Source organism: Robertmurraya korlensis NBRC 107688, from assembly GCF_001591645.1.
Lineage (GTDB): Bacteria > Bacillota > Bacilli > Bacillales > Cytobacillaceae > Robertmurraya_A.
Map to the genome: position 1 here is coordinate 57672 of NZ_BCVH01000014.1, position 42465 is coordinate 100136.

The 42465-nt window shown below is 39.6% G+C and carries 34 protein-coding genes and 2 riboswitches (1 of these 36 cut by a window edge); of the genes, 11 read left to right on the forward strand and 23 right to left on the reverse strand.

All coding sequences use genetic code 11. The annotated features are described in order from the left end of the window. A protein-coding gene (locus tag BKO01S_RS16895; protein ID WP_066056763.1) for a GH39 family glycosyl hydrolase crosses the window boundary here: on the reverse strand, positions 1–1595 show its 5' portion. 910 nt of this gene lie to the left of the window's left edge; 1595 of the gene's 2505 nt are visible here — the first part of the coding sequence; the start codon lies at positions 1593–1595; its stop codon lies beyond the left edge, outside the window. A gap of 217 nt (positions 1596–1812) precedes the next feature. Here BKO01S_RS16895 and BKO01S_RS16900 point away from each other — a divergent pair, with 217 nt between their 5' ends. Beyond that, positions 1813–4194 (forward strand): beta-glucosidase, encoded by a 2382-nt coding sequence (locus tag BKO01S_RS16900; protein WP_232311266.1) that lies wholly within the window; start codon positions 1813–1815, stop codon positions 4192–4194. A gap of 37 nt (positions 4195–4231) precedes the next feature. Here the strand turns inward: BKO01S_RS16900 and BKO01S_RS16905 are convergent, their stop codons facing one another. Then, on the reverse strand, positions 4232–5038 hold the full coding sequence (locus BKO01S_RS16905) for a helix-turn-helix domain-containing protein (protein WP_066056765.1): 807 nt from the start codon (positions 5036–5038) through the stop codon (positions 4232–4234). 200 nt (positions 5039–5238) lie between these two features. Between BKO01S_RS16905 and BKO01S_RS16910 the strand changes: the two genes are divergently transcribed. The 3 genes from BKO01S_RS16910 (at position 5239) to BKO01S_RS16920 (ending at position 9324) form a co-directional block, all read left to right on the forward strand. Next, on the forward strand, positions 5239–7185 hold the full coding sequence (locus BKO01S_RS16910) for a primary-amine oxidase (RefSeq protein WP_066056767.1): 1947 nt from the start codon (positions 5239–5241) through the stop codon (positions 7183–7185). Positions 7186–7249: 64 nt separating this feature from the next. Continuing rightward, positions 7250–7822, forward strand: a complete 573-nt coding sequence (locus BKO01S_RS16915) for a hypothetical protein (protein ID WP_066056769.1) — start codon at positions 7250–7252, stop codon at positions 7820–7822. A gap of 65 nt (positions 7823–7887) precedes the next feature. Beyond that, positions 7888–9324, forward strand: coding sequence for an APC family permease (locus tag BKO01S_RS16920; RefSeq protein WP_066056771.1), 1437 nt, complete (start codon positions 7888–7890; stop codon positions 9322–9324). A gap of 53 nt (positions 9325–9377) precedes the next feature. Here BKO01S_RS16920 and BKO01S_RS16925 read toward each other — a convergent pair whose 3' ends face one another. The 7 genes from BKO01S_RS16925 to BKO01S_RS16955 form a co-directional block, all read right to left on the reverse strand. Continuing rightward, on the reverse strand, positions 9378–10274 hold the full coding sequence (locus BKO01S_RS16925) for a carbohydrate kinase family protein (RefSeq protein ID WP_066056773.1): 897 nt from the start codon (positions 10272–10274) through the stop codon (positions 9378–9380). 111 nt (positions 10275–10385) lie between these two features. Then, complete coding sequence (atzF, locus tag BKO01S_RS16930; RefSeq protein WP_066056775.1) at positions 10386–12128, reverse strand: allophanate hydrolase; 1743 nt, start codon at positions 12126–12128, stop codon at positions 10386–10388. Next, complete coding sequence (gene uca, locus BKO01S_RS16935; RefSeq protein WP_066056777.1) at positions 12088–15732, reverse strand: urea carboxylase; 3645 nt, start codon at positions 15730–15732, stop codon at positions 12088–12090. Before uca ends, atzF begins: the two co-directional genes overlap by 41 nt. Positions 15733–15752: 20 nt before the next feature. Further along, positions 15753–16403, reverse strand: coding sequence for an urea amidolyase associated protein UAAP2 (locus BKO01S_RS16940; protein WP_066056779.1), 651 nt, complete (start codon positions 16401–16403; stop codon positions 15753–15755). After that, positions 16403–17131, reverse strand: a complete 729-nt coding sequence (locus BKO01S_RS16945) for an urea amidolyase associated protein UAAP1 (RefSeq protein WP_066056781.1) — start codon at positions 17129–17131, stop codon at positions 16403–16405. The genes BKO01S_RS16940 and BKO01S_RS16945 overlap by 1 nt, the downstream gene beginning before the upstream one ends. A gap of 54 nt (positions 17132–17185) precedes the next feature. Beyond that, positions 17186–17281: riboswitch (guanidine-I (ykkC/yxkD leader) on the reverse strand. A gap of 83 nt (positions 17282–17364) precedes the next feature. Continuing rightward, positions 17365–18732, reverse strand: a complete 1368-nt coding sequence (locus BKO01S_RS16950) for an APC family permease (protein WP_066056783.1) — start codon at positions 18730–18732, stop codon at positions 17365–17367. 68 nt (positions 18733–18800) lie between these two features. Beyond that, positions 18801–18896: riboswitch (guanidine-I (ykkC/yxkD leader) on the reverse strand. A gap of 150 nt (positions 18897–19046) precedes the next feature. Then, on the reverse strand, positions 19047–20039 hold the full coding sequence (locus BKO01S_RS16955) for a DoxX family membrane protein (RefSeq protein WP_066056785.1): 993 nt from the start codon (positions 20037–20039) through the stop codon (positions 19047–19049). A gap of 194 nt (positions 20040–20233) precedes the next feature. Between BKO01S_RS16955 and BKO01S_RS16960 the strand changes: the two genes are divergently transcribed. Beyond that, positions 20234–21934, forward strand: a complete 1701-nt coding sequence (locus tag BKO01S_RS16960) for a transglutaminase domain-containing protein (protein ID WP_066056789.1) — start codon at positions 20234–20236, stop codon at positions 21932–21934. Positions 21935–21974: 40 nt separating this feature from the next. Here the strand turns inward: BKO01S_RS16960 and BKO01S_RS16965 are convergent, their stop codons facing one another. The 9 genes from BKO01S_RS16965 to BKO01S_RS17005 all read right to left on the reverse strand — a co-directional run bounded on the left by BKO01S_RS16965 (position 21975) and on the right by BKO01S_RS17005 (position 31172). Then, positions 21975–22325, reverse strand: a complete 351-nt coding sequence (locus tag BKO01S_RS16965) for a VOC family protein (protein ID WP_066056791.1) — start codon at positions 22323–22325, stop codon at positions 21975–21977. A gap of 143 nt (positions 22326–22468) precedes the next feature. After that, positions 22469–23653 (reverse strand): glycosyltransferase family 4 protein, encoded by a 1185-nt coding sequence (locus tag BKO01S_RS16970; protein WP_066056793.1) that lies wholly within the window; start codon positions 23651–23653, stop codon positions 22469–22471. 180 nt (positions 23654–23833) lie between these two features. Then, positions 23834–24340: a (2Fe-2S)-binding protein gene (locus tag BKO01S_RS16975; RefSeq protein ID WP_066056795.1), complete on the reverse strand. Its 507-nt coding sequence runs from the start codon at positions 24338–24340 to the stop codon at positions 23834–23836. Beyond that, entirely contained in the window at positions 24331–26604 is a 2274-nt protein-coding gene (gene pucD, locus BKO01S_RS16980; protein WP_066056796.1) for a xanthine dehydrogenase subunit D, read from the reverse strand. Before pucD ends, BKO01S_RS16975 begins: the two co-directional genes overlap by 10 nt. A 12-nt stretch (positions 26605–26616) precedes the next feature. Next, positions 26617–27474, reverse strand: coding sequence for an FAD binding domain-containing protein (locus BKO01S_RS16985; RefSeq protein ID WP_066056798.1), 858 nt, complete (start codon positions 27472–27474; stop codon positions 26617–26619). Further along, positions 27471–28094 carry a nucleotidyltransferase family protein gene (locus BKO01S_RS16990; RefSeq protein ID WP_066056799.1) on the reverse strand — a complete coding sequence of 208 codons (624 nt, stop codon included), beginning with the start codon at positions 28092–28094 and terminating at the stop codon, positions 27471–27473. Before BKO01S_RS16990 ends, BKO01S_RS16985 begins: the two co-directional genes overlap by 4 nt. Continuing rightward, entirely contained in the window at positions 28054–29127 is a 1074-nt protein-coding gene (locus BKO01S_RS16995; protein WP_084362122.1) for an XdhC family protein, read from the reverse strand. The genes BKO01S_RS16990 and BKO01S_RS16995 overlap by 41 nt, the downstream gene beginning before the upstream one ends. A 385-nt stretch (positions 29128–29512) precedes the next feature. Next, positions 29513–30742: an MFS transporter gene (locus BKO01S_RS17000; RefSeq protein ID WP_066056841.1), complete on the reverse strand. Its 1230-nt coding sequence runs from the start codon at positions 30740–30742 to the stop codon at positions 29513–29515. Between the two features lie 16 nt (positions 30743–30758). Next, positions 30759–31172, reverse strand: coding sequence for a MarR family winged helix-turn-helix transcriptional regulator (locus BKO01S_RS17005; RefSeq protein WP_066056801.1), 414 nt, complete (start codon positions 31170–31172; stop codon positions 30759–30761). A gap of 225 nt (positions 31173–31397) precedes the next feature. Between BKO01S_RS17005 and BKO01S_RS17010 the strand changes: the two genes are divergently transcribed. The 3 genes from BKO01S_RS17010 to BKO01S_RS17020 all read left to right on the forward strand — a co-directional run bounded on the left by BKO01S_RS17010 (position 31398) and on the right by BKO01S_RS17020 (position 33494). Continuing rightward, positions 31398–32321, forward strand: coding sequence for an ABC transporter ATP-binding protein (locus BKO01S_RS17010; protein WP_084362124.1), 924 nt, complete (start codon positions 31398–31400; stop codon positions 32319–32321). Next, entirely contained in the window at positions 32308–33144 is an 837-nt protein-coding gene (locus BKO01S_RS17015; protein ID WP_066056804.1) for an ABC transporter permease subunit, read from the forward strand. The genes BKO01S_RS17010 and BKO01S_RS17015 overlap by 14 nt, the downstream gene beginning before the upstream one ends. A gap of 80 nt (positions 33145–33224) precedes the next feature. Then, complete coding sequence (locus tag BKO01S_RS17020) at positions 33225–33494, forward strand: hypothetical protein (protein WP_066056808.1); 270 nt, start codon at positions 33225–33227, stop codon at positions 33492–33494. 56 nt (positions 33495–33550) lie between these two features. On the opposite strand, the gene BKO01S_RS17025 is transcribed toward BKO01S_RS17020, so the two are convergent. The 5 genes from BKO01S_RS17025 to BKO01S_RS17045 form a co-directional block, all read right to left on the reverse strand. Further along, positions 33551–34615 (reverse strand): Ger(x)C family spore germination protein, encoded by a 1065-nt coding sequence (locus tag BKO01S_RS17025; protein ID WP_066056811.1) that lies wholly within the window; start codon positions 34613–34615, stop codon positions 33551–33553. Beyond that, on the reverse strand, positions 34612–35706 hold the full coding sequence (locus BKO01S_RS17030; protein WP_066056815.1) for a GerAB/ArcD/ProY family transporter: 1095 nt from the start codon (positions 35704–35706) through the stop codon (positions 34612–34614). Before BKO01S_RS17030 ends, BKO01S_RS17025 begins: the two co-directional genes overlap by 4 nt. 24 nt (positions 35707–35730) lie before the next feature. Beyond that, the gene (locus BKO01S_RS17035; protein ID WP_084362125.1) at positions 35731–37218 is read right to left on the reverse strand and encodes a spore germination protein; all 1488 of its coding nucleotides are present in this window, start codon (positions 37216–37218) and stop codon (positions 35731–35733) included. A 119-nt stretch (positions 37219–37337) separates the two neighbouring features. Next, complete coding sequence (locus tag BKO01S_RS17040) at positions 37338–38342, reverse strand: F510_1955 family glycosylhydrolase (protein ID WP_066056820.1); 1005 nt, start codon at positions 38340–38342, stop codon at positions 37338–37340. Between the two features lie 21 nt (positions 38343–38363). After that, positions 38364–39572: an ArsR family transcriptional regulator gene (locus BKO01S_RS17045; protein WP_066056823.1), complete on the reverse strand. Its 1209-nt coding sequence runs from the start codon at positions 39570–39572 to the stop codon at positions 38364–38366. Between the two features lie 197 nt (positions 39573–39769). On the opposite strand from BKO01S_RS17045, the gene BKO01S_RS17050 reads away from it, so the two are divergent. The 3 genes from BKO01S_RS17050 to BKO01S_RS17060 are packed head-to-tail and all read left to right on the forward strand — an operon-like array spanning position 39770 to position 42360. Next, a complete protein-coding gene (locus BKO01S_RS17050) occupies positions 39770–41170 on the forward strand; it encodes a sensor histidine kinase (protein WP_066056827.1) in 1401 nt (466 codons plus the stop codon). After that, complete coding sequence (locus BKO01S_RS17055; RefSeq protein WP_066056830.1) at positions 41142–41819, forward strand: response regulator transcription factor; 678 nt, start codon at positions 41142–41144, stop codon at positions 41817–41819. Before BKO01S_RS17050 ends, BKO01S_RS17055 begins: the two co-directional genes overlap by 29 nt. A gap of 4 nt (positions 41820–41823) precedes the next feature. Next, on the forward strand, positions 41824–42360 hold the full coding sequence (locus tag BKO01S_RS17060) for a TVP38/TMEM64 family protein (RefSeq protein WP_066056832.1): 537 nt from the start codon (positions 41824–41826) through the stop codon (positions 42358–42360). Positions 42361–42465: the final 105 nt, after the last annotated feature.

The following is a 42465-nucleotide window of genomic DNA, read 5'->3' on the forward strand; positions in this document are numbered from 1 at the left end:
AACCCCTGTAACCAGTCACTATGAAGGGTATTGATACTAGGACCGCCGACTTTATAGGTAGGGTTGTGCTTTTTAATTGTGTCATATGTGCTTTTATATAGATAGCAATAATCTTCAAAGGTACCTCTCCAAAACACATCAAAATCGGGTTCATTCCATACCTCAAAAGGCCATTTCTGAACTTCTTCTATTCCATATTTATTCTCATAATGTAAAAGAAAGTTCGCTATCAGTGAATTCCACTTAGTCATATCCTTTGGTTTACTAATTATACTTTTTTTATAAAAAACAGTTTCCTCTGGGTTTTCAGCTAAATCCCTTGGCATAAATCCTAGCTCAACAAATGGTTTCACATCGATGCTTTTTAAGAAATCAAATAGTTGATCAGTATAGAAAAAGTTATAATCCGCCTCACCCATATCGTTTTCAGCGTATACCATCATTTCATCGTCAAATAGCCCATGAAAGCGAAGATACTGAAAGTTCATTGCTTTTTTTACTTCCTTTATTTGCTGTTGAACATTTGTATAAAGACCTTCTTTCGCTTTACCGATGGTCATTAGGTTTTTCCACGTATGATCAAGCTTTGATGCTTTTCCTTTCAAATTAATAGGAAACTTTTTCTTCATCACCGCTTTATTATTCACTTCTATTAACTGTCCCTCTTGTGGTAAATACGAAAACAACTTAGAAAAGGCTTGGTCCTTATCGATTTCAACATAGTTGGCAAGAGTAACTTTATTACTATCTGTTTTTCTTGGTTCCATTTCAACTGCACGTCGATATTCACTTGGTGTCTGGTGATAAAATTCCTTAAATGCCCTATTAAAGGCCTTAACACTAGCAAATCCATTATCAAGTGCGATTTGAGTTAAAGGAATATCTGTAAAAACGATATCTTTTACCGCGTGATCAAGTCGAATACTATCTACATACTTCGAAAAAGGCATACCAAGATGCTTCTGAATAAACTTAGATAGATAGTGAATAGACAGAAACTCGATCTGCGCAAGTTCGTTCAGTGTTATTTCTTGTTTAAAATTATCCTTTACATAAGAAGTGATTCGTAAAAGTCTATCAATATGCTTTTGGCTTGAGATTTTGTTTTCCTTTACGTTTTCGTCCCTGAAATTTTTCCTTAACAAGTAGATTAGTTGGAAATAAAGGGATTGGATTTGTAACTCATATCCTTCTCCCTCTTTATTAATCACCCACATCATTTGTGCAAGCAATGCACGAATTTCATTAAACTCCCCTTGATGGCTTTCATCGAATAAAAAAGACTTACAAGAGAAAACATAGGAATCTGCATCTTTTATATGATTCTTCAAATCAGGGATTGGAATTTGAAGTGCAAGTAATAAATTATCTTCCTGGTGCTGTATGGAGTGAATATCATTGGCATTGATAAGGAAAATATCCTTTTCATTTAAATCGTATCTTTTATCATTAACTGAAACGCTTACTTTCCCTTTTAATACAAAGATGATTTCAATGCTGTCATGCCAATGGTTCGTAACGTAATCAACACTGTGAAGAAAAATATGTATCGGTAAGTCCTTATTCATTTCAATAATTTCATATGTGAAGTTCATTGTATTCACCCGACTTTTAACCTATTTTTTCAAGTATACCTTTCTGTCGTTTAAAAGGGAATGTTGTCGTATGATCATTTTTCATAGAATCTGGGTTGAAATATTACTAGTAATACTAAAATATTCCATTTTAAAGCTTCTGAAAATTTCCATTTCGGTTGGTAAGATTGTGGTGAAAGCGTTACCAATTCATTTGCGTATTTATGGGGGGATAAGAATGTTAAAAAAAATGAAGAAGAGAAGACGACAATTAACTTCCATTGTTTTAGCAACAGGTATTGCTTTATCGGGTTTGAGCTTGCAAACAGGAGTATTCGCAGCAGAGCAAGGCGCAAAGACAGAACAAATAACCCAAAGTGAAGTACCCCAACTAGTAGACAAAGCCTCCATTGATGCTGTCATCGCAGCGATGACACTTGAGGAAAAAGCAAAACTCGTAGTTGGCGTAGGTATGCCCGGTTTAACAATTCCTAAACTACCGGTTCAAGGTGCAGTCGGAGGAACACCAGCCATTGAAAGATTAGGAATTCCCGCTATGTATTATGCGGATGGACCGGCTGGATTAAGAATTAGTCCAATACGTCCTGGAGAATCAAAAACGTATTATACCACTGCTTTTCCAATCGCAACTTCGCTCGCCTCCACTTGGGATACAAGTGTGGTTAATAAGGTTGGGCAAGCACAAGGGAATGAAGTGAAGGAATACGGTGTGGATGTATTGCTGGCACCCGCTCTAAACCTTCACCGTAATATATTAACCGGTAGAAACTTTGAATATTTTTCCGAGGATCCTTTGATCGCTGGTAAAATGACGGCTGCCTTAGTAAATGGTGTCCAATCTAATGGAGTAGGTGCGACCATCAAACACTTTGCAGCTAATAATCAGGAAACCAATCGTTTCACCATTGATACCATCGTTTCTGAAAGAGCTCTAAGAGAGTTGTATTTAAAAGGCTTTGAAATAGCAGTTAAGGAATCTCATCCGAAAGCGGTCATGAGTTCCTATAATTTGTTAAATGGTACTCCAGCATCACAGAACGAAGAATTGCTGACAACGGTTTTAAGAGGAGACTGGGGCTACGATGGCTATGTAATGACTGACTGGTTTGCTGGAACAGATCCAGTTGCCCAAATGAGAGCAGGAAATGACCAGATTATGCCTGGTTTCCCTCAAAGCTCAGAAAGAATAGCAAATGCCGTGAGAGACGGGAGCTTAGATGAGTCGTTATTGGATCGAAACGTGAAAAACATCTTAAACTTCGTCGTGGAATCTCCTAGCTTTAAAAACTATAACCATTCTGACAATCCAGACCTTCAAGCTCACGCCCAAGTGGCTCGTCAAGCTGCAGCAGATGGAATGGTCCTATTAAAGAATGCTTCAAATGCACTCCCACTTAAGAAAGAAAATAAAGTTGCTTTATTTGGTACCGCACAAATTGAGACAGTCAAAGGTGGTACGGGTAGTGGAGATGTAAACGCAGCGTATACCGTGTCTATTGTTGATGGATTAAAGCACGCAGGCTATTCCCTACATGAAGACCTTGTGAGTCAATATAGTAATTATATTGGTGAGTTAAGACAAATGGAAGAATACAAAATTAAACCAAGTCCATGGGGAGAGGACTTTGGAAAAGAAATACCAGTCATTCCGGAGATGGTATTAGATACGAACCAGATTGAAAAAGTACAGGATGAATCCGATATCGGAGTGATTGTTATTGGAAGAAATTCTGGTGAAGGCGTGGACCGTAAGAACGTAAAGGGTGATTACCTTCTAACAGATACGGAAAAAGCAATGATTCAAAACGTCTCAAAAGCCTACCATGCTGCTGGAAAGAAAGTGGCGGTTGTCCTTAATATTGGTGGACCTGTTGAAATAGCTAGTTGGAGAGATCAAGTGGATTCCATCCTTCTAGCATGGCAACCGGGACAGGAAGCGGGAGATGCTGTAGCCGATGTATTAAGTGGAGTGGTAAACCCTTCTGGAAAGCTAGCGACCACCTTCCCTGTGAAATATGAAGATGTGCCTTCTTCTGAAAACTTCCCTGGAACACCAGCAGAGAACCCTACTCAGGTTGTGTATGAAGAAGACATTTATGTTGGTTACCGGTACCATTCAACGTTCGATGTAAAGCCTGCCTATGAGTTTGGATATGGATTGTCTTATACAAACTTTGATTACAGTAATGTTCGAGTGAATCAGGGAGGTAAATTTAAAGATCAAATTACCGTATTTGCAAACATTAAAAATACGGGGGATGTTGTTGGAAAAGAAGCCGTCCAAGTGTATGTTTCTGCTCCTGACGGAAAACTCGAAAAGCCTGAAATCGAATTAAAAGCCTTTGGAAAAACCAAAGAACTAAAGCCAAACCAAAGCGAACTAGTAAAGTTTGATTTAAATGCCAAAGACCTTGCATCCTTTGACGAAGAAAAAAATCATTGGATTGTAGAAAAAGGTGTATATACGGTAAAGGTCGGAGCTTCCTCAGAGAATATTAAAGGGACAGCAACCTTCACAGTTGCAAAAGATATCATTGTAGAAGAAGTGAGCAATTCGCTAGAGCCAGAAGTAGAAATTGATAGACTAAGTAAAAATTAAGTGTAAACGCCAATATCAACTACTGATATTGGCTTTTTCAATGACTGTAACCCAAAAAGAGGTCTTTATATTGCTTAGGCGTAATGGACATATATTTCTTAAATTCCTTATAAAAATGAGATTTATCGAAAAAGCCTAAATCATCTACCGTTTCATCCTTAATATTCTTGCTAAAATCTAACAGTTCTTGAATAGTTTTTTGTAATCGAACAATTTGGCAAAATTCTTTTGGTGAAAAACCAATATATTGGTCAAATTTTTTACGGATATATCGGTCGGTATAACCTGTGATGGAAGACAATTGCCTTATATTCAATGACCCATAAGAGGAATAGATCTTATCTAAACAAAAATTTGTTAGATTTAAGTCATAATTCCCCTCATAGGTTATCGAAGTCAAAAAAGAAGTAAACCACATCATCCGATCATGTAAGGTTTTTTGTTCAGCTAGTTCTTCTATGATGGAAGGATGAAAGGTAAATGCATCAAATAAAGGGATTTGCTGATGTTGAATGAGTTCCTTTAAAGAGCATTGAAATTTCAAAGTGCCTTGTTCAGGATAAAGCCTCACACCAAAATAGTCTGCATCCTTTCTGAACTCATAAGTACATCTTTGAAGGGGACTAGTTGCAACGACCGCAAACGGTTTAGTGGAGTCAAAGCAAAAAAGTAGATCTATACAACCATCTGGAATAACCGGTAGAGATCCTGAGGACGTTTCTTTAATTCTAAATTGATAGAATAAAGACACGTTCTTTTGTAAAATTACTGGAGGTCTTTCTTCCTCATAATAATAACTATTTTTGATCATCTCCGGCTGCGTAGGGTTAAATAACCAAGTCATTTTCATCCTCCTTCATACAAACATTTTCACCATATACAAGTTGAGAATCATTATAACCCCTTTTACAACAACCTCCTCATATTATGTCAGGAGATATCACATTATTTGTCACTAAAAGATACATAGTTCCTTTTTTTACAATGATATAGTTCTGAATGTTTCGTATATTTAGAGCAACCAATCACAAGGAGGAACTACAAATGCAAAAAGTAATGAATAAGGTGAAGCATCCCTTAGAGCCTTTAACAGGAGAAGAAGTTTCAAAAGCTGTAGCCATTTTACGTAAAGAGAAGAACTTAAATGAACATGTAAGATTTGTTACTGTCGTATTGAATGAACCTGAGAAAGACTTTGTTCTAAATTTTCAAATGGGAGAGGAAATCGAAAGGGAAGCTTTTATTATCATCCTCGATAATAATTCAGAACAAACCTACGAGGTAGTTGTTTCAATTACAAACGAAACAGTTGTTACATGGGAACACATCCCAGGAGTCCAACCGGGAATTATGCTTGATGAATTTGAGGAGTGTGAAAAGGTAGTTAAAGATTGCCCAGAATTTCAAGCTGCTCTCCTAAAACGGGGAATCACAAACACGGATCTAGTTATGGTTGACCCTTGGTCGGCTGGGAACTTCGGTATAAAAGAGGATGAAGGGAAACGGCTAGCTAGAGCGATTTGTTGGGTAAGGAAATTCCCAACTGATAATGGATATGCTTACCCATTAACAGGAATAGTAGTTTATGTAGATTTGAATAAAATGGAGGTCCATAGGTTTGAGGACCATGGTATTCGGCCACTCCCTCCTACGGATGCAAACTATACTCCTGAAACATCCGATAGTATTACACTCCGAACAGATTTGAAACCATTAGAGATTATTCAACCTGAAGGTCCAAGCTTTGAAGTAGATGGCCATTATATTAAATGGCAAAAATGGCATTTACGCTTTGGATTTACTCCACGAGAAGGACTCGTTCTTTACACAGTAGGATATGAGGATAAAGGTACGATTCGTCCTATCTTATACCGTGCAGCTTTATCCGAAATGGTTGTACCTTATGCAGAGGGAAGCTTCGCCCATAACACGCAAAATGCTTTTGATGCAGGAGAATACGGAATGGGGCAGCTTGCCAACCCATTAACATTAGGATGTGACTGTTTAGGTGAAATAAGATATTTTGATGCAGTCATGACAGACAGTAGAGGAAATGTACGTACAATCCCTAATGCGATCTGTCTTCACGAGGAAGATTATGGAGTTGCTTGGAAACATACAGATTGGAGAACCGACCAAGTCGAAACGCGTCGTTCTCGCAGATTAGTTATTTCCTTTTTCTGTACAGTCGGAAATTATGACTATGGTTTTTACTGGAGCTTCTATCAAGACGGAACGATTGAAAGTGAAGTGAAGTTAACCGGGATGCTGAATACTGGTACATTTGATGAGACTGGCAAATCTAAATACGGTACGGAAATCGCTCCTCAATTAAATGCGGCTTATCACCAGCATTTCTTTAACTTCCGCCTTGATACCATGCTAGATGGGAAGAAAAACTCTGTCGTAGAAGTAAGCACCCTGCCTGAAACGAAAGGACCTCATAACCCAAATAACAATGCATTTTATATTGAGGCAAAAACATTCAAAACGGAACAGGAAGCTCAAAGAACAATGGATTTTGCATCACAACGTACGTGGAAGGTGATTAATCCGAATTCATTAAATGCGGTTGGTACGCCAGTTGGATATAAAATCATGCCTGGCGAAAACTGCTTGCCTTACGCTAGCCAGGACTCTAGTGTGATAAAACGGGCTGGATTCCTTAATAACCATCTTTATGTTACTAAGTACGATTCGAATGAAAAATATGCCACTGGAAACTACCCAAACCAACATAAAGGCGGAGATGGCCTTCCAAAATATGTATCAGCCAATCGAAATATTGAGAACGAAGACATCGTACTATGGTACACCATGGGACATCATCACATCACACGTCCGGAAGACTGGCCTGTCATGCCAACTGCTTATATTAACTTCCAGTTAAAACCAGTAGGGTTCTTTGATCGTAACCCTGCACTTGATTTACCACGCCCAAAGGCCAAAGGATCTACTTGTCATATGAACAATCAAACAAATTGTCACTAACAATACCTGGGTATTAAGGAGAAGACCTAACATTCTTCTCCTTAATAAATAAGGAGAGATACAAATGATTAATTGGATTAGTTTACTGATGGTCATTGCATATAGCATTTACTTTAGTACTAGTAGAAGTGTAAGAGAACATAACTCGAATTCCTCTTTAGCAAAGTGCATTCCGATGTTACTCGGTATGACTAGTAGTGTCACCATAGGCTTAATTATTGCCATCTGGATTCCTCACCTACTTGCCATCTCAACTATAGCTTCCATTATGCTATCTGCTATTATTGCTTTTTTGATAGGAAGAGTGTTTGGGATAAACGGAATCATAGAGGCGCAATCATCGAGTTTTATGGGGGCCATGATGGGAGCGATGTTAGGGGTTATGCTATCCACTGAAGAAGTAGTCACTATGGTCATTGCTGCTGACGTCATCTATCTAATAAGCTTACTCGCAATATTGTTGCTCTTAATGAATGGAAAAGAACAAAAGCCGCAAAAGAAGCTGAATTCAAAAGTTATTATCTACTCAACTGTATTTATATTAAGCTTAACATTTATTAGTACGATAGGAGTTTTACAATCTTTATCTAAAGCAGAAGTTGAAGATACCCCCAACGTTCATAACCATTCACACTAATAACTCCACATAATTTACTCGTCATAAAGTGTGAGAAGAATAAACAATACGAAGGAGGAATTGTCTTGGAGTTACAAGAAAGAAAGATTGCTCAAAATGATGATCTTACGTTGGTAGACAAATTTGGGTACACGCAAGAGCTTCAAGGGTCGATGAATGTACTGCAACTAACTGCTTTTGGTCTCAACTATATGCTACCATTAGCACCTGCAGTAATTTTTGGTGTTCTCCTTGCTACATCAGGCGGCACGGTCGCTCTACCATTTCTCCTTGCTGGTATTGCCATGCTATTAACCGCATTTAGTTATTCAACTATGGTTAAGAATTTCCCTTTAGCTGGTTCCGTTTACAGTTACGTAGGTCGTGGCTGGAACCCTCACTTTGGTTTTTTAGCAGGATGGGTCGTTACGTTAGATTATGTATTGATACCAACTATAACTTCTGTAAGTGCTGCGTATTTAGTTCAACAGTATTTTCCAACTATCCCCTTCTGGATTCTACTTGGTATATTCTCCGTTGGTATTGGTTTACTAAATCTTTTTGGTGTTGAACTAATGTCTAAGATGGGAATTTGGTTTTTAATTCTAGGGGAATTCGTCGTGTGGACCTGTATTCTCGTATGGGGAAAAGCGGTATATTCCGATGGTGTAGGGACTGGTACATTAATAAGTAGCTTACCTTTTCAGTTTGATAGCATGACGGGATTAGTCGCAGCTACTTCATTAGCTGTTCTAAGTTTTTTAGGTTTTGATGCCATTACAACATTAGCGGAAGAAACCCGTAATCCAAAAAAAGACATCCCTCGAGCCATATTTTTATGTATCGGAATTGGATTACTTACCATGGTAGTATGTAGCTATATTGCCATGCTTGCCATTCCAAATTGGAGAGATTATATTGCTGACGAAAATTGGATGAATACCGTCTTATTTCAGGTCTCCATATTAACAGGTGGGGATGCATTTGGTTTATTCTTCACTGCTGGTTTTTTAAGTTCTCTGGCTGTCTTTAATTTAGTTGCAACCGCTGCAGGTGCTAGGCTACTTTACGGAATGGGCCGCGATAATCTATTACCCAAAGGGATATTTGCCGCTATTAACAAACGATTTAATACCCCTCATTTTAATATCATTTTAATTGTTGCCATTGAATTCGTGCTTGGAATTACTGTCGATATTGGCATGATCTCTAATTTAGTGAACTACGGGGCGTTTTTTGGATTTGCTGCTTTAAATCTATCCGTTATATGGTTGTATTACATCAAGAAAAAAGGAGAAGCACCTCTACATCTACATGAGCAAGCAAATTGGAAACCATTTGGAATATACCACCTGCGATACATGGCTCTCCCTGCATTAGGTTTTGTAGTAATCGCTTATGTATGGAGCGGTATGGACAAATTAGCTTTCCTTTTAGGAACGGTTTGGCTAATTATCGGAATCGCATTTCTTTATTTTCGAACGAATGGTTTCAAAAAGCTACCACCACAGTTAGAGCACTAAATTCTTTAAAAACGTTAAAACCCTTCATCAAGGAGGGATTTTAACGTTTTTAATTATAGTGAACCAAACTTCGTTGTAGAGCGTGATGCCGCATTATTAGCAATGATTGTATATCTTTCTAATTGGGCTTTTGTTTTAGGCAAGCCATAATTATGAAATTCAACTAAGAGGGCTGCCAAGAACGCATCTCCTGCTCCTGTTGTATCTACCACCTTCACATCCATTGCAGGAACACTTACCACAATTTTTTCATGTAAAGCGACTGCTCCTTCTTTACCTCTCGTGATAAAAAGAAAAGGAATACCCAGTTTAGAAATAGCAAGGAATCCCTGGTCAAAATTTTCGGTTTTAGTTAGAAACAATAATTCATCCTCTGCCATTTTTACGATGTCTGCTTTTTTCACATAAGATAGTACGGTTTCTCTGCATTGCTCCTCACTTTCCCAACGTTTCAACCGGATGTTGGTGTCAAAAGCTACTTGCATATTCATCTCCCGAGCATATACAAGAGCTTGATCGGTTGTTTTTCTTGCTACCGGATGAAAAAGGGTACCTGATCCAAAGTAGAATATTTTACTTTTGGTGAACGGCTTTTTATCAAGTTCTTCTGTAGTAAGCCAGTCATTCGGTGTCTCATTCACATAAGAATGAAAATAACGGTCGCCTTGTTCATTTACATGAATATATACGGAACACATCTTTTTTGTTTCGCTAAAGGAACTAGATGATATATCTACATTCTCTTTTCTTAATTCTTCTACCACAAACTGGCTCCATTCCTCCTGACCTAGCTTACATAGATAATAAGATGGAATTCCTTGTCTTTTTATTCCCACGGCTACATTTACAGTAGCCCCTCCTAACAAATGCTGATAGGTTTTATTCGTTCGATCCGTGGCAATAAAATCAACAAATGCCTCCCCAAGTGAAATGACCCCTTGCTTTTTCAAACTAGTACTCCCCTTCTTCCATCATTTGTAGGCATCATATCATAATAAGAGAAAATGAAACAATGAGAAAAAATAGCCTGTAGGGTAATCCTACAGGGCAACATGGGTCAATTATTTAAGATACCGCCAACCACCTATTCGAGTAATATCTTCGCCGGTTTCCTCTCCGCTTGCTTCACACACAAACCCAGGTACTTCCGTTCCATCTTCAAGTTGGACTTTTCCCATCCCTAGAGGTGCTGGTATGAGCAAGGCAAATTTACCGAATTCTGAAACAGGCATTTCCCAAAGCTCAAGCTCAATGGAAGCTCCATCATGATTGGATCGTATAAGTCCCGGCTTTGCCGGTACTGTATCAAGTTTCACTAGTTTGTAGGTAGGAGCGGTTTTTGCTTCTTTAACAAACGTAGCCTGATGTTCGACCATCTGCTTCTCTAGTGGAAAGCCTCTCATATGCAATCCACAAACTGCTACTAGCGTTGTAGTTTTTTTTGTTTCAGTCTGCTTATTGTTTAATAGTAGATCGGCAAGACCAAGAATGAAATGCTCATTTTGGTTTGTTGAGAAAAAGGTTATTCCAAATGGAAGGTTCTCTTCAGCATCCAGAGTTGGGATATTAATAGCACTCAAATCTAATAGATTGCAATGATTCGTGTATAAGCCCATCGCACTGTTAGTAGCAATCGGGTTGCTTCGTACAGCATCTCTTGTCCACGTGCCTCCAGAAGTAGGCATTACCAAAACTCCATCTTTAAACTGCTGATGAGCCTTTTGCTTGAATGCTTGTAGCTTATGCATGGCTTCAAAAACGGATGCCGCATCGTATTCCGGCTTCGCCCCTGAACGCAAAACGGCCTCAGTTACCGGAAATGCAACACCTTTATTCTCAGTTATGAATGCTCCTAAGTCAGACCACCGTTCTGCTACCCATGGACCATCGTATAAAACGCTAGCCGCCTCTGATAAGTAGCCTCCATCAATGTATTCAATAGGAATATTTAGTTTTTCCAATCCTACAATAGCTGCATCCCAAGCTTTCTCATACTTATCTGCGAATGGTCCAAAAAAGCTAGGTGGCTCCTTCGTTAAATAGATTTTTTCAGGTAAAGCATTTGCCTCGCGAGTAATATTTTTTGACCATGGATCACTTTCGTCTAAGCCTCTTACCACCTGGTCAACCATCTCTACATCCGACAAGGCGTTTGCAAAAATGGTCACACAGTCAAGACTTGCACAAGCTGGAACTACCCCTTTCGTTGGCCATGCTCCCAGACTTGGCTTGAATCCTACCAATCTATTAAGGGCAGCAGGTACACGACCTGATCCTGCTGTGTCCGTTCCAAGTGCAAAAGCCACTTGACCTCGTGCAACAGAACCAGCAGATCCCGAGCTTGAGCCTCCACTAATTAAATCTGGGTTAAGCGCATTCCTTGTCTCTCCATAGGGACTTCTCGTTCCAACAAGTCCTGTAGCAAATTGATCTAGATTGGCTTTTCCAACCGGAATCGCACCAGCATCTATGAGCCGTTTGACTACAGTCGCATGCTCTTTAGGAGTGTAAGCAAACTCTTCACAACCAGCTGTTGTTGGTACTCCTGCTAGGTCGATATTATCTTTAATGGCAAAAGGGATCCCCCAGAGAGGTGCACTCTCTAGGTCCAATTTCTTCAAGTTGTCTAAGTATGGCTGGATGAATTCGATAGATGGTGGAGTAATCCAAATATTCATCTCTTTGTCAGCTTCTGCTCGTTGAATAATCTCTTGAATTAACCCTTCCGGTGTTAATTCGTTAGCCATATACTTTTCTTTTAATTTATGAATGGATAGGAGCTTTGGCGTGTTCATCGTTTTCATTGGATATCCCCCGTTTCTCTTTTGTAATAGAGACAAACAATTGTCCCGCATGTACCTCGTCACCCGGTGATACGTGGACAGATTCAATCACCCCATCAAACGGAGCATGTTGAGGAAATTCCATTTTCATACTTTCCTCAATCATTAACACATCACCTTTCTTGACCTGATCACCTGGAGATACAAGCACTTTCCAGACACTTCCGGGCATGGTACAGCGAACCGCTTCTACTCCTTTAGGCAACTCTTGCTCTACCGATACAGATACCGATTGTTCCGAAATATACTCGGCTAGACCAAGCTCCTTCCAGCTTTCACGTTCCGCTTTAAATGCTGCCTCTTGTGTTTGTCGAAACTCTTCCGCACTATCCTTAATGGAATCTAAAAACGATAGATACTCACCAAGGTTAAATGCGGTCTCTGTAATCTCTACTTCAAAACGTCCACGTAAAAAGTCTTCTCTCATGACGGTAAGTTCTTCTGTGCTAACTGGGTAAAATTGAATTTGGTCAAAGAAACGAAGTAACCAAGGCTTTTGTTCCGTGAAGCTTTCTGTTTCCCGAACACGGTTCCATACTTGAACCGTCCGCCCAACGAATTGGTAGCCACCAGGTCCCTCCATTCCATAGATACACATATAAGCCCCACCAATTCCAACAGCATTCTCCGGCGTCCATGTTCGAGCTGGATTATATTTGGTTGTTACTAATCGGTGTCTTGGATCAATTGGTGTTGCAACAGGTGCACCTAAATACACATCGCCAAGACCAAGGACTAGATAGCTTGCATCAAAGACTGTTTTCTTTACATCCTCAATCTGACCAAGACCATTGACTCTTCGAATAAACTCTAAGTTGCTCGGGCACCAAGGCGCATCCGGACGAACATTTTTTTGATAACGATCGATGGCAAGCTGTGTAGCTGGATCATCCCATGAAAGAGGAAGTCGAACGACCCGGGACGGTACTTCAATTTCCTCTAGCGGAGGTAGCTCTCGATTGATTCCTTCAATTAATTCACATATAGCAAAGGTTGAAATTTGATATGCATCAAAATGAACTTGTAAGGAACGAATACCAGGTGTTAAGTCTAAAACAGGAATATCCTTGCGGGCTTGGATAGCATCCATCAAAGCATGAATTTGAAAACGTAGTAGGAGATCTAATTCCATATCTCCATATTCAATGAGAATATGCTCATCTCCCGCCGCACGAATCGTCATCGGAAAACGGCTTTCGTTATTTTGAACTAGTACGGGATAACTTGGTGAAAGAAGCTTCGTTTTTTTAGGCAAAGTAGGAACCGAATGCTCCCCTATATTTTCTAAAAATAGCTCTTGTGTCTTTCTTAACTCTTCTGCCTCTTCTAATGTTAGAAGTTGAAAGCGAACCTTGTCACCCGCATGAAGCTGGCCAAGTTTCCAAAATTCTGCAGAAGCTGTCGTCACTGGACAAACAAATCCACCAAGACTCGGACCATCAGGGCCAAGTAAAATAGGCATATCTCCGGTTAAATCTAATGTACCTATCGCATACGCATTGTCGTGAATATTAGAAGGATGTAACCCAGCCTCTCCCCCGTCTTCTCTAGCCCATAGTGGTGCTGGTCCAATTAATCGGACACCCGTACGTGAGCTATTAAAGTGAACTTCCCAGCTTGTTTCTGTCAACTGCGTTAAATATTCCGGTAATAAAAATTCTTCCGTACAGTGTGGACCAGGAATCACACCTATTGTCCATTCTTTTGTTAATACTGGCTGTTGATACAATGCAAGCTCTTTATTTCTAGGGGTCGCACAAGGTTGAACACGTAAAACATCTCCTGTTCGAAGCGCACGGCCACCGTGTCCACCAAAGCCTCCAAGGGTAAATGTTGAAGCACTTCCTAAATAAAGAGGCATATCGAAACCACCTGCGACTAGCAAATAAGAGCGCATCCCTTTTGCAGCTTCACCGAATGAAAGAATTTGACCGCGTTTGGCAGTGACCACCGTGTAAGAAGGAACAGGAAGGTCATCGAGTGTAGCCCCCATATCTGAACCGGTTAAGCAAAACACGATATCTCCACGAAAACGGTAGGATCCCCCTCGTAAAGTTAGCTCTAATCCAGCCGCTTGGGGGTCATTTCCTAACAAACGATTACCTATTCGGAAGGAGAACGGATCCATCGGTCCACAAGGAGGAACACCTACATCCCAATGCCCCACTCGACCAGGCCAATCTTGAACCGTTGTTTGAATTCCCCCATCTAGTACTTCAATAGCACACTCAGCTGGGGAAAATTCTTTTAACATTTGCGTATGAACATTTCCAGAACGACATTCCTCTTCCTCTAATAGCGACTGTACATATTGTAGGTTCGTTGTGACACCATACAGCCTTGTATCCTGTAGAGCTTGACTTAACTGATTCAATGCTTGATCACGCGTGTCGGCATGGACAATGATTTTCGCCAACATCGGGTCATACAAGGATGTGACAGTTAATCCATCTCTTACCCATGTTTCAATCCGTGCATCCTCTGAGAATCGGACTTGATCCAGTTGACCTCCACTTGGACGAAAATCATTAAGACAATCTTCCGCATAAATACGAGCCTGAATACTATGCCCTTTCGGAGTGGTATACAAAGTACTAAGTTGACGAAGTTCACCTGCTGCTTCACGAACCATCCACTCTACTAAATCAAGACCTAATACTTCTTCGGTTACACCATGTTCTACTTGAAGTCTTGTATTTACTTCAAGAAAGTAGAACTTCTCAGCCTCCGGATCATACAAATACTCGACCGTTCCTGCACTACGGTATCCAACTTCCTCTGCTAGTCGTTTGGAAGCAGCGAGCATTTCTTCACGAACCTCTTGAGATAAACATGGAGCTGGACTTTCTTCTACCACCTTTTGGTTACGACGCTGAATGGAACAATCACGTTCTCCTAGTGCAACCACTTCTCCATACTCATTTCCAAAAATTTGTACCTCGACGTGGCGCGCTTTTTGAATATATTTTTCTAAGAAAACTCCCCCATTGTTAAAATTCGTTTCAGCTAGGCGACAGACTGAATCGAAAGCATCCGTTAAGGAAGTCTCATCTTTACAGACACGCATTCCAATTCCACCACCACCTGCTGTACTCTTTAGCATGACAGGGTAACCAATTCGATTCGCTTCTGAAATCGCCGTTTCTAATGTAGTAATCAACGGTGTTCCCGGCAAAAGAGGAACGCCCGCTTTCTCAGCAATTTCCCGTGCTGAATGCTTCAATCCAAACAGCTCCATCTGTTCAGGAGTAGGCCCAATAAAGGCAATTCCATGCTTTTGACAAGCACGAGCGAAATCTGCATTCTCACTTAGGAATCCATATCCCGGGTGAATGGCTTCGGCTCCGGTTTCTAGTGCCGTTTTTAAAATAAGATCCGCATTTAAATAGCTTTCTTTTGCAGCACCTTCACCAATTAATACTGCTTCATCCGCGTGATCGACATGGAGACTGTCTTGATCTGCTTTGGTATACACTGCAACAGATGAGATATTTAGTTTCTTTAGTGTTCTTTCAATCCGAACCGCGATTGCTCCACGATTGGCAATTAATACTTTTTTGAACATGGCTGGAGCTCCTCTCTATGTTATTTATCCCAGATTAGTAGTTGAATAGGAGTAGGATTATAGGCATTACATGGATTATTTAATTGTGGACAGTTGCTAATAAGAACCAGTGTCCGACTAATTGCCTTCATTTCTACATATAGCCCTGGGGCTGAAACGCCATCCTCAAAGGTCAATCCACCTTGTGGAGTAACAGGAACATTCATAAAGAAGTTGACGTTTGGTGCTAGATCACGTTTGTTAAATCGACTTCCATACTTTGACAGTTGAAGCATAAATGTGTCTCGACAGTTGTGCATAGGAAGCGTGTCGTGCGAATAACGAACCGTGTTACTTTGTGCGGAACAAGCTCCACCAAGTGTGTCGTGGCGTCCACATGTATCAGCGACAATCTTTACAAGTTCTTTTCCAGAATCGGATACAAGAACGGACCCCGTTGTTAAATAAACATTGCCCTGGCGTTGAATCGTATTTACGGCACTATAATGATCCGTGGGATGATCAGCATCGTAGAATAGCGTATCTGCTGCCTGATTTCCTTCTAAATCAACGATTCGTAGCACCTGGCCTGGTTCTAGAATCTGTGTCCACCCTTCTCCAGCAGGCACAATATAATTATTAATTGCTTCCTCTACCTGTCTTTCACTAACCTTGTATTGTAAAGTAGCCATTAGTTTGTTCCTCCTTTTGTTAGCACAACGTACTCCCATGTGTTTTCAAATGCCCGGCGGTTTTCCGGACGGTGGTTAACACATGTATCGTCCTCCTCTAGAGGAGCTGCATCGGTAACCGTCACCTCAACCGAAACAGAAGGGTAACTTGCACTAGGGTCAAGTGGGTTTGGAGTGTTTGATAGAATGATAATCACGTCCATTTCGGTCCTTAGGGTGATCGTCTCACCTGTTTTGGCATGACCAGGGACAAAATGGAGAGAACCGTCATCCTCGCAATAGACCTTTGAAAATAAATTAACGACTGGAGTCAGATCTCTGTTCGTCAATCCATTTCGAAACAGTTCAACCGCAAAGTTTTCCTCCCCACTTCTGTACCAATCATTTCGTTGATTTTGATAGGAGGTCTTCCCAAATCGTTCGTCAATCATTAGGCGGGTCGCATAACCTGATATCGTGTCATGCCATCCAAGAGAATCATCAATAATACTAGCAAGTACTCTTCCGTTATCACTCATTAGGACATTCCCTGTTGTCAAGTGAGCCGTATGCTGAGCTTTTAATGTATCCGGCATATTGTAACGCTCTGTTGTGTCATCTGCGTTATATAAAAGTATAGAGAGGTTTGCTCCTTCTCCTAAAGCAGTAAACGTTAGTTTCTTTCCTCTTCTTATTTTCGTAGACCATTTCCCACCAGCTGGAATGATTTTTGTAGGTACCTGATTCATTATTTTTAGCCTCCTTTAAAATAAAAAAGGATAAAAGCCTAGGAGAGATCATTCGTCTCCCAGGCTTTTATCCTTCCGTGTATACAGCAGGTGCTGTACGCTCTCTCTCGGACCAGACGTTTCTCAACCGGAACCCTAGAAAGCTTTTTTGTTTCCAACATTTTGCGGAAACCTGTATGTTGTTATAAGTAGTATAACTGTCAGAAAAGATAGAAAACAACGAACATGTCAGACTATCTAACAACGTTTTTCTTCATCCCCGTCTGATTAAAAGACAGCGCTATTTTACGTTCTCTAGCTTTCGTCCATTCATTCTTTAAGAAAAGATAAGCAAATCCTGTAGCAACCCAAATGACACCAGCGGTTAAGGTATGCTTATCAAGCAGTGTCAGCAACCAACCGATAAAACTTGCTCCTGCAAGTGGGAAAATAAGATAGAGACAGGTCCCTTTTAGTGAACGTCTTTTCATTTTTACATAATAATGGGCAATAACTGATAAATTGACAAATATAAACGCAGTTAGTGCACCAAAACTTACAAACATAACAGCAGTATCTAAACTAATAAAGACAGCGGACAAGGAGATAATGGCTACCAAAACGATATTAGCAAACGGTGTTTTATATTTAGGGTGAATGGATGTAAATACTTTTCCTGGTAGAATCGATTCTTTTCCAAGTGCATATAAGAAACGGCTCACACTTGTTACAGAGGCAACTCCCTGTGTGAAAGTGGCAATCATTAGAACCATTATGAATAAAGAGCTGAATAGATTGCCACCTACTACTTGAACAAGAGTATAGGCTGCATTATCGGCTTTGGTAAACGTAAAATCTGGATAGGCTATTTGAGTCAAATAAGAGATGGCCGTGTACATCGTCACTGCTATGATTACAATGAGGAAGATTGCTTTTGGTATCGTCTTTTTTGCATCAATCGTTTCCTCTGCCATGGTTGTCACTGCATCAAAACCGAGGAAGCAAAAACAAATGAGTGCTGCACCGGAAAAAACGGCATTTAATCTAATGTCTTCTCCAAAGAAAGGCGTTAAAGAGAACAGGGAGCTAGCACCCGATCCACCTGATAAAAGATCCTTTGCCACAAGGATACAGAATATGAGAATAAATCCAATTTGGACTATTACCGACATCCCACTCACACGAGCGGCTGATTTAATACCAACAATATTAACGACAGCAAGGACGATATTCATAATGATAATCCAAACAAAAACGGGTATAGAAGGAAACTCAGTATGCATGAAGATACCAAATGTTAGTATGGCGATAATAGGGGAGAAGATATAATCCAAAAGAAGTGCCCAACCAACAAGAAAACCAGCCATTGGGTGAACCGCCCTCTTGGTATACGTATAGGCAGAACCTGAAACGGGGTAAGCCTTAACCATTAAACTGTAGCTATAGGCGGTGAAAAAGATTGCTATGAATGCCGTTACATAGGCAGCAGCCATCATCCCACTTGAAGCCTCATAAGCAACGCCGTATACGGTAAAGAATATCATAGGGGTCATCCAAGCAAGCCCCATAAATACCACTTGATGCAGCTTTAGTGATTTTACTAATCCAGTTCCTTTATTCATTCCTAACACCTTCTCTTTTCGGGATTATTTGTAAAAAAACAAAAGCCCGAGAGAATTTTATAGAAAAATTCTCCCGGGCTTTTGTCCCTCCGTGTCTACAGCATTGACTGTACGCTCTCTCTCGGACCAGACGTTTCGCAACCGGAACCCTAGACAGCAATTTTTGTCCTCAATTACCGTAACGAGAACCTGTATGCTTTTATACTCTGAAGTATAAATGCGGAAAAGTGTAGGTTCAAGGGACATGTTAGATTATATGACATGAAAAAAATAAAAAGCTACCAGGTAAGGTAGCTTTTTAGGAAGTAACTTTATTAACCGAATCGGTAGTAAACCAAAACAATCGTTGCTAGAACAAACAAGAAATTTAAAAATACAAAGATAAACTGATCCAGTTTTGTTTTATGCCATTTGATAGGAGGATTATAGAATGATACTCCTTCAATAATAAAGATGATTAAGACAATATGAATCATGAAATGACCAATAATTTCTGTAAAACCAAACAACATCGTCGTCATGATAAAGATAACTGTAACAACAAGGCCTAACACTCTATTTAAAATACCTACCACTAGTAAGTAGCCTACGACAAACTCGATAAATGCTGCCATCACAATAAAAGTAGCTGGTGCGAATCCAAAGGTCGGAACATGGTGATGTACAATAATGTCCATCGACATACTTGGATACACCCATTTTTCAACTGCCACCCAACATAGAGATAACCCTGTGCCTAAATATAAAAATGGAAATCCTACATTTTCTAGCTTCGTTTTTCCTACAAGTAATACACCAATAATAGCAATATAAAAGCCGTAATCAAGCATGTAGAAGATCCCATGTTCTACAGTAATATAAACAAATAAGCCTAAAAGAATAACTGATCCAATTTTTGTTGCAATGTGATGAGGAATCAATAAGAAACCAACGCTCACCCAAGCAAAAATGGCTACCATCTGAGTTACATGTAATTCCGGTGCAAATAAGGTTCCATTAATGATTTGAAGTATAAGGGCAATGGCTGTCCCATACTTTAACAAATATCTAGAATATTTTCTTAAACTAGATAATTTGTCATCCCAAATCTTAATTTGCTTCCATTGAGCAAATCTAGGGATAAGAAGTGTAAGTACCCCTAAAACAACCGCAGCAAGTAGTGCTAAAGATATAAATAGCGGTGATAATATATTTTCTATCGTTTCTTTTTGTGGTGTTAGTTTTGTGAACCACTTCACATGAGCTTGTGCAAAATAAGGTGTTAAAATGGCCCCAATTAGTGTTGTAAAGAAAAAGATTTTCTTCATAGTTATGTCCTCCTTGCGATTAACACTATTAACATATTACTAATATACTTTACCCGTCGTTCTTTGTGTGATAGTAAAATTGAACTTTTTGTGAATGTTATCACAAAGGATAAATAAGGAACTAAGACCTAGAAACCTAACCGATATTTCTAACGTAAATACCTATGTAAATGGTCGTTTTAAAGGAGGATATAATGAAAAAGAAAAGACCTGTCATATTTATTATCATCAGTTTACTAAGCATTATTCTTTATATTTCTGGATGTAGCGATTCCGAAGCTAGTAATTCTCTAACAGAAGAAACGAAAAAGGAAGAAAATAAATACGAAAAGCTCGTAAAAGATAAAAATAAAGAACTTGATCTTCAGCCCCTTCAACTAACTTCTTATAGCAAAGAGGCTGGCGTAACATTAAAAAATCCTACATATAAAGAGTTCGCTGTAAATAAAAAGGTGATGGTTGAAGGAGCCATTCAAAAATTTTCAGAGGTTAAGTCTGACTATGTTTGGATCAAGGTTCGAGCGAACGAAGAGGGACCGGCAGGGATGGAGCAAGAATATTATGCACCAATTAAAGAGGGGAAGTTTAAGCAAGAGATTTCCCTTTTTAATGGAGTAGGACAGTATGATGTAAAAGTACAGGTTCCTAGCTTAGATCGGGAAGATTATTATTTTGAAACTGCATCATTTATCGTTCATAATGTGAACCCACACATGGAAAGGGATGTTACCTATTCCCCTTTTGGTCAAGAAGCTGAAATCCTTCTTGATCTCGATCTTGGATATGTCACCGAAGAAGAGATTTTCTCGTTAAGAGGAGATGCAGGAAAATTAACCGATAGCAACACCATTATGATTAAGCTAACAAAAGACTCCGATTCCTGGACTCATGTATTACCGATTGTAGATGGTCAATTTTCCTTTGATGTCCCTCTTTTATATGGGAAAGGAGTACATGAACTCGAAGTACTAGTCCCTGATAAGGAGCGAGAAAAGTATTATCAGCCAGCAACAAAGATACTTATTAATAACGAATCAGACCGGATGATGTCGCCTATTGATTTTTCAAGTACGTATCTAGAACGTGGAGTCACACTTTCTTATCCACAGTTTGGTGGTGTTGAATCTGATGGCCTTTTTACTATTAAAGGTACAATTGACCCAAAAGCTGAATTTGGTCCAGAAACGACTCATCTTTATGTCACTACGAAAAAAGGCGAAGACGAAGCCTTAGACGTCATTCCCGTAGAGGATTTCTCATTCAATGACTCCTTCTACTTACGATTTGGACCGGGAACATATGAAGTCATGCTAAGCGTGCCTGAAATCAAGGAAGAAAAAAGTGACAAGTTTAGATATTTTGGATTTGCTAAATTTGAGGTTGATTCTATTTCCGAAGATAAACGTGATTTGCTACCATCACGTGGTGTAGAGTCCGATGATCCAAAAATTCAGGAATTAGCCGGCCAGTTAACAAACGGCTTAACCACTGACAGGGAAAAAGCAGAAGCCATTTACAAGTATGTGGCAAGTACTATTTCTTATGATGTAGAAAAATACGAAACGAAAAACTATAACTGGGATGATAGTGCCTTAAAAACTCTTGAATTAAAGAAGGGGATTTGTCAGGATTACGCATACCTTACGATTGCCTTATTAAGGGCTAGCAATATCGAAGCTAGATTAATTGAAGGAAGTGCCTTTGGTGGATTTTGGCCACAAAAGCATGCATGGGTAGAGACAAAGGTAGATGGAAATTGGCTAACCATGGACCCGACCTGGGGTGCTGGATATATTAAAGACAATGCCTTCGTGGCACAGTACACAACAGAATACTTTGATCCAAATCCAGTAGAATTCGAAAAATCTCATACGCGTACCGGGGTATCATATTAAAAAAACAAGCACCAGAATTTTTGTCTGGTGCTTGTTCATTTTATTTTCTTTCGATTAAACCTAATCCAAGGCCTACCGGGTCTACAATGTAAGCTAGATAAAACTCTTCAAACTCCATTTTCTCCCTTACGACCATTGCACCATTTTCAGTAGCTTTAGCAATTGAATGCTCTATTGAATCCACCTCTATTTGAAGACGAATCCCATGAGGAAAATCATGTGGTCCCTTTGCGATACCACCGTTCACCCCAGCTTCAGTGTCTTTATTGGTCGTCACCGTTTGGTAATCCCATTGTGGCTCAGAAATCTCCCACCCAAACACCATAGAATAAAAACTAGTAGCCTTCTTAGGATCCTGACTATTTAACTCAAATCCTACTACTTTCCCCACAAACACCACCCCTTTTGTCGTTTAATTACATTTTAATGAACTTTTACCGGACTTTATCATATTTTTGTAAGATTTACGGGTCTTTTTCGGTCTATGAAAGCTGTTTCTTCTAATTTCTCCTCAGCTAACGTCCTTCAGACACCCTATGAAGAACGTTTCCTTCGAATTTTGTTTTCCCCATAATTCATAATCTCCTGTTGATAAATTCTTTCCACCTTCCTTGCAAAAGAATCAGAAGAATAGTCACATACCGCTATCGATCTTGCGTTATGACTTAAACGTAGGTACACGTCTTCTTTGCTTAGAATGACATGAAGTTTTTCTTTAAACTCTTCAAAGCTCGAGTATTGCCATCCATTTACTCCATCAATAATCACGTCATCTAAACAGGTATCCTTCCGACAAAGGGCAGGTACTCCATTTGCTAATGCCTCCACATACGTTAGACCTTGTGTTTCGCTATTTGATGCACTAACAAATACATCCCCTAATTGGTAATAAGAAGAGATTTCTTTAGGAGAGACCATTCCAACAAATATGACTTGATTACTAATTCCTAACGTTTTTGCATATTGCTCCAAGCACTCCCGATTTGGTCCATCACCAACAATAAGTAGCGTCACGTTATTTTGATCTGTTTTTGACAGATAGAATAGAATCTCCTCGAGGTTCTTTTCCTTTGCTAAACGACCAACCGATAACATTACCTTATGATGATTAGGGATACCCATTCTCATACGAAGCGTTTGCTTATCTTCGTCATTGATGGGCTTGGTTATTCTAGCTATATTGATTCCGGTAGGCACCACCTGAATGGGTCGGTTCACACCATATCCGTGCAAAATGGAGCGAACTTTATTGGTAGGGGCAATAATACAATGGGTATTTTTTAATAGCTTTCTAGTAAAATAAGCTACCATGGCTTTGCCCCACTTTTTGTACGGGGAAAAATAATGGGTGTAGTCTTCATAAACGGTGTGATATGTATGGACCATCGGGATTTCAAGTTTCTTTGCAATTTGTCGAGCCATTAAAAAGGTACTAAACTCACAGTGAGAGTGAATAATATCCGGCTGCCAGTACATCAGCTCGTCAACATATGCAGTACCTGTACGCAAGGCAAATCTTGCACCCGGGTAGACCTTCCCCGCGCCCAGTGAGCTAATATAAGTAACATGATCCTTTTTATATGATCGTTTTGTTGTAGATAAAGTAAGTATTTTCACCTCGTGTCCAAGTACTCTTAGTTCTTTTTCCAAATTCATAACCGATGTGACTACCCCATTGATTATAGGAGTATAACACTCAGTTGTTAGTAAGATTTTCATATTTAGCCACCTTTGCTCGTTTTTTTACACGGACAAACTTGAGTCTAAATAACATTAAAAACACTTTTCATACTGTCATTTAGTATAAATAAGTGTTTTAAATTAGAATTTGGATAAATGTAAAAGATACTTAAAGATTTGGATAAAAATAAAAAGAGGATCCCTAGAAGGACCCTCAAATCATTTTTGATTATTGTTTGAAATTGCCTTTTGGACTGCTCGAATAATTCCACCATATCCTGTGCAGCGACAAAGGTTTCCAGATAGAGCTTCCTGAATTTGCTCTTCCGATGGAGCCTGGTTGGTAGCCAATAAGGCATGTACCGCCATCATCATTCCCGGTGTGCAGTACCCACATTGAAAACCTCCCTCTTCTAAAAATACACGCTGAATGGGGTCAAGTTCTTCCCCAGATAAACCTTCAATCGTAATAATAGAAGCGTGGTTTGCTTGATAAGCCATAACAAGACATGAGTTGACTAACTGGTTGTTCATCTGAACCGCACAGGCACCGCAACGACCGACTTCACATGAAATTTTCGTACCAGTAAAGTTCAATTCCTCTCGTAAAATGGTCACAAGCCTCTTCGTGGGGGGAACCTGTAATTCATAATTTGCTCCATTTATCGTTAGAGAAAGCTCCATTTTCGGGGGAGTCATGACCTCTGCCTGTTCTTTCATATCCATCGCTTCTCCCCTCTACTAGACAAGTGCTCTAATAATACTTCCCTTGACACAGGTAGCTTACTGATCCAACACCCCGTTGCATCATGAATGGCCTTCACAATTGCTGGAGCAACTGCAATTGTACCAATCTCCCCCACTCCACGCGGTCCATAGATATCCCCGTCTTGAAGCTTCTCGATCGCCTCCACATTCATGACAAACGGAACATCTTGTATGGTAGGAATAAGATAGGTATCAAAATTATCATTTACGTAATGTCCATTTTCCATCTTTGCTTCTTCCATCAAACTGTAGCCTAATGCCATTATCCCTCCTCCTTCAATTTGCCCCTGATAACCTAGTAAACTCACAACAGGACCAGCTGCTATTGCTTGATCTAAAGTAAGCACCTTTATTTTTCCTGTTAAAAGGTCTACCTCCACCTTTGCTAATACGGAAGAGAACGCATATAAAAAATGACTTCCATCAACAACAGCATCAGGACTAGTCGGAAAATCAAAGGAAGTTTCTACTTTTATAAAAGGTTCATGTAAAGTTTTCTCAGCTAATTCAACAAACGTGATACATAGATTGTCATCTTTGAACCAAATTCCATTTGGTCCCATACATAGATCCTCAACTGGAAGACCAGTTACTTTTGTTGCCCTCTCCAGTATTTTACTTCGAAACGTATCCTTCATTCGTTGAATGGAATTCCACACCATACTCGTGGCACGAGAGGCAGTGGATGAACCCGATACAGGTACTGAATCCGTATCCCCTATGACAATGTGAATATCGTCTTCCATACAATGAAACTCTTCCATGATCAACGTCTCAATCACAGCTAATAATCCTTGCCCACACTCTTCGAAACCAAAAGCAACTTCTATTTTCCCCTCACTTGTAAAAGAAAGACGTCCTCCAGCTGGGTCCATTCGACCGGCACCTAAACCCCCTCCATGAATTGAAATGGCCACTCCGGTTCCGGTTACCTTCCACTTTTCTAACGAATCATTTTCATTTGTTATGTTAGTTAATTTTTGCTTGATTGCTTCTAAGACGTCCTTTGCACCACTGGTTGGGGCAACCTTTTGCCCTAAAGGACCCGGACTATTCACTTGTCTCAGGTTCTTCTCACGAAATTCGATTGGATCCATCTGCAGTCTTTCAGCTAAACGATCCATTTGCCCTTCGAGAGCGAAAGTCACCTGATTTCCACCAAAACCTCTAAATTCTCCTGCCACGCCATTATTTGTAAAGACCGACACCCCTTCTATTTCTATGTTCGGAATAATGTAAGGACCAGGAGCATGCTCTACAGCAAAGTCCAACACAGCAGGACCTAATGTTGCATAAGCTCCCGTATCAGCTACTATCTTTACCTTATGTGAAATAATGTTTCCTGTATCATCAACCCCGGTTTTCATTGTTATTTTCATCGGATGTCGTTTTAACCCCGCGCGAACTGACTCTCTTCTTGTATTGTGGATTTTGACTGGACAATTGGTTGCAAGTGCGAGCAGAGCTCCGTAAGGTTGAACGTTTAATTCATCTTTTCCCCCAAAGGATCCCCCCATCGGACTCGACACGATCCGAATATCAGATTCATTCATATTTAAAATTCTAGCAAGCTGATAGCGATCCTTAAACCCATGCTGTGTACCAACATAAACAGTTAAATTCCCGTCAACCTCTGGGACGATCACTCCACCTTCTGTTTCCATATAAGCATGCATCTGCCTTGGAAGTTCATACGTTCCCTCAACAATATGTGTGCATAACTCAAAGCCTTTCTCTACATCTCCTTTTGAATAATGGGCACGGTGGAGAAGGTTCCCATCGGGGTGGAGCTTTGGTGCATTAGGATGAAGGGCCTTTTCAGGCTCTATAATAACCGGAAGCTTTTTATACACAACCTGAATTAACTGTAACGCTTCGTCAGCAATTTCTATCGTATCTGCCGCCACAGCAGCAATGGCATCGCCAACATATCGTACTCGATCCTCACAAAGTACGGGCTGATCCGGAAAAATGAGTCCAAATCCGTTTAAACCTGGGACATCCTCATAAGTAACAATTGCTCTTACCCCAGGAAGCTGCTTCGCCAGCTCGGTAGAAATGGATTGAATTTCTGCATGAGGTTCTGTGCTTCTTAAGATTTTCCCGTATAACATACCTGGAAATGATAAATCAGTTAGATACTTTAGTTCACCAGTTACCTTCCCCGGACCATCAGGACGTATTTTCTTTTTCTTATCTAAAGAGCTGGTTTGTATCGGCATGGTCCCCCTCCTTTACGTAGCTAGTCTAGCAATCTCAGAGACAACCCAATTAGAAGCAACTAATCTTTTATAAGTTGCGGTAGAAAATGGGTCTGTTGAAGGAATAAATTCTTCATTTATCACTTGATAGACCTTCTGAAGATGGTTATTCGTAAGAGTAGAACCTTCTAATAGCTGTTCAGATTCATATAAGCGTTGAGGGTGAGTCGAACCACCACTTAAGGCCAATCGAACAGCTGTTAGCTTCCTCTTTTCATTTAGATTGAACGATCCTGCAACCGTTATGACGCTCGGTGTAAATGCCTCCCGGTGGCAGAGCTTCTTATAAAAAAAACGCTTCGTTTGATCTTCTGGCACAAGGACAGAGATAATAAGCGATTGATTGTTAGTTTTTATATAATCCGATAATGGCAAAGAATGTGTAGAGTTTCCGTCATACAGGGTGAGGAAGGCATCCATCGCTAGTAAAGCAGGAATCATATCTCCAAACCCATTAGCAATGTTTCCACCAATCGTCCCTCTGTTTCTGACAGCAGGTGCTGCAATATTTTTAGCAGCTTCGACAAGAAGAGGATGGAACAGGTTCTTATTTTGTCGGCAGAAATCCAAGGTAATCCCAGCTCCAAGACGAGTATAGGTTTGGCCATTTACTAGTTCCTCCCCCCAACCTTTCATCTCATTCATGTGATCCAAACTAATTAAATGCGAAGGACAATTGAGCCCTTTCGCCCAATGTGTCTGCATAAGAGTTCCACCTGCAATAAACGCTGCGTTCTCCCCGTACTTTTTCTTAAGATCCCAAGCCTCCTCAAGTGATGTAGGCATCCAAACACAGGTATCAATGAGTGAAGTTGTTCCTTGTCTAATCATCTCCATTCCCCTCCAATCACACGTTCATAATCTTCCTTTGTATCAATATCATAAAATTCTTGAGCATATGGGAACTCCACATATATTCCTTCTAATTCGTGAAAAAGCTTTCTCGCTCCAACATCTCCCTGTAGTTTCATTAGATTAGGAATAACGCGCGGTGAAAAGATTACTGGTGGTCTAGGTATTCCATCGTAACTAGCAGCTACGAAGTCTTTTTGGTCAGAATCATTGATATAGGTAGTTACTAATTCGTTAATGGTAGCCCTCGACAAATAGGGCTGGTCAGCTAGAAGGATCATCATTCCCTTTGGGTTCTCACTCATCGCTGCAAGTATTCCGCGTTTCAATGAATGTGCCTGCCCTCGCTCCGCATCATCGCATACCACATGAGTCCATTGACTTGAATAGGGGAAACAGAACAGTGAGGGATCAATCCAGTCGAGGGAGTCTTCTTTTTTTGTAACTACTAGGACATGCTCAAGTAGTGATGAGGATAATGCTGTTTGTAAGCTTGAGTTCCCAATAGTGAAAGTAGGGAGTGGAAGGGATAGCTTGTTAGTCCCCATTCGGCTACTCTTACCCGCAGCAAGATATATGGCGATGATTCCATTTTTCATGAAGAATTCCCTCTTTGCTTTTATTCCGGTGTTGAATTAACTCTGCAACGATACTAACAGCTATTTCCTCTGGTCCCTCTGCTCCTATGGATAAACCCACTGGGCTTTTTAAATGAATAGGTATTTCTTTCCCTTCCAGTAACCTCTGCGTCCTGTTTTTAGAACCAAGTACTCCTAGATACCTTAGTTCCTTGGCAAGCAGATAATCCAAATATTCTTTATCCCTCTGAAAATTATGGGAAACAATGATACTTGAGTCTGAAGGTTGGAACGAAATTTTTTCTAAGCTCTCTTTAGGGAAACCAATAATTAGTTGATCTGCCTTTGGAAACACTTCTTTATTACACAATGCAGGTCGCCAATCCGACACTAGTACGGAAAATCCAGTTTTAGAAGCTAGTTCTACTAAAGGAATTACATCCTCGCCCGCTCCGAAGATGATTAACCGTGGTTTTGGTTCAAATGTATGGATATATAGGTGAGAAGTTAACTCCGGGGAATACACTGTTCCGCTTTTTTGGGGCTTATGATGATAGTCTTTCATTAGTTTTTTAGCTAAGGAAAGATTTTCACCTGACCATTTTCCAAAAATCATCCCTTCATCGGTCATAAATAAATAAGAGGATAAAGATAAATTTTCATTTAATTGTTTGATCATCGTCACTCTATTTCCAAGCTTCAGATGACTTTTTAAAATCGCTAAATGTTCAAGGAACTGGTCATCAACCGGTTCTAGTAAAACGGTAATGATTCCATTACAGCCTGCTCCTTGCCCCCATGTAAGATCGTCTTCTGCCTGCATATGATAGACAAAGGTTTGGGACTCACTGGTTCCAAACAAAGCTTCCACTCGAGACTCCAGATCCGTTTCTAGACAGCCAACACTAAGGATGCCCGTTCTTGAGCCATCTTTATGGAACAACATGGATGTTCCTTCTTTTCTATAGGCGGAGCCCTCCACTTGGATGATCGTTGCAAGAACACCCTCATTAGAAGCTGAAATCGACTGTAGTATTTCATGGATCGTTTCCATCTCTTGCTCCTCCTTTGATTTCCCGATAACTCAGTGTATTTATCGAATCATATCAAATCCAAACAGGTTAATGTATATATTTGTAAGTTAATCTAACATGGAAAGTGAAAGTCGGTCAAAATAAAACAAACCAGGCCCTTTAGGGAACTGGTTTGTCAAAGTATCGCTATGCTATTTTATGGGAGTGCTACAAAGCATATAAAACGTGCGGCTCTGAGGTCAATGTCTTAGTAGGTCTCGTTTTTAACTTCTGAAACTGTTCCTATCTGAATGAACCCTTTATTTGGACTCATTGATTGGTTATGAGCTCCATGCTGTCTTAATCCGCCTCTCATTCGGACAAAACCGACCGTTTCCATGACCACTCATGTCTGTTGCGACCGCACTAGTTAGCCCTCTTATTGAATTCTGTTTTATAAGCTACTTCCCCGTTCTTATTCATCGATTTCCTCATATTAAAATAAATATAAACTGCCATACCTGCTAATATATAGAACGATCCGTAAAAATATAGTTGGCTAAATGAAAGCCCTGATGCCAGCAGTCCAACGATATAGGATCCAAAGCCAATCCCCATATCAAATACAGATAAAAAGGTTGCCGTTGCCATCGCTCTCCGTTTTGGTGGTGCCGATTGTATCGCAATGGTTTGGAAGGTCGGGAACAATGTACCCCAGCCTAATCCAATAAAAGCAGCCGCTAGTAAAAAAATGAAGCTTGAGTTTGCTTGACTTAGTACAAACATCCCAATGGCGAATAAGACAATGCCAGGAAACACAATAATGTTGGCTCCAAATTGATCAAACCATCTACCTGTAAATGGTCGGGAAACCAAAAGGACACAGGCATAAACAACAAAGAAAAAGCTTGCGACATGACCTAAATGAACCTCACTTGCATAAACAGAGATAAATGAAATAATCGAAGAATACACTATCGCAAAGAATGCCCCTGTAATGGCAATGGGCAATGCTGTTTTTTCAAAAAGAGAACCTGTTGTAAACTTCGTCTTTTCCTTAGAAGGTTCAACCCCTATTAGTTCTTTCGTTTTTGTCAGTGAGAAGCCTGCTACAAGCCCTCCAAAAGATGCACCCAAGGCAATGATTAGCATGACTGCAATGCCGCCACTTTGCATGGAAGTTAGTCCGAGGTAAGGACCAATGACCATTGCTAGTGCTGAGGATAAGATAAAGTATCCCATTCCTTCGCCTCTTCTTTTTTCAGGGATAATATCAGCTACAATCGAACCAGCAGCAGTCGTTGCCATACCAAAGCTTACTCCATGAATAAGCCTAACGATGAGCAATTGAGAAACGCTATGTGAAAAGAAATAGAGAAGAGTGGTAGATAGAAATAATAGTAATGAGGTAATTAATATGATTCTTCCTCCATATTTTTCAATCAGCTTTCCTGAGAAGGGGCGTATGATGATAGCCGCAAGAAGAAAAGTAGTAGTAAGTAAACCCGCAGAGGATTTGGATGCGCCTAAGTCATTAACGACATATACTGGCAACGTTACTAAGAGAAAATAGAAGCTCATAAATAAAAAGAAATTACTGGTTGAAACGGCAATAAAGTTTCTCGACCATAATTTTGTTTGTGTAGTATCATCCAAGTTGTTCACAGCTCCCTTATAATTTCCTAAGCCATTCTGACACAATCATTTGAAGTTCCTTTTGATGATTTTCAGAAAGACTAGTACTAATTTGATTATTTACGTCCATAACGGCTTTTTCCCAAACCGGATAATTTGTTAGTGCCTTATTGGTTAAGGCAATGTATCTTTTTCTTTTGTCTTGCCCTTCTGTCTGCTCTATAAGCCCAAGCTTTTGAAGCTTCTGAATGGTTCTCGTCATTGGTGGAGCTTCGATCGCCAAATAACTGCACAGCTCTTTTTGTGTCATAGATCCCTTTTCCTTAAGTATGAATAAAACTGACCACTGAGAGCTATAAATCTCATACGGTTCTAGCGCAGCATTTAACCTTTTGGTCAGATTCCTTGAAAGTTGGTGGATGCTATGAAACAAATGGTGTTTTTCTTCCATACATTTATCTCTCCTTACCTATCATCATACTAATATATCATATATTAGTTACCTAGGTAAGTAATTTATCATAAAATAGGCACTTCGTTTAAACGAAATGCCTTTGATATTCACAAATTTTTATTCCAAGTGACTCTCTCGTGTTCGGTTTCTTTTAACTTTTTAATGGTATAATCACCTTAATAATGGAAATTTACAATTAAGAAATTTTTATAAAAACGGGGGATGAAACGATTGGTTCCAATCATTCAAGTAAGAGGAATACAAAAACAATTTGATGCTCGGACGGTCTTACATGATGTTTCTTTCACGGTTAATCAAGGTGATATTGTCGGGTTGTTAGGACCAAATGGGAGTGGAAAGACAACGATTATTCGATTGTTAAATGGTGTCATTGAACCCACCGCAGGACAGATGCGGATAAACCATTGGGATCCACATACAGAAGGCCATAAAATTCGTAAAATCAGTGGGATACTGACCGATGGAGCAGGGCTGTATCATGAAATGACTGGTGTTGATAATCTTAGATTCTTTGGGAAACTTTACGGAGTAAATGATGAGAATAGGATTCAACAATTACTTACGGATTTTCAACTAGCTGACCATCAACAGAAAAAAGTGGGTACCTACAGCACAGGTATGAAACGCAGATTAGGAATTATTAAAGCTATCTTACATAACCCAACCATCCTCTTCTTAGATGAACCAACGAATGGGTTGGACCCAGAAGGTATACATATGGTGTTAGAGAATATCTATACCTTAAATAAGCAATATGGAACGACTATTTTCCTCTGCTCACACATTCTACACCAAATTGAAAGCGTTTGTACCCAATACTTGTTTTTGGATCGAGGGACTATTATTGAGTCTGGGACAAAATCGGAATTAGAAAAGAAATATATCAAAGAAATTTCCGTGAAAATTGAAACGAATGCCGTTGTAAAAGAACTAAATCCTCTATACAAAGTCGCTAAACAAGACGGCTCTTTTGTCACTTTTACCCTACAAACGAAAGACGAACTACCGGGATTACTAGAAGACATATTAAGGAAACAGTACTGGATTCATCATGTAGAAATCCAAAATAGAGATTTAGAAAGTTTATATTTTCAGATTAGAGGTGAGAGAAATGAAGATAAATAAAAATATTGTCTGGACCATTGCTATGAAGGATATTAAGGGAATAACTAGCAATAAGCAAGTTTTAATCGGACTGATCATACTCCCTCTGATTTTTGCTGTCATCTTTCCTACAGTATTTATTTTACTTTTAAATTTCGTTCCACTCACCTCTACTGAAGTAGAAACGATGACAAACACAATCCTATCCGCTCTTCCAAATGGAGATAGTAAGGATACGATAAACCAGTTACCCTCATTTAATCATCAAATGATCTATGTAGTGGTAAATTATTTGTTAGGTTCAATGTTTCTCCTTATTCCAGTCATTAATTCCATGATGATCGCCCTTAATAGTTTTGTTGGTGAAAAGGAAAGAGGGACATTAGAAAGCCTATTGTTTGCACCAATCACTGTAAAGGAATTATTTATTGGAAAGGTACTCTCTGCATTTGTACCAACCATGGTTTTAACGGTTGGTAGCTTTGTCATTTTTGGTGTCATTACGACTGCCATAACGTATCCCATCTTTAACGGTTTTATTTTTCCAAATACCAATTGGCTCTTGCTTGTATTTTGGTTATCTCCAATCCTTACCCTATTTACCATCTTAATTGAGGTATTAGTGTCAGCCAGGTCAAAAAGCTTCCAGGAAGCCCAACAAATCGGTGGACTTGTCATCCTTCCGATTGTAGGATTATTTGTAGGGCAAGCTACCGGTATGTTGATTATCAGTCCAATCATCCTTCTGCTGGTTGGAATGTTCTTATTGATGATAAACGTTCTGCTGATCTTCTTAATATCCAAATATAATAACCGCAACACTTTGTTCGAAAGCCAAGTGTAATTGAAAAGAAATGGTATAAACTATTTGAAAATAGGGACAATATCCTTGGGAATATTAAATATTGAAATGAGGGATTGTTCATGAAAGAAGTATTGCAGCATGTTAAGGATGTATTGGAGAGAACATTCGACCACCCGGAGTCTTCTGAATTAGATCAGTGCATTGTGGAGCTTCAACAAGCTCTTGAAACCTCCGGAGATAAAGAGAATATGATTGAAGATGTGATCCGTTCCATCGAACATGCAAGAAATGCTCAAGTGGAATTAAAGGTTGCAGGCGATACGTCATCCACCAATGCATTTGGTGAAGCATACCGTGCAATCGACCAGGCGATTGAATCATTTAGCTAAGTTACTTATAACAAAGTAAACCTCTTAAAGTGGATCCCACTTTAAGAGGTTTTTCTTTACTCAATTACCCCGGTTTCAGTGATTAATACCTTGCTTGACACATGAAAGGTGGCATTTTGATATACTTCATTCCATTTTTCTTCGTCAAAATTTCTTGTTTGAGTTCTTGCATGCATGCCGACTCCAACCGGATCAATATGCTGATCACGGAAGCGTTCTAGTAGTTCCTTTGTTTTCTTATTAATATCTTGTTCAAATGCTACCCTTGCTTTATCAATAATTTTCGGGTCGAGTTTCTTACCTGTGTACTCCCTGATATGTGCCTCCAATTGAATAAGTACGTTGACCTTTGGTTGAGTCATAGCCTTATTGACATCAAACTGTCTTTTCATTGTGATATTATATGTCGTTACCAAATGATCCCCAACATTATAGGTATACGCTCCATTTCTAAAGTTCTCCATTAGTGCTTTAAAGAAAAACATATCTTTATCATTTAAATAATCTATTGCTTTATCTTTATCAAATAACGCAACTCCTTCTACCTTGACTTTATTCCCTTCTAATTTAAGATAAGGAAGAAAAGGATCCCTCACCCTTGAATAATAGGAGTACATAAAGAGATGTAAGTTCGATCGTGGCAATTCCCGATGCCTCATATTATGTTCAATTAATGTATTCAAATGGGTCCCTGTTCCGAGATTTCCGATGTTTTTTTTCAAGATCTCATCTGCGGTTCCATCAACAACAGCCAAGAATAATCTTGCACCAATTCTTGCATCACGTTCAAAGGTATCAGTGATCTCATATACCCCTTTTTCTGCTAAATCTTGTCCAAACAGGACCACTTCAATGGCACCATTTTCTAAAGGATCTGCTGACTTCATTTGTATTTGCCTATTAATTTCCTTGCTTACTTTCGCTTCAGCGATAAAAGTTTCACTTGAAATACTTTGGTCAGCTTTGTAAACAGGAATCACAACGGTTCCCTTTACTTTCCCCTCCTCCTTAGCATCATAACCAACTGCACTAATGATATTGATATCATCAATGATTTTCTGCTCCACACACCCTGTCAAAAAAAAGTTCAATAATAAAAAAATGAATAGATATTTTCTCATGTGGATTTCCTACCTTTAATCCGATAATAAACAGTACTAAAAAGAAAAAGAAAGGGAATATAACCATAAATTAAGAAAAATCCGATTTGTGCCGTATAGTTATTAAGCATATCAACTTGTTCCCTAGTTCTTAAAGTACAACTAACTACACAAACAAATATTAATAACAAAACCACCATAGGTCGTTGTTTTTTATTCAATATCCGTTTCAATCCACGACTCGCAGCCCATATCGCTAGACAAATATTAGGAAGAATAACGAACAACCAGGAAGAAATAGCGACGTATTCAACCCTCTCAACAAAGGGAAGCTCGACAATTTTCAGCATAGTTAAGGTTGCCCAAATGTTTCTCATTAACTGTTCCTCTGAAAAATAGGCGGTACTTACAACCATAACAGCCAAATAGACAAAAATTGTACTTGCTGACCCTAAATGTGCCCATTTCTGAGATTTTCTAGCTTCCTTCAAAAAGGGGTAATAAAATAACAATGTCTCGAAGCCCAATATACTTAAAGTCACTTGCTTGGTAGACTGCAAAATTTCTAAAATAGAGTGGTCAAAAATAGGGAGTAGATTCTCAAAAAATGAATATTTCAATGGGTAGAACAATGAAAACAATAAATAAGCCGGAAGAATGACTCCTAAAACGGCCATCCCAGTAACCGTCCGAAGTCCCCCGTTTACTACGTAAAATACAATAATTAAAATGGAAGCTGAGAAAAGGGAAATTCGTATCCCAGGAAATATCCAGACCTGAACCACTTCAATATATGTCCTTAGAATAGTGATCGATAGTAAAGATAGATACATTATTAATAAAAGAGAAAGTGCTGCTCCTATCCACTTCCCAAATAAAATTTTATGGACATCTGTTATATCTCCCTCCTGCTTATCCAGGATTTTATACGTCATCCAAATGATAACGTGAACTCCAATGCCAGCGAATAGAATGGAGATCCACGCATCATTTCCAGCAGCCTTTGTGAGCAGTCGCTGAAATCCTAAAATACCAACTCCAATTTGTATGGCTTGAACAAGATAAAAAGCAAAGAACGGAGAAACCTTTAATCGTTCAGGGATTCTAGTCACAAAGGAACAACTCCTTGTAGCAAGCTATTCATCAATATCTCGATGAATTCTTTTGTCTTTGGGCTTAAAGCGGACTTTATCATCAGGTTGATTATGAACAGGTCTTCGACTTAATTTCGAAAAAGGCATTCGAATGAACGTATCCTTTAAATCTCTAACCCTCGTCGGATAAAATGGCTCTAAATACGGTCTCCCCAAAGAAGTTAACTGCAACATATGTGCGGCAAGAACGGAAAAGGCAAGAACAATTCCTACCATTCCCCAGGCATGCGCGAATAATAAAAATGGAAACCGAAGGATACGAATCGTGTTACCAAATTGATAAGTAGGAGTGGTGAACGATGCTAATGCTGCTAACGCCACCATAATAAGTAAAACATTACTCGTGAGGCCCGCTTCCACTGACGCGGTTCCGATAACAATCCCACCAACGATACCGATTGTTTGTCCAACCTTCGTTGGCAATCTTGCTCCCGCCTCCCTTAATAACTCAATCGTTAACTCAAGAAATAAGGCTTCCAGAATAGGGGGTAATGGAATTACTCTTCTAGAGGTAATCAGCGTAGCCAATAGATCCTTTGGGATTAGTTCATAATGGTACGTTAGCGTTGCCACATAAATCGGTGTAATTAAAATAGAAAAGGCAATGGATGCCATACGAACAATCCGGATAAAAGACGCAGCATACCAATTTAATAGATAATCCTCAAAGGTTGAAATCGACTCGATAAAAGTCGTAGGACCAATTAATGCATGTGGAGAACGATCCACTAGAATAGCTAATTTCCCTTCTGCTAGGGCTGTTGCTGTTCTGTCTGGTCTTTCTGTATCTAGTATTTGTGGAAAAGGTGATCTTTGATTATCTGCAATAATTTGCGAGATATAGGCAGAGTCACCTATCGCATCAAAATCAATATCATCTAACCGTTGCTTTAACGTATTTACATTCTCTTTATCAGCTATGTCCTCGATGTATAATAAGGCCATTTCTGTATTTGATAAGTCACCAATCGTTATTTTTTCCACACGTAAATTTTCTATAGGGAGTCTTTTTCTTACAAGATATATATTCGTATCTAAAGATTCGATAAATGATTCCTTTGGACCAACTACACTAAACTCTACTTCTGGTGGAGCAATAGACCGTTTCTCATCCTTTTTTGCAGGAATGAGCACACCAAGGTGGGCTGACTCAGGAAAATAAATATAGACATAACCGAGAGGAAGCTTTTCGAGAAGATCTTTTGGTTGCGTGACATCAATGATCTCTTCAATAGGTACTTTTTCCTTCAGGTCTTTTACTTGTTGCATTTCCTGGATATAAGGGAGAATATCCTTATGAATTATCTCCGCGTTAACAATACTTGAGAAATAGGAGATAACGTAAGGAACATTTCCACGTTCCTTTTTATAGAACACAAAATCCGTTGATTTTTTTAAAGTTTCCAAAGCTTCTCTAATAGAGGAAGCCTGTGGATTTTCCTTTGATTTATTACTTCCTCTTCTTATCACGAATTCTCACCGAGCCTTCATAAATAAAAATTATGCTAGGGTTATTATTCATTAAGAGGGAAAAATTATACTTCTCTACAAAAAAAGACGTAGAGAACCATTCCTCTACGTCAGATCCTTTATTGTAAATTTCCAGACTTCGCTAGTAAATTCCAGCTTTCACCGTGATCGGTTGTTTGGTAAATGTCACTGTTAAAGCTAACAAATGTGATTTCATGCTCGTTTATTGGATTGATTGCCACATACATGACGGCATCTTCCTTCATCTCCGGCAATTCAATCTCCTCTTCTTGGTTATCGTTTAAGTTTCTACTAACCAACGAGGGCTGACCATTATATTCGCCATAAAGGAGATTATCCTTTGTAAAATAAACACTTGTTCCTTGGGTGCCATTTGTAAGTAACTCGAAGGTTTCTCCCTGGTCTTTAGATAGATAAATACCGTTTTCACCGGCTGCTGCCAAAATGTTTTTATCTGTTGGATGTACAGCCAATCCAATTAAGTCACCTTTTAAACCACTTGCAGCAACTTCCTTCCAATTGGCCCCGTCGTCTTCACTCACGTAAAAAGTATCCGCCTTCATCAGCGAGTTTTTATGTGGACTCAAGGCAAAAATCATATGATTGTTGTATCCAACGGCCATAAGATGAAAATCCACTTCTGCTTCAAAACCAAGACTTTTTAACGTTTGACCATAATCCTCACTTTTCATAATACCGATTGGATTGGGTAGCTTAGAATCTGTTCCTGGATGACCACTTGTATAAAATCCATTATCGGTCGCGTTAAATCCCATATAATCGTTATTTTCCTTCTTCGTTTTTAACCACGTTCCATCTTCGTACACTTTTAACCCATCGTGAGTGGCAAAAAAAGCAGCTCCCTGACCACCTACATAACCGATTCCGTGGATATGATCTATTTTTCCAGTGAATGGTTCAAAAAAGGCATGTGATGCTAGCGAGACTGAAGTCGAATCTTCCGTTCCTTCGTTGTTATCTTTGTCTGAAGGTTGGTTTTCCGTTTGATTGGTTGATTCCTGTGCCGGTGCCGCCTCTTCTTCTTGGCTACACGCCGTTAATGCAAAAAGAGTCATAGTCACCAGTAGTATAAATTTTTTCATCTAAAAAAGGTCCTCCTAACATTAATGTGAGCCATGTCCTCCGCTTCCTTCAGCTGGAGAAATCTCTAGCATGCTATCAATCATTCCTTGTGTATCCATTGAAACCTCATCAAGATTAGCTAAAATATAACCATGATTGTACGGTCCAACGGTTGGGTCATTCGTAAACTTTGGCTGAAGGGCTGCTAAATATTCATGGACCGCACTTGTGGCTTCCCCATCTTCCAGCCAAATAAGTGGCGCATGCTTTCCTAAATGGGCAAAAGGAGCTCCAGCAATGGCAAACTCAGGCTTAGCTGTTGTTGTAAAGGCAAATCCATGTCCTGGCTCTGTAACACCCCAGCCAAAACCTGTTTTCTCATCCTTAAACTTCGCAAATGCGATGGACGCTTCCACCGGGTTTTCCCCTTCAATACGAGTCACATTCCCATACTCTTTTAAGCTAGTAACAACACCCTCAGAAATAACTTCTTCTGGTGCTAGCACATAGATATTGGCCTTATTTCCCCTTGATTTTAATGCTTCAACCGTTGCCTTCGGGATGTCATCCTTTGAAACAAATAAAATCGGTTCAGGCATATGAGCAATCCAGTTAGAGGCAATCAGTGAGAATAGCTTGGCCTCGTCTTCAAGCGAAACAATGATCACACTTTGTGGTAACTCACCAGCTGTCTCCGCATACTTCTTATCAACTGCTAGAGCAAATTCAGCTGCATCTTTACCCGTGATTTGCTCCACTTTATAATCTTGTAATGAACCAAGAACCTTCTCCGTCGCATCCCCCATAACCATTACTTCTGTTCCATTTGCGTTTCCAGTTGGGTTAAGTCGATTTATTTCATTTAACGTTTCTTCCGAAAGCTCTTGATTGTAAAATAGTACAGGACCGTTATTCGGGTGATGAATTAAATCTGCTCCAGCAAGAGCGATTTGCCATTGATCCGCAGGTGCTAAAATAACGGTGCCAGGTCGATTATCACTCCCCGTTGCTGGCCATATGGTTTGCGAAACCATAATCGCTGCATCATTCAATGTATCAGCATGGAGTCGCGTTACATTTTTTGTACTAGCTACTAGCAGCTCGCTAGAAACATCCCCATTTGTTTCGCTAGCCTCCGTATGCTCCCCATGCTCATTTTCTGCATCCTTACCTTCTTCTCCATTCGACGTACAAGCAGCTAAAAATGTTAACAACAAAATAGATATAGCACTCACAAACAGCTTTTTCATCTAGAAGCACTCCTTTTTCTACAATATCATAGTGAAAACATAGTTTCACTTTACCAACACTTTGTGCAGATTTTATGCATAAAGTTTGATTCTTTTTTGTCACCTGCTAGTATTGCCTAATTTTTCTCGCCCATAATTAAGATTTCCATAGTGATTTCGATTACTATAGAAGTATTAAAGGAAAAGGAGATTTCCCTTTGAAAAAGCTATCCATTAAATTAGGTGCCATTTTCTTTTTATGTATTCTCGGACTTGAATCGTTTATGTTCTTTTTTCTTCACAATGCTTTAGTAGAATCAAGGATACAAGAAGAGCTAAATGCCCTTCAAGCGCGTGGAAATTCACATCGCACCATTCTAGAAAACCATTTTACACCAGAAACCATTGCACATGTCGCTTTAATGGAGACAGAATCTACGACAGATGTTGTGGTAACGGGTACTGATTTACAGATTCTTGGATCTTCCAGTGCGAATGGACAGCTCTCAAATAACCTAATGCTACCGTTAAAAGAGATTCCAAGGGAAGGGGTCATTATCGAGAATGACTGGGAAACAGAACCCTTTATTTCTACTGTTAGTTCACTAGAAAATGAGGGGGAAACCATTGGTTACGTGTTTATGTATCAAGATACAGAAACGGTCCATTCCTTAATCAAAAGACTAAACCAACATTTCCTACTGGCTGGCTTCCTAACGGTTGCACTAACCTTATTTATTATCGCTCTGCTTTCAAAAGCAATCACTAAGCCACTTATCAATATGAAGGATGCTACCTTTCAAATTAGCCAAGGTAACTATTCAATTTCCTTACCTGAGACAGGTAAGGACGAGTTAGGCGACCTGGCAAAGTCAATTGAATCTCTCGCACATGATCTCACCTTCTTAACACAAGAGAGAAATGACTTTCTGGCAAGTATCTCGCATGAACTACGGACACCAATCACCTACATAAAAGGGTATACAGAAATCGTGTTAAAACGCGACCTTTCTGAGGAAGAAAGACGGAACTACCTAACTATTATCCTTGAAGAAACCAATCGCTTACATGACTTAATTAAGCAATTATTCGACTTAGCCAAAATGGACCAGAATTCTTTTTTGATTGAAAAAACCGAGGTCAATATGAAAGAGATTCTCGAAAAAGTGGAGATCAAACTAGCTCCTGCTTTTAAGGAGAAGCGAATGACTTTGGAAATCTCATGCCTAACAGATAGCTTCCTCATGGCTGACCCGGTTCGAATAGAACAGATTTTTTTAAACTTACTAGATAATTCGATAAAATATTCTTCACAAGGCGGAATCACCAGCGTGACTGTCGAACAAAGAAAAGGCCAGCTTTTTGTAACAATCCGTGATACCGGAAACGGGATACCTGAGGAAGATTTGCCGTATATCTTTAACCGCTTTTATCGAGTCGATAAATCTCGGACCCGCTTGTTAGGTGGGGCGGGTCTTGGACTTTCAATTGTGAAGGAACTTGTGAATAAACACGATGGAACGATTACGGTAAAAAGCAAAATACAAGAAGGAACAGAATTCCAAATGGTATTTAAGGGAGCGTGGAGTGATGAAAACAATTTTACTAGTGGACGATGAGCAAAGAATGCTGGATTTGTTACGCCTGTATTTGGAACCAAAAGGATACAAATGTGTTCCTTATACCTCTGCTGTATCTGCATTAGAATATTTATCATCCCATATGGTTGACCTCGTTCTTCTTGATATTATGATGCCGGAGATGGACGGTTGGACGTTATGTTTAGAAATTAGAAGCAAATGGGATATTCCGATTATCATGCTAACGGCACGAACGGATAAGACCGACGTCGTAAAGGGACTTGATAGTGGTGCGGATGACTATATCGCGAAGCCATTTGATGAGGATGAGTTACTCGCTAGAATCGGAGCCGTATTAAGAAGGCATAAATCGATGAGTCAACTGTTAACGTTTAAAGGGCTCGTATTAAATCTAGAATCCTTTGACCTCCATTTTGAAAAAACACCAATTCCATTAACACCAAAGGAATTTTCCATGATGGAGCTGTTTTTAACGAATCCTAATCGAGTATTTACTCGTGACCATTTAATCACCTCCATTTGGGGCCACGGGGTCGCAACGGAGGACCGAACCATTGACTCCCATGTTCGGAATTTACGAGAAAAATTAAGAAAAGCCCATTTCCCTGCAGATGAGCATTTACAAACGGTTTGGGGAGTAGGATATAAGTGGCAGGACGGACAATAAAAAGATGAATGAACTCCTTTTTATTTTGGGAAGCGTCATTGGGAATGTGCTCATTGCTGTAGCTGGTGTGATTCCGAGTGCCTTTTTAACGGCAGCTAATATCTCCATCCTAGGATTTGAGCTCGGGTTGGTTGTATCTATTATAGGAGAAGCACTTGGTGCCATCGTAAGCTTTTGGCTCTATCGAAAAGGATTTTCACGGCTGAAGGACAAGGTACAGGTAAAATGGAGATGGGTTCGACTCCTTCTTGATCGATTGTATCAAGCAAAAGGGTTTGAAGCTGTGGCCATTGTTCTCTTGCTTCGACTATTACCATTTGTCCCCTCTGGTTTTGTGACGTTAACGGCTGCTCTTGGCAAGATGAACATCGTAGCTTTTGCAACCGTGAGTACGATTGGAAAAATTCCTTCTTTGTATTTGGAAGCTTATTCGGTTCATCATGTGATGGGGTTTGATTCAAAAGTTCAGTTAATCTTAGCTGTGGCTGTTATTTTCGTTATAGTTATTTATTTTTTCGTGAAGAAGCGTCCTCAAGATTAGTTTGAGGACGCTCTTTGCTATTGGAAAAAGACAATAGCGAAATGCTGGATCCATTGATGAAGGACGTTACCCGACTGATCCTTCATCCTAACATTCTTCATTCCC

Coding starts and splice junctions, on each gene's coding strand:
- uca (WP_066056777.1), bottom strand. CDS start 15,732: ATGTTCAAAAAAGTATTAATTGCCAATCGTGGAGCAATCGCGGTTCGG.
- BKO01S_RS16900 (WP_232311266.1), top strand. CDS start 1,813: ATGTTAAAAAAAATGAAGAAGAGAAGACGACAATTAACTTCCATTGTT.
- BKO01S_RS16910 (WP_066056767.1), top strand. CDS start 5,239: ATGCAAAAAGTAATGAATAAGGTGAAGCATCCCTTAGAGCCTTTAACA.
- BKO01S_RS17045 (WP_066056823.1), bottom strand. CDS start 39,572: ATGAAAAAGCTGTTTGTGAGTGCTATATCTATTTTGTTGTTAACATTT.
- BKO01S_RS17060 (WP_066056832.1), top strand. CDS start 41,824: ATGAATGAACTCCTTTTTATTTTGGGAAGCGTCATTGGGAATGTGCTC.
- pucD (WP_066056796.1), bottom strand. CDS start 26,604: ATGCCGATACAAACCAGCTCTTTAGATAAGAAAAAGAAAATACGTCCT.
- BKO01S_RS17020 (WP_066056808.1), top strand. CDS start 33,225: ATGAAAGAAGTATTGCAGCATGTTAAGGATGTATTGGAGAGAACATTC.
- BKO01S_RS16915 (WP_066056769.1), top strand. CDS start 7,250: ATGATTAATTGGATTAGTTTACTGATGGTCATTGCATATAGCATTTAC.
- BKO01S_RS16955 (WP_066056785.1), bottom strand. CDS start 20,039: ATGAAGAAAATCTTTTTCTTTACAACACTAATTGGGGCCATTTTAACA.
- BKO01S_RS16950 (WP_066056783.1), bottom strand. CDS start 18,732: ATGAATAAAGGAACTGGATTAGTAAAATCACTAAAGCTGCATCAAGTG.
- BKO01S_RS17055 (WP_066056830.1), top strand. CDS start 41,142: ATGAAAACAATTTTACTAGTGGACGATGAGCAAAGAATGCTGGATTTG.
- BKO01S_RS16940 (WP_066056779.1), bottom strand. CDS start 16,403: ATGGCTACTTTACAATACAAGGTTAGTGAAAGACAGGTAGAGGAAGCA.
- BKO01S_RS17005 (WP_066056801.1), bottom strand. CDS start 31,172: ATGGAAGAAAAACACCATTTGTTTCATAGCATCCACCAACTTTCAAGG.
- BKO01S_RS17025 (WP_066056811.1), bottom strand. CDS start 34,615: ATGAGAAAATATCTATTCATTTTTTTATTATTGAACTTTTTTTTGACA.
- BKO01S_RS17010 (WP_084362124.1), top strand. CDS start 31,398: ATGAAACGATTGGTTCCAATCATTCAAGTAAGAGGAATACAAAAACAA.
- BKO01S_RS16960 (WP_066056789.1), top strand. CDS start 20,234: ATGAAAAAGAAAAGACCTGTCATATTTATTATCATCAGTTTACTAAGC.
- BKO01S_RS16975 (WP_066056795.1), bottom strand. CDS start 24,340: ATGGATATGAAAGAACAGGCAGAGGTCATGACTCCCCCGAAAATGGAG.
- BKO01S_RS16945 (WP_066056781.1), bottom strand. CDS start 17,131: ATGAATCAGGTACCTACAAAAATCATTCCAGCTGGTGGGAAATGGTCT.
- atzF (WP_066056775.1), bottom strand. CDS start 12,128: ATGAAAACGATGAACACGCCAAAGCTCCTATCCATTCATAAATTAAAA.
- BKO01S_RS17040 (WP_066056820.1), bottom strand. CDS start 38,342: ATGAAAAAATTTATACTACTGGTGACTATGACTCTTTTTGCATTAACG.
- BKO01S_RS16905 (WP_066056765.1), bottom strand. CDS start 5,038: ATGACTTGGTTATTTAACCCTACGCAGCCGGAGATGATCAAAAATAGT.
- BKO01S_RS16970 (WP_066056793.1), bottom strand. CDS start 23,653: ATGAAAATCTTACTAACAACTGAGTGTTATACTCCTATAATCAATGGG.
- BKO01S_RS17015 (WP_066056804.1), top strand. CDS start 32,308: ATGAAGATAAATAAAAATATTGTCTGGACCATTGCTATGAAGGATATT.
- BKO01S_RS16995 (WP_084362122.1), bottom strand. CDS start 29,127: ATGGAAACGATCCATGAAATACTACAGTCGATTTCAGCTTCTAATGAG.
- BKO01S_RS16985 (WP_066056798.1), bottom strand. CDS start 27,474: ATGATTAGACAAGGAACAACTTCACTCATTGATACCTGTGTTTGGATG.
- BKO01S_RS16990 (WP_066056799.1), bottom strand. CDS start 28,094: ATGAAAAATGGAATCATCGCCATATATCTTGCTGCGGGTAAGAGTAGC.